The 56462-nt window shown below is 35.6% G+C and carries 48 protein-coding genes, 1 pseudogene and 1 other annotated feature; of the genes and pseudogenes, 43 read left to right on the forward strand and 6 right to left on the reverse strand.

Annotated features, from left to right (window positions below; genetic code table 11):
- Positions 1-388: 388 nt before the first annotated feature.
- From GW534_RS04205 to GW534_RS04280, 16 genes are all read left to right on the forward strand, one after another.
- Entirely contained in the window at positions 389-1981 is a 1593-nt protein-coding gene (locus GW534_RS04205; protein WP_161919810.1) for a long-chain-fatty-acid--CoA ligase, read from the forward strand.
- Between the two features lie 24 nt (positions 1982-2005).
- Positions 2006-3181, forward strand: a complete 1176-nt coding sequence (locus GW534_RS04210) for an acyl-CoA dehydrogenase family protein (protein WP_161919811.1) — start codon at positions 2006-2008, stop codon at positions 3179-3181.
- 86 nt (positions 3182-3267) lie between these two features.
- A complete protein-coding gene (gene fabG / locus GW534_RS04215; protein ID WP_161919812.1) occupies positions 3268-4032 on the forward strand; it encodes a 3-oxoacyl-ACP reductase FabG in 765 nt (254 codons plus the stop codon).
- A gap of 8 nt (positions 4033-4040) precedes the next feature.
- Entirely contained in the window at positions 4041-4499 is a 459-nt protein-coding gene (locus GW534_RS04220) for a MaoC family dehydratase N-terminal domain-containing protein (protein WP_407670440.1), read from the forward strand.
- A complete protein-coding gene (locus tag GW534_RS04225; RefSeq protein ID WP_161919814.1) occupies positions 4496-4897 on the forward strand; it encodes a MaoC/PaaZ C-terminal domain-containing protein in 402 nt (133 codons plus the stop codon). Before GW534_RS04220 ends, GW534_RS04225 begins: the two co-directional genes overlap by 4 nt.
- Positions 4898-5006: 109 nt before the next feature.
- Positions 5007-6233 carry an acyl-CoA dehydrogenase gene (locus GW534_RS04230; RefSeq protein WP_161919815.1) on the forward strand — a complete coding sequence of 409 codons (1227 nt, stop codon included), beginning with the start codon at positions 5007-5009 and terminating at the stop codon, positions 6231-6233.
- A gap of 34 nt (positions 6234-6267) precedes the next feature.
- On the forward strand, positions 6268-7041 hold the full coding sequence (locus GW534_RS04235; RefSeq protein WP_161919856.1) for an SDR family oxidoreductase: 774 nt from the start codon (positions 6268-6270) through the stop codon (positions 7039-7041).
- A gap of 44 nt (positions 7042-7085) precedes the next feature.
- Positions 7086-8255 carry a thiolase family protein gene (locus GW534_RS04240; RefSeq protein ID WP_161919816.1) on the forward strand — a complete coding sequence of 390 codons (1170 nt, stop codon included), beginning with the start codon at positions 7086-7088 and terminating at the stop codon, positions 8253-8255.
- Positions 8256-8317: 62 nt separating this feature from the next.
- Entirely contained in the window at positions 8318-9379 is a 1062-nt protein-coding gene (locus tag GW534_RS04245) for a phosphotransferase family protein (protein ID WP_161919817.1), read from the forward strand.
- Positions 9380-9422: 43 nt separating this feature from the next.
- On the forward strand, positions 9423-10148 hold the full coding sequence (locus tag GW534_RS04250) for a 2-phosphosulfolactate phosphatase (RefSeq protein WP_161919818.1): 726 nt from the start codon (positions 9423-9425) through the stop codon (positions 10146-10148).
- Positions 10149-10161: 13 nt separating this feature from the next.
- Positions 10162-11028: a branched-chain amino acid ABC transporter permease gene (locus tag GW534_RS04255; protein WP_161919857.1), complete on the forward strand. Its 867-nt coding sequence runs from the start codon at positions 10162-10164 to the stop codon at positions 11026-11028.
- On the forward strand, positions 11025-12008 hold the full coding sequence (locus tag GW534_RS04260) for a branched-chain amino acid ABC transporter permease (RefSeq protein ID WP_161919819.1): 984 nt from the start codon (positions 11025-11027) through the stop codon (positions 12006-12008). Before GW534_RS04255 ends, GW534_RS04260 begins: the two co-directional genes overlap by 4 nt.
- A 15-nt stretch (positions 12009-12023) precedes the next feature.
- Positions 12024-12788: an ABC transporter ATP-binding protein gene (locus tag GW534_RS04265; RefSeq protein ID WP_161919820.1), complete on the forward strand. Its 765-nt coding sequence runs from the start codon at positions 12024-12026 to the stop codon at positions 12786-12788.
- On the forward strand, positions 12781-13488 hold the full coding sequence (locus GW534_RS04270; RefSeq protein WP_161919821.1) for an ABC transporter ATP-binding protein: 708 nt from the start codon (positions 12781-12783) through the stop codon (positions 13486-13488). Before GW534_RS04265 ends, GW534_RS04270 begins: the two co-directional genes overlap by 8 nt.
- 35 nt (positions 13489-13523) lie before the next feature.
- Complete coding sequence (locus GW534_RS04275) at positions 13524-14708, forward strand: ABC transporter substrate-binding protein (protein WP_161919822.1); 1185 nt, start codon at positions 13524-13526, stop codon at positions 14706-14708.
- A 96-nt stretch (positions 14709-14804) separates the two neighbouring features.
- A complete protein-coding gene (locus GW534_RS04280; RefSeq protein ID WP_161919823.1) occupies positions 14805-16328 on the forward strand; it encodes an FAD-dependent oxidoreductase in 1524 nt (507 codons plus the stop codon).
- Between the two features lie 46 nt (positions 16329-16374).
- Here GW534_RS04280 and GW534_RS04285 read toward each other — a convergent pair whose 3' ends face one another.
- Complete coding sequence (locus tag GW534_RS04285; protein WP_407670441.1) at positions 16375-18528, reverse strand: cell division protein FtsA; 2154 nt, start codon at positions 18526-18528, stop codon at positions 16375-16377.
- 494 nt (positions 18529-19022) lie between these two features.
- On the opposite strand from GW534_RS04285, the gene ccpA reads away from it, so the two are divergent.
- The 3 genes from ccpA to motS are packed head-to-tail and all read left to right on the forward strand — an operon-like array spanning position 19023 to position 21707.
- The gene (gene ccpA / locus GW534_RS04290; RefSeq protein WP_161919825.1) at positions 19023-20030 is read left to right on the forward strand and encodes a catabolite control protein A; all 1008 of its coding nucleotides are present in this window, start codon (positions 19023-19025) and stop codon (positions 20028-20030) included.
- Between the two features lie 60 nt (positions 20031-20090).
- A complete protein-coding gene (motP, locus tag GW534_RS04295; RefSeq protein WP_161919826.1) occupies positions 20091-20891 on the forward strand; it encodes a flagellar motor protein MotP in 801 nt (266 codons plus the stop codon).
- 3 nt (positions 20892-20894) lie between these two features.
- Complete coding sequence (gene motS / locus GW534_RS04300) at positions 20895-21707, forward strand: flagellar motor protein MotS (RefSeq protein ID WP_161919827.1); 813 nt, start codon at positions 20895-20897, stop codon at positions 21705-21707.
- A gap of 107 nt (positions 21708-21814) precedes the next feature.
- Here the strand turns inward: motS and GW534_RS04305 are convergent, their stop codons facing one another.
- Positions 21815-24718 carry a transglycosylase domain-containing protein gene (locus GW534_RS04305; RefSeq protein ID WP_161919828.1) on the reverse strand — a complete coding sequence of 968 codons (2904 nt, stop codon included), beginning with the start codon at positions 24716-24718 and terminating at the stop codon, positions 21815-21817.
- A gap of 216 nt (positions 24719-24934) precedes the next feature.
- Positions 24935-25162: a binding site (T-box leader), on the forward strand.
- A 56-nt stretch (positions 25163-25218) separates the two neighbouring features.
- On the opposite strand from GW534_RS04305, the gene tyrS reads away from it, so the two are divergent.
- From tyrS to rbsB, 8 genes are all read left to right on the forward strand, one after another.
- A complete protein-coding gene (tyrS, locus tag GW534_RS04310) occupies positions 25219-26481 on the forward strand; it encodes a tyrosine--tRNA ligase (protein ID WP_161919829.1) in 1263 nt (420 codons plus the stop codon).
- Positions 26482-26699: 218 nt separating this feature from the next.
- On the forward strand, positions 26700-27758 hold the full coding sequence (locus GW534_RS04315) for a zinc-dependent alcohol dehydrogenase family protein (RefSeq protein WP_161919830.1): 1059 nt from the start codon (positions 26700-26702) through the stop codon (positions 27756-27758).
- Between the two features lie 440 nt (positions 27759-28198).
- Complete coding sequence (locus GW534_RS04320; protein ID WP_161919831.1) at positions 28199-29176, forward strand: LacI family DNA-binding transcriptional regulator; 978 nt, start codon at positions 28199-28201, stop codon at positions 29174-29176.
- A 1-nt stretch (position 29177) separates the two neighbouring features.
- Positions 29178-30065, forward strand: a complete 888-nt coding sequence (gene rbsK, locus GW534_RS04325) for a ribokinase (RefSeq protein ID WP_161919832.1) — start codon at positions 29178-29180, stop codon at positions 30063-30065.
- Positions 30062-30454, forward strand: a complete 393-nt coding sequence (gene rbsD / locus GW534_RS04330; protein ID WP_161919833.1) for a D-ribose pyranase — start codon at positions 30062-30064, stop codon at positions 30452-30454. The genes rbsK and rbsD overlap by 4 nt, the downstream gene beginning before the upstream one ends.
- 24 nt (positions 30455-30478) lie before the next feature.
- Positions 30479-31966 carry a sugar ABC transporter ATP-binding protein gene (locus GW534_RS04335; RefSeq protein ID WP_161919834.1) on the forward strand — a complete coding sequence of 496 codons (1488 nt, stop codon included), beginning with the start codon at positions 30479-30481 and terminating at the stop codon, positions 31964-31966.
- Complete coding sequence (locus GW534_RS04340; RefSeq protein ID WP_161919835.1) at positions 31963-32901, forward strand: ABC transporter permease subunit; 939 nt, start codon at positions 31963-31965, stop codon at positions 32899-32901. The genes GW534_RS04335 and GW534_RS04340 overlap by 4 nt, the downstream gene beginning before the upstream one ends.
- 14 nt (positions 32902-32915) lie before the next feature.
- Positions 32916-33824, forward strand: coding sequence for a ribose ABC transporter substrate-binding protein RbsB (rbsB, locus tag GW534_RS04345; RefSeq protein WP_161919836.1), 909 nt, complete (start codon positions 32916-32918; stop codon positions 33822-33824).
- Positions 33825-34432: 608 nt separating this feature from the next.
- On the opposite strand, the gene rpsD is transcribed toward rbsB, so the two are convergent.
- Entirely contained in the window at positions 34433-35035 is a 603-nt protein-coding gene (gene rpsD, locus GW534_RS04350; RefSeq protein ID WP_161919837.1) for a 30S ribosomal protein S4, read from the reverse strand.
- 403 nt (positions 35036-35438) lie between these two features.
- On the opposite strand from rpsD, the gene GW534_RS04355 reads away from it, so the two are divergent.
- Together GW534_RS04355 and GW534_RS04360 are read left to right on the forward strand one after the other, a co-directional pair.
- Positions 35439-36035, forward strand: coding sequence for a hypothetical protein (locus tag GW534_RS04355; RefSeq protein ID WP_210253466.1), 597 nt, complete (start codon positions 35439-35441; stop codon positions 36033-36035).
- Positions 36036-36088: 53 nt separating this feature from the next.
- The gene (locus GW534_RS04360) at positions 36089-37921 is read left to right on the forward strand and encodes a sensor domain-containing diguanylate cyclase (protein ID WP_161919839.1); all 1833 of its coding nucleotides are present in this window, start codon (positions 36089-36091) and stop codon (positions 37919-37921) included.
- Between the two features lie 99 nt (positions 37922-38020).
- On the opposite strand, the gene GW534_RS04365 is transcribed toward GW534_RS04360, so the two are convergent.
- Positions 38021-38500, reverse strand: a complete 480-nt coding sequence (locus tag GW534_RS04365) for a GAF domain-containing protein (RefSeq protein WP_161919840.1) — start codon at positions 38498-38500, stop codon at positions 38021-38023.
- Positions 38501-38760: 260 nt separating this feature from the next.
- Between GW534_RS04365 and refZ the strand changes: the two genes are divergently transcribed.
- The 11 genes from refZ (at position 38761) to GW534_RS04420 (ending at position 51094) form a co-directional block, all read left to right on the forward strand.
- A complete protein-coding gene (gene refZ, locus GW534_RS04370) occupies positions 38761-39402 on the forward strand; it encodes a forespore capture DNA-binding protein RefZ (RefSeq protein WP_161919841.1) in 642 nt (213 codons plus the stop codon).
- Positions 39403-39604: 202 nt separating this feature from the next.
- Positions 39605-41323, forward strand: a complete 1719-nt coding sequence (ezrA, locus tag GW534_RS04375) for a septation ring formation regulator EzrA (protein WP_161919842.1) — start codon at positions 39605-39607, stop codon at positions 41321-41323.
- A gap of 272 nt (positions 41324-41595) precedes the next feature.
- Positions 41596-42738, forward strand: coding sequence for a cysteine desulfurase family protein (locus tag GW534_RS04380; protein ID WP_161919843.1), 1143 nt, complete (start codon positions 41596-41598; stop codon positions 42736-42738).
- Positions 42739-42740: 2 nt separating this feature from the next.
- Positions 42741-43952 (forward strand): tRNA uracil 4-sulfurtransferase ThiI, encoded by a 1212-nt coding sequence (thiI, locus tag GW534_RS04385; protein WP_161919844.1) that lies wholly within the window; start codon positions 42741-42743, stop codon positions 43950-43952.
- A 130-nt stretch (positions 43953-44082) separates the two neighbouring features.
- A complete protein-coding gene (locus tag GW534_RS04390) occupies positions 44083-44280 on the forward strand; it encodes an alpha/beta-type small acid-soluble spore protein (protein WP_161919845.1) in 198 nt (65 codons plus the stop codon).
- A 600-nt stretch (positions 44281-44880) separates the two neighbouring features.
- A complete protein-coding gene (locus GW534_RS04395) occupies positions 44881-46476 on the forward strand; it encodes an amidohydrolase (RefSeq protein ID WP_161919846.1) in 1596 nt (531 codons plus the stop codon).
- A gap of 110 nt (positions 46477-46586) precedes the next feature.
- Positions 46587-47279, forward strand: coding sequence for a DUF2953 domain-containing protein (locus GW534_RS04400; RefSeq protein WP_161919847.1), 693 nt, complete (start codon positions 46587-46589; stop codon positions 47277-47279).
- A 17-nt stretch (positions 47280-47296) separates the two neighbouring features.
- Positions 47297-47728 (forward strand): GerW family sporulation protein, encoded by a 432-nt coding sequence (ytfJ, locus tag GW534_RS04405; RefSeq protein ID WP_161919848.1) that lies wholly within the window; start codon positions 47297-47299, stop codon positions 47726-47728.
- A 195-nt stretch (positions 47729-47923) separates the two neighbouring features.
- Positions 47924-48427: a thiol peroxidase gene (gene tpx / locus GW534_RS04410; protein WP_161919849.1), complete on the forward strand. Its 504-nt coding sequence runs from the start codon at positions 47924-47926 to the stop codon at positions 48425-48427.
- Between the two features lie 216 nt (positions 48428-48643).
- Positions 48644-49633, forward strand: coding sequence for a class I SAM-dependent methyltransferase (locus tag GW534_RS04415; protein WP_161919850.1), 990 nt, complete (start codon positions 48644-48646; stop codon positions 49631-49633).
- A 270-nt stretch (positions 49634-49903) separates the two neighbouring features.
- A complete protein-coding gene (locus GW534_RS04420) occupies positions 49904-51094 on the forward strand; it encodes an acetate kinase (protein ID WP_161919851.1) in 1191 nt (396 codons plus the stop codon).
- A 775-nt stretch (positions 51095-51869) separates the two neighbouring features.
- On the opposite strand, the gene GW534_RS04425 is transcribed toward GW534_RS04420, so the two are convergent.
- Positions 51870-52757: a nuclease-related domain-containing protein gene (locus GW534_RS04425; RefSeq protein ID WP_210253467.1), complete on the reverse strand. Its 888-nt coding sequence runs from the start codon at positions 52755-52757 to the stop codon at positions 51870-51872.
- A gap of 245 nt (positions 52758-53002) precedes the next feature.
- Here GW534_RS04425 and GW534_RS04430 point away from each other — a divergent pair, with 245 nt between their 5' ends.
- Positions 53003-53839, forward strand: a complete 837-nt coding sequence (locus tag GW534_RS04430; protein ID WP_161919853.1) for an EcsC family protein — start codon at positions 53003-53005, stop codon at positions 53837-53839.
- 111 nt (positions 53840-53950) lie between these two features.
- Here GW534_RS04430 and GW534_RS04435 read toward each other — a convergent pair whose 3' ends face one another.
- A complete protein-coding gene (locus GW534_RS04435) occupies positions 53951-54400 on the reverse strand; it encodes a universal stress protein (RefSeq protein WP_161919854.1) in 450 nt (149 codons plus the stop codon).
- A 182-nt stretch (positions 54401-54582) separates the two neighbouring features.
- Here GW534_RS04435 and ald point away from each other — a divergent pair, with 182 nt between their 5' ends.
- On the forward strand, positions 54583-55701 hold the full coding sequence (gene ald / locus GW534_RS04440; protein WP_161919855.1) for an alanine dehydrogenase: 1119 nt from the start codon (positions 54583-54585) through the stop codon (positions 55699-55701).
- 424 nt (positions 55702-56125) lie between these two features.
- Positions 56126-56377, forward strand: a pseudogene (locus tag GW534_RS04445) (alcohol dehydrogenase); the annotation flags it as partial.
- Between the last annotated feature and the right edge of the window lie 85 nt (positions 56378-56462).

Below are 56462 nucleotides of genomic sequence, written 5' to 3' on the forward strand. Positions count from 1 at the left end.
TTGTCTGTAATTCAAAAATGAATTGTTGTAATTTAATTTTAAATTATTGATATTGTAATGTTTTTTGCTGTTATTAATTCACTTTTGAATTTATTTTTTTGAATTTTATGAATTATCATACCGTAAAAGTGATGAAACTCTATTTTTTTATTACGCTGATAATTTTATGTTAAAAAATTAGAATTGCAAAGAATTCAAGTATGACTAGCCTTACATATGAATACAACCACTTCCTTAATGATTTTTTATTTACGGTTGGCACAAGATTTGCATTATATTTAATGACAAAATTTTTCCGAAAAAGGAGGAGCTGCTAAAAAATAATAATTTAATAGTCTTGTTTGAAAACGCTGTCACGAACCAAATTTAAAGAATAGGAGTGATTGTATTGACGAAACGTTGGTATAAACATATTCCTGAAGGGAATCCAGTTGAAATTGATATCCTAGAAATCTCATTACAAGACTTTTTTAAACAATCAGTAGATACGTATCCTAACCATACGGCAATGACATTTTTTCAAAAAACGTTTACATATACGGAATTGAATCAATTGATTCAATTTGCAGCTAGTAACTTAAAAAATGCTGGCATACAAAAAGGTGATCGTGTCGGTATTATGCTCCCGAACTGTCCGCAATACGTCATTAGCTACTATGCAGTTTTATTATGTGGAGCCATTGTCGTTCAAGTAAATCCAATGTATAAAGCCTCTGAATTATTACATGTTTTAAATGATTCAGGTTCTAAAATGTTAATAGTGTTAGACCGTCTGCAACCGTTAATTGATCAGATTAAGGATAAGACAGCTTTAGAACAAGTATATACAGTTAATCTTGAAGGGAAAGATGCAAGTTTTAACCAACTATTACAAAATAGGGGTCTACCGGTTCCGAGTGTGGAAATGAATCCTAAAGAGGATGTGGCAGTTCTTCAATATACAGGTGGGACTACCGGACTATCAAAGGGAGCGATGTTAACTCATTATAATTTAGTCGCAAATACATTACAAAGTGAGGCAACTTCTAAGATAAAAACGAAATATGGTAAAGAAAGAACACTGACAATCTCACCATTATTCCACGTATACGGTATGACTAGTTGTATGCTTTTAAACTTTTATATTGGTGGAAACTTAATTCTCGTTCCTAAATTTGAACCTGAATTAGTCGTAAATATTATTGAAAAAACAAAGCCGACAATTTTTCCTGGGGTGCCAACGATGTATATTGCTCTACTAGACTATTATAAAGAAAAGCGTTTTGATTTAAGTGTGTTAGAAACATGTGTCAGTGGATCAGCACCATTACCAGTTGAAGTAATTAATAAATTTAACGAGGTTAGCGGTACACAAGTTGCTGAAGGATATGGGTTATCTGAAGCTTCACCGGTTACCCATCGAAATCCAATAGTCGGATTGCAAAAGGCTGGCAGTATCGGTATTCCAATCCCGAATACGGATGCGAAAATTGTAGACAAAGATACCGGTACAAAAGAACTTCCTATAGGTGAAATAGGAGAGTTAATTGTAAAAGGGCCACAAGTAATGAAAGGTTACTGGAATAATCCTGAGGAAACAAGGAAAACAATCCGAGATGGATGGCTATATACAGGGGACTTAGCGAAAATGGATGAAGATGGATTCTTTTATATCGTTGGACGCAAAAAAGAACTAATTATTGCAAGTGGTTATAATGTTTATCCAATTGAAGTAGAAGATGTCATTTATACACATCCTGCAGTATTAGAAGCGGCAGTTATTGGTGTGCCAGACAGTTACCGCGGAGAAACGGTGAAAGCAGTTGTCGTTTTAAAAGAAGGGGCACAATTAATAGAAGAAGAATTAATTCAATATTGCCGTGAGAAAATGGCAGCATACAAAGTACCTAGATCCGTTGATTTTGTAAAAGAATTACCAAAATCAGCAATCGGTAAAATCTTAAAAAGAGTATTAGTAGAACAATATGTCAAATCGCAATAAAAAATAAACAAGGAGTGTTAAAAAATGCATTTACGTTTAACTGAAGAACAAAAAATGGTGCAAGAAACAATTCGTAAATTTGTAGAAAAAGAACTGATGCCACTGGAAAACGAAGTGTTAAGAAGGTCATTAGAAGGAAAGCCAGACCTTCCTGAAGGAAAATTAGAAGAGTTACAGGAAAAGGCAAAACAGGCAGGGTTTTGGGGAATTAATACGCCGGCTGAATATGGAGGAGCGGATCTCGGTCAAGTTATGCAAGCGATTGTTACAATGGAAATTTCGAAAACATTTGTTCCATTCCGCTTCGGTGGTTCTGCTGACAATATTTTATATTACGGAAATGATGAACAAAAGAAAAAATATTTAATACCAACGATTAACGGTGAAAAGAAATCATGTTTTGCAATGACAGAACCGGATGCTGGTTCAGATACACGAAACCTTAAAACTACGGCAGTAAAAGATGGGGATGAGTGGGTAATTAATGGTGAAAAAACTTTTATTACCGGTGGAAATGAAGCCGATTTCGTAATGGTAATTGCTGTTACAGATAAAAAAGCCCATGCAAGAAATGGCCGAGATGGTGTTACTTGTTTTATCGTTGACCGTGATATGGGGTGGCGCTCTGAATATATTCATACGATGGGAGATTGGGGTCCAGCAAGTCTCATCTTTGAAAATGTTCGTGTGCCGGAAGAAAATATTTTAGGTGAATTACACGGTGGATATAAACTAGGATTAGAATGGATCGGCTATGCCCGTTGGATTGTAGGTGCTCGTGCTGTTGGGGCTGCGGAACGTCTATTACAAATGGCCATTGATTATTCTAAAGATCGGAAAACTTTTGGAAAACCGATAGCTGATAGACAAGCGATTCAATGGATGATTGCAGATTCTGCTGTTGAAATTGAAGCGGCAAAATGGCTTGTACTAAATGCAGCCTTTACGTTAGACCAAGGAGAAGATAATCGTCATCTTGCTTCTATGGCTAAATTGTACGGAGCCAATATGGCTAATCGTGTTGTAGACCGGGTAATGCAAATTCATGGTGGTATGGGATATACAAAAGAATTGCCAATTGAAAAGTGGTACCGTGAAATGCGATTATGGAGAATCTATGATGGTACGGACGAAATTCAACGTTTAATAATCTCTCGTAATCTATTAAAAGGTCATGTGAAATTAGGAGATTTTATTTGATTATTAACAGTGTATTACGAAATAATTAAAACAGGCTGAATTTTCGATGTTTAGCCAAAACTTAGAATCTACAGGGGGATGTTTGTATGTCAAAACGTTTTGAAAATCGAGTAGCTTTTGTTACTGGAGGAAGTCGTGGAATTGGTAAAGGGATTGCTGAATTATTTTTAGAGGAAGGGGCAAAAGTAGCAATCATTGACATTAACGAAGAAGCTTTAGAAGAAGCAAAAAAAGATTTTGAAAGTAAAGGTTATGAAATCTTTACAAAAAAAGCAAATGTAGTGAATCGAGAAGAAGTTGAAACTGCTATTGCAGAAGTAGTAGAGAAGTATGGTTCACTAGATATTCTAGTAAATAATGCTGGTATCATCCGTGATAATTTATTGTTTAAAATGACAGATGATGATTGGCAAGCTGTAATGGATGTCCATTTAAAAGGATCCTTTAATGCAGCACGTGCAGCGCAAAAATATATGGTTGAACAAAAATATGGTCGAATCATTAATATTTCTTCCACATCTGCTTTAGGAAACTATGGTCAAGCAAACTATGCAACAGCAAAAGCCGGTTTACAAGGATTTACAAAAACGTTGGCAATCGAATTAGGAAAATTCGGCATTACAACAAATGCAGTAGCTCCAGGCTTTATTGAAACAGAAATGACAAAGGCTACAGCGGCTAGAATTGGTGTTCCATTTGATAAATTTATTGAAGCCCGTGCGAATGAGATACCTGTACGTAGAAGTGGAAAACCAGCGGATATTGCCAATGCGGTTGCTTTCTTTGCAGATGAAAAATCGTCCTTTGTTAACGGTCAAGTAATCTATGTTGCTGGTGGACCAACAGTTTAAAGGAGTGGATGAAATTGTCAAAAGAATGGATTGGAAAACAATCAAATAAAGTAAAAAACCGTGTTGACCGTTTACTAGTGAAACGTTTTGCTGAATCAATTGGTGACCTTCATCCATTTTATGTAGACGAAGAATTCGGTGAAAACGCTAGATATGGTAGAAACATTGCACCACCAACCTTTCCACGTACGTTAGATTATGGCGTAATCGAAGGTGTTGAACTACCGAAAAAAGGTTTAATCCATGGTGAAGAAACATACATTTACAATCGACCACTTTTAGTTGATGAAGTAGTTTACTGTTATGCAAAAATTGAAGATTACTATGAAAAAGTTGGTAAAAGTGGCGGTAAAATGGGATTTGTCATCATTAAACGGTTCGGAGAAGATGAAAAGGGTGATTTGATTTTTACTGAAATTCAAAATGTGATTATTACCGAAGCCGTTCGAAAGGAGATGAAAGTGTGAGCATTATTACGGAATTTAAAATCGGTGATACATTAGAAGTGACACTAGACCCAGTATCTCGCTTAGATTTGATTAAATATGCTGGTGCATCTGGAGACTTCAATCCAATTCATACGATTGATGCTGAAGCAAAAAATGCAGGTTTACCTGGAATTATCGCCCATGGAATGTGGACAATGGGAAATTTAAGTAAATTATTTACACCGTATTATGGTGAAGGATTTATTAAAGAGTTTAAAGTACGCTTTGCTAGTATGGTTTTTTTAAATGATATGATCACACTTAGGGCAGAGTTAGAAGAAGAACGGGATGGAGAATTATTATTTAATGTCTCAGCGGTAAATCAAAAAGATCAAGTCGTCGTTAAAGGAACGGTACAATTTACTCGTTATGAATAATTTCTAATTTTATAAAGGCGAACCCCATCTGATAAAAGTGAGAGGGGTTCGGTTTAGGAAGATAATTCAGAGTATTAAAAATATATGTGATTAAAAAGGAGTGAAGGCGTTGATTTTTGAAGTGTCGGAGCGGGCCAAAGATTTTCAAAAGCGGATAACTGAGTTTATGGAGCAATATATTTATCCAAATGAAAAAGTTTATGAAGAACAAATTAATGAATACGATCGTTTTTCTGAAGTACCGCCTATCATAGAAGAGTTAAAAGCAAAGGCGAAGGAACAAGGATTATGGAATTTGTTTTTACCGGATAGTGAGTATGGTGCGGGACTAACAAACTTAGAATATGCGACATTAGCGGAAATAATGGGACGCTCTAGTATTGCACCAGAAGTATTTAATTGCAGTGCTCCTGATACAGGAAATATGGAAGTACTTGTAAGATACGGAACTGAGGAACAAAAGGAAAAATGGTTAAAACCACTGTTAAATGGAGGAATTCGTTCATGTTTTAGTATGACTGAACCGGATGTTGCTTCATCAGATGCTACTAATATTCAAGCAAGTATCGTTCGTGACGGTGATGAATACGTCATAAATGGAACAAAATGGTGGTCATCTGGTGCAGGGGATCCACGTTGCAAAATTGCGATTGTCATGGGAAAAACCGATCCAACCGCACCGAAATATAAACAGCAATCTATGATACTCGTACCATTGGATACACCTGGAGTAACAATTAAGCGTGTTCTAACAGTCTTTGGCTATGATCACGCGCCACACGGTCATGCTGAAATTGAGTTTAATAATGTTCGTGTTCCGGCGTCAAATATTTTACTTGGGGAAGGAAGAGGCTTTGAAATTGCTCAGGGACGTTTAGGTCCAGGACGAATTCATCATTGTATGCGGTCAATCGGGGCAGCAGAACGAGCATTAGAAATTGTATGTAAACGAGTTCAGGGAAGAGAGGCATTTGGGAAAAAGTTAGCAGAGCAAGGCGTCATTCAAGAATGGATTGCCGAATCAAGAATTGAAATTGAGCAAGCCCGATTATTAACGTTAAAAGCCGCTCATATGATGGATACTGTTGGTAATAAAGGAGCAAGAGCGGAAATTGCCATGATAAAAGTCGTTGCTCCGAATGTTGCCTTAAAGGTAATTGATCGAGCGATTCAAGCATTAGGAGCTGCTGGAGTAAGCCAAGATTATCCCCTTGCAGCGATGTTTGCTAATATTCGTACGTTAAGAATTGCCGACGGTCCAGATGAAGTACATAGGAGAACTGTTGCGAGATTGGAATTGAAAAAATATGCAGAGCCTGAAAAAGTTAGTCGTTAAAAATCAACATTGAATTTTATAGGAGGAGAATATGATGCATGTCACGGAACTTTTTAGTTTAAAAGGAAAAACGGCTATTGTAACTGGTGGTGGACGGGGACTCGGTGAACAAATGGCCATTGCTTTTGCAGAAGCAGGTGCTAACGTTGTAGTTTGTTCACGTAAAGTTGAAAATTGTGTTGAGGTAAGTGAAAAATTAAAACAGCTCGGTGTCGAATCGTTAGCATTAAAATGTGATGTTACAAATCCAGATGATGTAAAACAAGTTGTAGAGGCTACTTTAGAGAAATTTGGAAGTATCGATATTTTAGTAAATAACAGTGGTGCAACATGGGGATCGCCTGTTGAAGAAATGCCACTAGAAGCATTTCAAAAAGTCATTAATGTAAATTTAGTTGGAACGTTTCTCATGTCTCAGACTGTTGGCAAAATAATGATTGAACAAAAGGCAGGTAAAATTATTAACATCGCTTCTGCAGCGGGACTTCGCGGTTCGAATCCGGAAGTGATGAATACGATTGGTTATAACACAAGTAAAGCAGGTGTCATTAATTTTACGAGGGATCTTGCAGCTAAATGGGGGAAACATAATATTCATGTAAATGCGATTGCCCCGGGCTTTTTCCCGACAAAAATGTCGAAAGTATTACTCGAAAAATACGGAGATAAAATTTTAGATGGTACACCGTTAGGACGATATGGAACAGATAAAGACATAAAAGGAGTGGCTCTATTTTTAGCTGCGCCAGCTTCAGATTTCGTTACCGGCGAAGTAATTGTAGTCGATGGTGGAGCGCTAACTTATTAGGAACATAGGATAGTAGTTTTTGAAAAAGGGAAGGAGAATGTAATGTGGGTAGAGAAGCGGTGATTGTATCAGCAGTTCGTACAGCAATTGCAAGACAGGGGCAGTCGTTAGCTACTGTCCCTGCCCACGTATTTGGAGCGGAAGTAATTAAGGAAGCTGTTAAACGTGCAAAAATTGAGGCAGAACAAATTGATGATGTCATTTTTGGTAATGTGTTAAGCGGTGGTGGAAATATTGCTAGGTTAACAGCTTTGCAAACAGGATTATCCATAAACATTCCAGGTTTAACTGTTGATAGACAATGTGGTTCAGGGATTAATGCGGTTGCTTTAGCTGCCCAAGCAATTCGAGCTGGTGAAGGAGATATTTATGTTGCTGGTGGAACGGAAAGTATGAGTCGGGCACCGTACTTAATGGACCGCCCTGAAAGGCCATATAGTCCTGCACCTCCACAATTTCGCAAGTCTCAATTATCGCCGAAAGAAGTTGGCGATCCACCGATGGGAATTACAGCGGAAAACTTAGTGGAAAAATATAACATATCCCGTGATGAACAGGATGAATTTGCTTTAAAAAGTCAACAGAAAATGGCAATAGCCATGGAAGAAGGTCGTTTCGATGAGCAAATCGTTCCGATTACAGTGCCTGTCCGGAAAGGTGAGCCGTATATCTTTGATAAAGATGAACATCCACGGCCAAATACAACGATAGAAGCACTAGCTAAACTTCCACCAGCCTTTTTAGAAGGAGGAACCGTAACTGCAGGAAATAGTTCAGGCTTAAATGACGCAGCCTCAGCTCTTGTAGTCATGTCGAGTAGTAAAGCAAATGAACTTGGCTTAAAACCGCTTGCTGTTGTTCGAGAAACAGCAGTTGCTGGTGTCGATCCAAATATTATGGGAATTGGTCCAGTACCTGCAGTTCGCAAAGTGTTAGCGAAATCGGGTCTAGGTTTACATGATTTTGACTTAATAGAGTTAAACGAAGCTTTTGCTGCACAAGTAATAGCCGTAAACCGAGAATTAGATATGGACATAGATAAGTTAAATGTTAATGGTGGTGCGATTGCTCATGGACATCCACTAGGTGCTACCGGTGCAATTTTAATAACAAAGGCGGTATATGAATTACAACGGAGAAATGGAAAATATGCATTAATAACCGCTTGTATTGGTGGAGGCCAAGGAATTGCTACGATTATTGAGCGGGTTTAAATATAAAAGAAGAGCACTCTATCGGAAGTGAATACAGAATATTCTGGAAAGAGGTGTTTCATATGCTCTCAGAAACGATACCTATTCGGGAAGGCGAGGAATTGGATGAACAGAAAATTATACCTTTTATAAAAGAGCATATCAAGGAGTTACCCAAGGATGCTCCCGTTTCTATTAAACAATTTAGTGCAGGTCGCTCAAATTTAACCTATTTAATTAAAATCGGGGAATGGGAGGCTGTTTTACGCAGGCCTCCTAACGGTCCAGTTGCTCCAAAGGCCCATGATATGGAACGGGAATATACAATTTTAAAAGAGGTCTACCAATTTTTCCCAGCAGCACCGACACCGTATTTATTAGCAGATGAATCGATTATCGGCCGTCCATTTTTCCTAATGGAGAGAAAAAAAGGAATCGTACTAGATGAAAAATTACCAGATTATATTACTGAAACGAAACAATTGGGCAAACAGATCTCCGAGAAAATGGTTGATACATTAGTGCAATTGCACAGTATTGACTATACGAAAACTAAGCTAGTAACGATGACAAAACCAGAAGGCTTTTTAGAGCGACAAGTACATGGTTGGATTAAACGTTTTGAAATGGCAAAAACAGAAGAAGTAGCACAATTTGAGAAATTAAAACGATGGCTCGTTTCCAATATCCCACAATCACCGGAACCAACGATTATTCATTATGACTACAAATTAAACAATATTATGTTTAATGATGATTTAAATGAAATTGTTGGTGTATTCGATTGGGAAATGACAACGGTAGGTGATCCGCTAGCAGATTTAGGAGTCGTTTGTGGTTACATTATTGAAAAAGATGACTCGGAGTTGTTAAAACAACCAGATGAACAAAGACCATTAACAGCAATGCCTGGTTTTATGACGAGAAGAGAGTTTATCGAAAACTATGCTAAGAAAAGTGGTCGCGATGTTCGACATATGAACTTTTATTTAACCTTTGCCTATCTAAAATTGGCTGGTATTTTACAACAAATTTACTATCGTTATAAAAAAGGACAAACGAAAGATGAGCGGTTCAAATATTTGAATGTGTACGCGAAAAATTTAATTCAGTATGCGATCGAATTGACGAGTGAAAAGTTTTAATTGAGGTAGATTTTACCGAAAAGTTAAACTTGAGGTGCTATAAATGGGAAAAATCCATGTGCTTTTAAAAAAGGAAGAACTCGAACTGGAAAAAATAAACAATGAAAAAATTGTTGTCGTCTTTGATATTTTACTTGCCACTTCAACGATAACAACTTTACTTGCTCACGGCGCAAATGAAGTAATTCCAGTTTTGAATTTTGAAGAGGCGATTAGTGAGGAAAAACAGCGAAACGATGAAAATATCCTAAAAGTCGGTGAATATCGAGGTAAACCAATTGATGGTTTTCTTTATCCCTATCCACGAAGCTTAAAAGAACAAGTAAATGGAAAAACGATTATTTTATCAACAACAAATGGAACGGTAGCAATAAAAAAAGCAGCCAGAGCAAAAAAGATTTACGCTGCTTCATTACTAAATGCAAAAGCAGTAGCAGAAAAAATTTTAGATACGTATGCTGGTGAAACGATTTTATTAGTTTGTGCAGGATCCTTTGGTCGTTTTAATATTGAAGATTTTTATGGAGCGGGCTTTTTCATCGAATGTTTACAACAACTACATAAAAATTGGGAACTGACGGATGCTGCATTAACGGCTCATCTAATATTTAAAAATAATATTCATCAAGGAAATGTTATATTAAAAAAATCTAGAGTCGGTCAAAAAATTATTGATCTTGGATTTGAACATGAAATCGATTTTATTGCCCAAAAAAACCGTTACGATGTTGTACCAGTTTTAAGTGAAAAAGTAAGTCTCGTTACTTAAAGGGGGGATCAGTCTGGAGACTCTCATTCAACAGTTATTTAATGGTTTAACCGTTGGAAGTATATATAGTTTAGTTGCCCTGGGATTAACGTTAGTTTATGGAATATTACATATTCCTAACTTTGCCCATGGGGCACTATATATGTTAGGTGCTTATATTACATTAACGATGATGACGGCACTTGGTGTTCACTACGTTATTAGTATCATAGTATCTATTTTTGTCGTTGGAGTTGTCAGTGTTTTGTTAGAACGTCTTGTTTTTTTTCCATTAAGGGAAGCCCCTCCGATTCAAGATAAAGTAGCAGCCATTGGTATCTTGCTTTTCCTAGAAGCTTTAGCGCAATTGATTTGGGGCCCCCATTATTTACAAATGTCAACACCGTTTAACCAAGTCATTGCGATTGGTGGTTTAACGATCACGTTGCAACGAATTATTATTGTTATTACAGCCGTTACCGTTATGATTCTACTTTGGCTATTTTTAAAGAAAACATATATGGGAGCAAGTATTATGGCGATGGCCCAAAACCGCGATGGGGCATCTTTAGTCGGAATTAATACGAATAAAGTGGCAATGATTACGTTTTTCATTGCCGGTGGTCTCGCAGCTATTGGAGCATCTTTAACATCGCCTATTAATCTTGTTTTTCCAGGGATGGGACATCTCGTTATTTTAAAAGCCTTTGTCATTATTATTCTAGGTGGGATGGGAAGTGTACCCGGTGCCATTTTAGGCGGTTATATACTCGGATTTACAGAAGCAATCGGTGCAACATATATTTCCAATGACTATAAGGATATTATTGCGTTCGTACTTCTCGTTATTATATTAACCTTTAAACCACAAGGAATTTTTGCAAGGGAGGAGTCGAAATGATATTTTCTAACAAGCGAATAATCATTCCATTACTAATTGTTGTAGCACTACTCTTCCCGTTCATCGTACCAAATCAATACTATATTTATATTATGACTCTATCATTTATTTGGATTATTGCCGTATATGGCCTAAATATAGTTGCTGGTTATACTGGGTACTTGTCACTGGCCCATGCAGGATTTTTTGCTATCGGAGCTTACTCGATGGGTATTTTGACTACGAAAGTAGAAATGGGGTTTTGGCTCGCGTTTATTTTATCTCCCATCATTACGATGATCATTGGTTTATTCATAGGTCTATTTGCTTTACGAACTAAGGAACATTTCTTTGCCATTTATACATTATGTGTAGGTTATATCATTTACTTAGTCATAGATAAATGGGAAAGTTTGACAGGGGGGGTAAGAGGATTAATCGGGATACCACCACTACCGAATATTGGTCCGATTGAACTATCTGATCCGATTTATCGTTATTACTTTGTTTTACTCATTCTCCTACTAAGTATTTTTGTGATCTATCGGATTATTAACTCACTCGTCGGGAGGACGTTCACAGCCATTCGTAATAGTGAGAATCTAGCATTAGCTTTAGGGATATCGACAACGGTGAATAAATTACTAGCTTTTGTTTTATCAACGTTTTTCGCAGGTTTAGCAGGAGTACTTTATGCAGTCTTTATCCGCTTTTTAGGACCTGAAATCAGCTCAACAATTATTATGTTTGATTTATTAACCTTCCTTATTGTCGGTGGTATAGGTACATTTGCCGGCCCTGTTGTCGGAACATTGTTAATTGTTTGGGTGTCGCAATCGCTCCAGTTTCTTGAAGAATATCGTATGTTAGTTTTCGGTCCGATTTTAACGTTAATGATCATATTCTCACCTTATGGAATTGTAGGTCTCTTTAAAAATATTAGTGCGAAAAGGAAAGTGAAAAAAGTAAAAGTTCCTATTGAAACAGAAAAAGGAGCATAAAGGGGGGAGTCATCATTGTATCTCGAAGTTAAAAAGCTAACAAAACGGTTTGGGGGCTTAGTTGCTGTAAAAGAAGTGGATTATTCAATTGAAAAGGGAAAAATTAATGCAATCATCGGTCCGAATGGTGCTGGTAAGTCAACTTTTTTTAATTTAATTAGTGGAATGCTGAAACCAACTTCTGGTCAAATCCAATTTAAAGGTCAAGATATAACCGGTTTGCCAGCAAATAAAATTGCGAAACTCGGAATTTCCCGTACATTTCAAACAACGACCCTTTTTGAGCGTGCTACGGTATTTGAAAATGTAGTTGTCGGTTATCGTTTACGAACGAAAACAAATTTATTTGATGCTATCTTTCATACCCCGCGCTTTAAACGTGAAGAGGAAGAAAGTAAGGAAAAAGCGATGGAAGTACTTCAGTTTACTGGATTAATGGATGTTGCAGATCAAGTCGTAGCTAATATTTCGCAAGAGGAAAAAAAACGAACGGCCTTTGCTTTGGCTCTTGCAACGGACCCTGAATTAGTATTTTTAGATGAACCAACGGCAGGAATTAATCCCGAGGAAACAGATCAACTCTCACAGTTAATAGTAGATATGGCAAATAAAGGAATTACAGTATGTCTCATCGAGCATAAAATGCAGATGATTATGCAACTTGCTGAGAATATCATGGTGTTAAATTACGGTGAGAAAATAGCGGAAGGCACACCTCAAGAAATTCAAAATAATGAACAAGTAATTAAGGCGTATTTAGGAGGTAGTGTCAGTGCTTAAGTTGGATAATGTAACTGTAAAATATGGAAAATATGCGGCAATCCGTGATGTGAGTTTAACTGTGGAGAAAGGAGAAATTGTTGTTTTATTAGGTGCAAATGGTGCAGGTAAAACAACAACATTTCGGACGATCAGTGGGTTAAATCAACTTGCAGGAGGAAAAATTATATTTGAAGACTTAGAGATTCATAGGAAATCACCGAATAAAATTGTCGAGATGGGCATTGTTCATTGTGCTGAAGATCGAAAACTATTTCCTCAAATGTCTGTACAAGAAAATTTAAATTTAGGTGGATATGTCCATCGGAAAAACAAACAACAAATTAAAAATAGTATGAAAGAAGTTTATGACTTATTTCCAATCCTTTATGAAAAAAGAGATGATCCAGCTGGTTCACTAAGTGGGGGGCAACAACAAATGTTAGCAATTGGTAGAGCCCTCATGGCCAAGCCGAAACTCATGCTACTTGATGAACCATCCATTGGGCTTGCCCCATTAATCGTTGAACAAATGTTTGAAAGTATTCAACAAATTAATAAAGAGGGAACTACAATTTTGTTAGCGGAGCAAAATGCCAATGCAGCATTAAGCATTGCTAATCGGGGATATGTTTATGAAAACGGCAAAATTGTCGTACAAGGAAGCTCACAAGAATTATTTGAAAATGAAGAGGTTAGAAAGGCTTATATTGGTGCTTAATTAAATTTTAAGTAAATGAATAAGGGGGAAAAATAATGATTAAGCGCTTGCTAATGAGTTTTCTACTTATTCCAATGCTATTGTTAGCTGCATGTGCTCAAGGAAGTAGTGGAGGAGATGGTAGTAGTAGTGGAGGCGGAGATAAGGTAGTCACCCTTGGTTTTACTGGACCGCTAAGTGGACCGGCTGCATCATATGGAGAAAAGACATTACGGGGAATTGAAATGGCGATTGAAGAAATCAATGGAAATGGTGGATTTGAAGTAAATGGTGAAACGTACACATTGAAAATCGAGTCTTTAGATGACCAATATTTACCGAATGAAGCCGCAGCGAATGCCCAACGTCTCGTTCAAGAAAGTCAAACACCGATTATTTTCTCACCACATAGTGGTGGTATTATGGCAATGCAAGTTTTTAATGAACAAGATGAATTCATCATTGCCGGATATTCTAGTGAACCAGCCATTACGGAACAGGGGAATTCATTAACGGTTCGTATCCCACCTCGTTATGATGGATATCTTGAGCCATTTACAGAATATTCAATGGAGCGATTTGGAACGAAACTTGCGTCAATTCCAACGGTAACACAATACGGTCAAGATTGGGCGAACGCTTTACTTCCACATTGGGAAGCAGCTGGTGGAGAAGTTGTCCATGAATCTTCCGTTGATTTTTCAAAGGATACGGACTTCTTTACGATTTTAACCAATGCTTTAGAAAGCAATCCTGACGTATTATTTATTGGTGGGCCATCAGAACCAACTGCAAAACTTGCTCAACAAGCAAGGGAGCTAGGGTTTGGAGGTGGATTTATCATTATGGATCAGGCAAAATTAGACGAGATGAAATTAGTCGTTGGGGATTCCTATGAACTATTAGAGGGCTCGATTGGCACGATGCCACTCATCCATTCCGAATTCCCAGGAACACCACAGTTTGTTGAGAAATATCGTGAAAAATACAATGAAGATCCCGGTTCAGAAGCCGGATACCATTATGTATCCGTATATATTTTCGTAGAAGCGATGAAAGCTGCGGGCAATGTTGAGGATGCAAAGGAAATTTATGCACATATCCAAGACGGGTTAGATAATCTCCCTGAAGATAAACAAGTATATGTAATTGAAGAAATCGATGAAAATGGTGGTTTTGTCATGACAGTTCGTGTTGCAGCTGTAGAAAATGGTGAAATTATTGAAATCACAGCAGACTAAAATCTATATAACTTTTAATCATTTATTGTCTTAATTAGAATACTCTCTCCATCAAAAGGGAAAAATGTAGAAAAAACTTTTGAAGGAGAGATTTTTTTGAATAAGCAACTCCCGAAACATCCGATTTCCTTATGGAAGGATCAAGTTGAATTTCCTACTCATCCGTCGGTAAATGAAGATATCCTAGTAGATATTGCAATCGTCGGTGGCGGAATTACCGGTGTAACTTCTGCTTATTTACTATTACAGGAAGGCTTTACTGTTGCATTAATTGAAGCTGATCGTTTATTAAGCGGTACAACGGGAAATACAACTGCAAAATTAACGGCCCAACATGGATTGTTTTATGATGAGCTTATCCAACATTTTGGTGTGGAAAAGGCACAGCAATATTATCAAGCAAATACAGAGGCTATGGAGTTTGTGAAAAGTGTAATTAATCAATATAAAATTGATTGTGATTTAGCTATTGAAGATGCATATATTTTTACCCAATCAGAAGAAGAAATGCCAAATTTAGAAAAGGAATATCAAGCATATGAAAAATTAAATATTCCTGGAAAGATGGTTGATACATGTCCGCTTCCATTTACAATCAATGGGGCACTTGTTATGAATAATCAAGCTCAATTTCATCCGTTGAAATATCTCCGTTTCCTCGTTGATGAAATTGCTAAAAAGGGCTGCCAAATTTATGAACAAACAACAGCTTTACAGGTAGAAATGGGGGAACAACCGAAAGTATTACTACAGAATGGTCATACAATTACGTGTAAATATGTATTAAGTTGTTCCCATTTTCCATTTCATGATGAAGGATTTTATTTTGCACGTATGCATCCGGAACGTTCCTATGTTGTTGCAGCATTAACTGAGAAGGAATTATCTGGTGGAATGTATATTAATGCAGAAACCCCGACTAGGTCGATACGATATACACCATATAATGGTCAAAATTTAATTTTGTTTAGTGGTGAACATCATAAAACAGGACAAGGTGTTTCAACAATGAAATACTTTGAAAACTTGAAAACGTATGCCGAAAATGCTTTCGGAGTAAAGGCGTTTGTTTATCGCTGGAGTGCACAAGATTACTCGACGTTAGATAAAGTACCTTATATCGGCTATGTGACAAATACGAATCGAAATATTTTAGTGGCTACTGGATTTAGAAAATGGGGGATGACCCATGGAACCTTGGCAGCTCACATATTCCGAGATATTATCCTTGATAAGGATAATCCTTATATCGAGTTATATACGCCTTCTAGATTTAAAACAGATCCATCGGTAAAACGTTTTTTACAAGCAAATATTAATGTGGCAAAACATTTAGTACAAGGAAAGTTAGAAAATCCTACAAAGAAAATTGAGGACTTGAAAAATGATGAGGGGGCTGTAGTAAAATACCGTGGTAAGCGAGTTGGAGCTTATAAGGATGAAAAAGGCAAAGTGATTGTTGTCGATACGACATGTACCCATATGGGATGTGAAGTGGAGTGGAATAGTGGAGAGCGGACGTGGGATTGTCCTTGTCACGGTTCAAGATTTGCAATTAATGGTGATGTCGTTGAAGGCCCGGCTGAAAAACCGTTAGAGGTCCTGTCAAATGATGAATAGAAAGTGAAAAATATTCATAAGAAAAGGGGCGATTTATGCCCCTCGATTAGTTCTTTACCCCAATCCATTTTATTTCTAACTTGTCCCCTGGTTGGATAGGGTGATCGAAACTTGCATCTTCACCATTAATTAAAATTTCATATTTTCCAGCTTCATTCGGCAACTGAAAATCTACCAATCGGAAAACATCTTGGAAAATAAATTGCTCAAACTTTTTAAATTCAACAATTAAATGATCGCCATTTCTTATTCGTTCATTCGCTTTTAATAATTGCCCGTTTTTATAAACTTGCGTGATATTTTCATATAAAAAAATCTCTTCTCCATTAAAATTAATCGGTACGGAATACTGTAATTGCCAATTTTGTGTAATGGCTAGTTCTTCCAAAGTCGGTTCATATGTTTCAACGAATTGGAGAATGTCGCCACTTTTAACAGGACTATTTAAAGACACTTCGAGATTATTTTTTAATACTTTTCCAGAAAAAGCTGGTATATGAATCTCACGACTATTAATTTGAATATAGAACGGTTCAATTCCCTTTAATTTATGTGATAGGTTTACTATAGATAATAAATCGGAAATGGTTTTAGGCTCTTGTACGGTAATTTGATCTTTATCTTTCACTAAATAATCGGGACTTACAGTATTACCGTTAACTACAATTTTCGGTTTAACTGAGTATGATTTTCCATCGATAATATAGGTGTTTTCTGTATTGTCAAATAAATCCTTAATCGTCATTGCAGCCTCTTTACCGTCTTCGCCACGTTTAGCTACAATGCTATCACCATCAGATACAACATCATCAATGGAACAGTCGATGCCATTTTTTTGTAAAATAGGGGGTGAACCTAGTTGGCCACTTAACGTCATACTTTTTCCATTAACCATGATGATTTTTGCTAAACCAGGTTTTCCATATAATTGGCTCATTTTCATACCAGCTTGCAGGAGACATTCGCCGACCGTTAATTGTTTCAATTCAAAAAGACGGACTGGAATGTTATTTACTTGAACGGATCGATATTGGATTGGATTTTTATCTGCGCTTACGGCGATTCCAATCGGTGTAATAAGTTCTGGCCCGTACTTAACTTCATCTTCAAATGTGATGTTTTGGATAGCATCTACTCCCCGAATTGCGACACGATTTTTCGGTAAATTTAATTCATTAGCAATTTTTTCTGCAAGATTCGGAGTTAAACTTCCACCACCAATTAACATAACAGCTTTTGGTGCTTTTAAACCGTTTAATTGTAAAATTTCATCGGCAATTCGTTTTGCCAGATCATTAATTGTTGGTGAAATTGCTTCGATAATTTCATCACGAGATAAAGTCGACTCAAAACCTAATATATCTTGAATGACAATTTCATCCTTTGCTGCTAATTCAATTTTGGCTTGTTCGGCTAGAGGGAAATCTAATAAAAATTGATCACTAATAGCTTCTGTTATTTCATCACCGGCAATTGGTACCATTCCGTAGTTAACAATTGTATTTTGATCCGTGATGGCAATATCAGAAGTACCAGCACCGATATCGACAAGAGCGACATTCAAACGACGCATTGAAGGAGGAACAAGCACATGTATAGCAGCAATCGGTTCTAATGTAAGAGCACCAATTTCTAACCCACTTCGATTTACCGCTGTCGTTAAGGAATCGACAACGATTTTTGGTAAAAAGGTTGCGATAATTTCAACGGATGCTTCTTCACCTTGTTGATCAACTAAATTACCAATTTTTTCACCATTTAAATAATAGTAAAGAACCGAATAACCGACACAAAAATATTCAGTGTTAACTTCTTTAAACTTTTCCTTCATCGTTTGTTCTGCTTTTTGTACAGCCATTAATTCTAGATGAATGACATCATCTTTTTGTAAAACTCGTCCGCTAATTGGAAGATGGGCCTGCGCTTTTTCCGTTTTTAATGAACGTCCAGCTGCTGCGACACTTACCTTATCTAGCGGACCGAAGTCAGCTTCCAGTGCATTTTTGACTTCTTGGATCACTTGACTTACGGCTGTAATATCATGAATCTGTCCATCTAACATGGCACGGTCTTTATGTTCTAAAGCATATATTTTTTTAATTACTTTTTTATTTTCAATTTCTTCTAACATGACACCGACGACTGTTCTAGTGCCAATATCTAATGCGAAAGTTTGCTTTTTCTTTTCCAAAGGAAACACCTTCTTTAAGCTTCTGTCAATATTATATCAATATGTAAAACTACGACCTAATTAAAATTCATATTATAGTTGAAATTTACCATATTTTTAATGTATTATAAAGTTCTGTTTTCATATCGTTGCGATGTTACTAAAATTTAGTTACTTAATAACAAAAAAGTTATTAAAAATATGTAGACATTAATTGGGATTAATCATATAATCTATTAAATGAGCAATCTAAAATAGTATTTTTACGAAGATATGCTATAATAAAAATTATTCCCTTTTGTTCCCGAGACAGAAGGGAATTTTTAAATTAGATTGCTTTCGGGAGATTTTTTAAAAAATCTTTAATAATTTGTTAAATAAAAGAATTCATGCAGTAAAAAGGGTAAAATATATACAATAACAATATTTTTATAAACAAAAATATGAACCAATTAATTTGGAGAATTTCTCAATTTGGTTCATTTTACTGTGAATACATATAAATGAAAAAAGGAGTGTAGATTATGCAAAATCAAAATATAACAATTTATGATGTAGCAAGAGAAGCAAATGTTTCAATGGCTACTGTATCTCGTGTCGTGAATGGAAATCCGAACGTTAAACCTGCAACAAGAAAAAAGGTGTTAGAAGTAATTGAACGGTTAGGCTATCGTCCAAATGCTGTTGCACGAGGACTTGCAAGTAAACGTACAACAACGGTAGGTGTAATTATCCCAGATATTTCAAGTGCCTTTTTCTCAGAGTTAGCCCGTGGGATTGAAGATATCGCAACAATGTATAATTATAATATCATTTTAAGTAACTCAGACCAAAATAAAGATAAAGAATTCCATTTATTAAATACAATGTTAGGCAAACAAGTTGATGGAATTATTTTTATGAGCGGAAATGTTACGAAGGAACATGTTGAAGAATTTGAAAAATCCTCTGTACCGATTGTACTTGCAGGATCCATTGAAGAATCAGGAAAAATTCCTTCTGTAAACATTGATTATGAAGAAGCAGCATATGAAGCAACGAAATATTTCATTGACAAAGGTCATACAAAGATTGCTTATTTATTCGGTCCATTACAAGAACCAATTAATGGGGTAAGAAAGTTAAACGGCTATAAAAAAGCATTGGCAGAAGCTGGAATCGAATATAATGAAGACTATGTACTTGATGGCGATTATTCTTATGATTCTGGAATTGAAGCAGCTGAAAAAATCTTACAATTAGCTGACAAACCGACAGCAATTTGTGTGGCAACTGATGAGATGGCTGTAGGTATTGTTCATGGTTTACAGGATCATGGTTATGATATTCCAAATGATTTTGAAATTATCGCAGAAAATAATACACGTTTATCTGTAATGGTTCGTCCACAATTAACTTCCATTGTGCAGCCGTTATATGATATCGGTGCAGTTGCGATGCGTCTATTAACGAAATTTATGAAAAAAGAAGAAGTTACTGAACATGTCGTAAATCTTCCACATCGTTTTGAATTTAGAAACTCAACAAAATAACTCTCGTGTCGATATAAAGGGTAAGAATATTTACAACCTTTATAAAGCGGGAGAGAAAATATGAATAGGCTAGATATATTAACCCCCATTGGAATAATCGTAGGTATTGCGGTTTTTGTTTTTGGAGTAATTTCGGAATCGGGTTTGAATGGATTTTTTCAATTTTTTGATATTTCTTCTATCGTTATTGTTTTTGGTGGTGTACTAGCAGCGTTATTTGTAAGCTTTCCGGTAAAAGAAATGAAAAAAATGTTTGTTGTAATGAAACAAGCATTTTCTCAAGAAGATTATAATTTGCGGGAATTAATTGAGCTTTTTGTCCGGTTAAGCGAAAAAGCAAGGCGAGAAGGCTTATTGTCTTTAGAAGCAGAAGCGGAAGAATTAGATGATAAGTTTATTAAAAAAGGCATATTATTAGCAATTGATGGTATTGAACCTGATATTGTTATTGAAATTATGAATGCCGATATTGCTGCGATGGAAGAACGACACCGTAAAGGAAGAAATATTTTAGAAAAAGCCGGCGAGTACGCACCAGCCTGGGGGATGATTGGAACTTTAATCGGGCTTGTTTTGATGTTAAACGATTTGAATGATCCTGGCTCTTTAGGTCCAAGCATGGCGATTGCTTTACTTACAACATTATATGGTGTACTTTTAGCCAATTTATTCTTTAATCCTATGGCAGCAAAATTAGAAGAAAAAACTGAAAAAGAAGTTTTTATAAAACAAATTATTATCGAAGGAATTATTGGTATTCAATCTGGTCAAAATCCGAAGTTGTTAAGTGAAAAATTAACGGCATTTTTATCGGATGAAGATGAAAAAGAAGAGAATCAAGCTGATGAAAAGGGGGCGTAATACGTGAAGTATAAAAAGCGTCAAAAGTCCCCAAAAAAAGGTGCACCAGCTTGGATGGTTACATATTCAGACTTAGTTACTCTAATTCTTGTGTTTTTTGTGCTTTTATTCGGGATGTCACAAATCGATAAAGAAAAATTTGAAGCACTAGCTCAGTCTTTTCGCGAACGTGTTATTTTTGATTTTTATCCGTCTTCGATTCCTTATGAACAAGTCCCAAACAACATTTTTGATGAAGGAGAAATAGGGGATATAAATGGAGATGGAGTTGATGATGGCGATTTTGATGAGTTGCAGTCTAGATTAGAAGAACAATCAAAAATGGACGCCCAACTTAATGCATTAATGACAGAAGTAAGCAAGTTTATTGAGGATAGTGAACTTGATGATATCGTCATTATTACGAGAAATGAACGCGGGATTGTATTAGTTTTACCAGAGCAAGTTTTATTTGAAACTGGTGAAGCAGAAATCATTGACGAGGCAATACCATTTTTGAATCATGTGGGAAGTTTAATTAAAGATATGCCGAACGTTGTTAGAGTAGAAGGGCATACGGATAGTCGTCCAATTAGTAATTCCCGATTTCCGTCAAACTGGGAACTATCGTCAGCAAGGGCGGCAAGTGTGATTCGGTATTTTGTGGATCAACATGAAATCGATGCAACTCGATTTATTGCAACGGGCTATAGTGATACAAGACCAATTGCTCCAAATGATGGTCCGGACAACTGGGCAAAAAATAGACGGGTTGAAATTGTTATTTTAGATCCTTATTATACTGGCGATGCTGGGGAAGAAGATCCAATAAACTAATAATTAATAATGTGAAGAGAGGGAATCCAATTATCCCTCTTTTTTTTATTTCTTGAATAAATAGTTAAGGGGCTTACCTATATAAAGGCAAGCCCCTTTTCTTAATTTCACTCTTCACTTTCGTTTTCACTACCACTTTCACTATTATTATTTTCTTCATCACCAGGTGAAGTGATTTCATCGACAATATCTTCTATACCATTGCTTATTTCATCAATGATTTCATCTACTGCATCAGGAATAGAATGAGAGACAACGTTTGAAAGTCCTGATTCTTGTCCCGCGATATCTACAGCAGTGACTGCAAATGAACCAAATCCTGAAATCGTATATGATAAATTTGAGCCAGCTGGAATACTTGCTACTTTATTACCTTTTTGTCCATCTTTTACATTATAGACTCTGTAGCCAATCACATCATTTTCCCCATGTTTTCCCCAAGTTATCGTATTACCAGAAATTGATATACTTGGAGCCGATGGGATTTTGCCGTTTTCAGCTATTTTCGCATCTGCTACGAGAACGTTAGCTAAACTGCTATTATTCAAGAATAATTCAGATGGGCTAATTCGTTTAGGTAAACCTTCACTCAGTTGATCAATATAATCTGGATTAATTAGTGCTCCTGATTTCGTAAACTCACTTGGAGTTGAATCTAATGCCATATAACGTTTACCATTGATTTCTACGTATTTACCGCCACCGGATAAACTGTTGTCAGCTTCAGTTGGTACATATTTATCAATAAATAAATCAGTACCTACTAAGCCACCACCAGAACATGCACCAGAAGGTAATTTTCCGGATATTCTACAAAATGATTTACTAACAATACCCTCAGGTTGTTCGAAACGGTCTTCTGGTCCAATAATCTCAGGTTTTAAGGCAACGGTAGCATTCATTAAATCTGCCCAATAATTTAAATGACGGATTGAAGACGGTACTGGTTTTTGTTTCTCAAAACCTACCCAAACACCAAGTGTTACGTTTGGATTTAAGCCAACAAACCATTTATCGTGTGTATTATGTGAAGTACCTGTTTTACCAGCTAAATCCATTGAAACGTTCAATCGACCTGGTAGCGATCTTGCAGTACCGCTTTTAACTACATCCCGCATCACATCAACTGTTAAATAAGCTGCTTGCGGAGAGAAAACTTCAACAGGTTCAACTTTATGTTCGTGAATAATATTGCCATCCTTGTCCTCAATTTTTTCAATTAAATAGGCATCAGCAAATTGTCCGTTATTTCCAAATGCTGCAAAGGCATTCGTTGTTTCCTCTACGGTCATACCATATCGCATTGCACCTAAAGCCATTGCTCTAGCTTCATAATCACTTTCATGAATCGTTGTTACGCCCAATTTTTCTAAATAATTTTTAACCGGATTCGTATGCATAATTCTGTTGTATAAATAAACGGTCGAAACGTTGTAAGAATTCGTTAAAGCTGTTCTAGCAGATACAAGGCCATAGTATCTTCTAGAAATATTGTTTGGCCATGGTTTTCCCTTTTCTTTCCAACCTAATTCAACATCCGCTAGTGGTGTTCCAGGTTGTGCATACCCCATATCAAAGGCTGGTCCGTAAACAAGAATCGGTTTCATTGTCGAACCGTTAGAACGAACCGATTGTGTAGCATGGTTTTGATTTTGTTTTTCAAAATCAAGTCCACCAGAAAAGGCGATAATTCGACCCGTTTTATTTTCAACCAACATGGAAGCTATACCAAGCGGAACTTCCACGAGTTCACCATCTCTTTCAATCATTTGGGTCGGTGCGTTTTTACCGAACTCACGTGTAACTTCTTGGAACTTATCATAAATGTCTTTATCAATGGTTGTATATATTCTATAACCATTTTGACGTAAGTCTCGATAGGCTAGTTGTGAATAACGCTCTCTAAGCACTTTACTAGAATCAACGTCTTCTTTTGTATAGCCGTCTTTTTCATAATGGAATTGCATTAAAATTTCGATGGCGCGCTTTTCAGTTTCTTGAATTAAATATTTATATTCATTGATTTCTTCTTCTTGTGGTGGAATAAAATCAGCAACAATATCATAACTAATTGCTTCTTCATATTCCTGGTCATTAATAAATCCTTCTTCATGCATACGTTGTAGTACATGTTTTTGTCGATCTAATCCAGGAGCTAGTCCTTCTTCACTTTTTAAAGTCCCTTTATTTGTAAAAGGTGTATACGCTGAAGGACTTTGCGGTAAGCCAGCGATAAAAGCTGCTTGAGCAAGATTTAAATCTTTAGCATCCACTCCAAAAATCCCTCTCGCTGCTGTTTGAACACCTGCAATATTACGACCATTTGAATTCCGCCCAAAGGTTGTTGAATTTAAATATGCTTCTATAATTTCTTCTTTTGAAAAGAACTTTTCCAACCGTAGGGCAAGTAAAATCTCTTTTGCTTTTCGTTCAAATGATACTTCATTCGTTAAAATTTGGTTTTTAACTAATTGCTGTGTTAATGTACTTCCCCCTGTTTGAATTGGCGCATTTGTAAATTCCTGGAACAGGGCGCGGAATACCGCTTTCGGTACAACACCATTATGGGTAAAGAAATTTTCATCCTCAACAGCAATGATTCCATTAATGACGTGTTCTGATACATCTTCAATTTTTACTTCTTCTCGAATAATTTCAGAACGAAGATCACCGAGATAAACATCTCCGGCTAAATATACTTCTGATTGTTCCTCGTTACTATAAATATCCTTTTTCATTTCTTCATAAGTTCTTGGATATTCATCTTTAACGAGGGATGCAAAATATCCTGCTCCAACTCCGAGTACGAGTGCAACACCTAATATAGATAATATAGTAAAAACTAATATAAGATTCCAAACAACATCATACGTTATTCGAAAAGCTTTTGCTGATTTTTCATTAAATAATGCTTCCTTAATTGGTTTTGTTTTATTAATGATGGGATTCAATTTTTCTTTAAGTGGAGCAAGCTTTTTAGAGAAATTATCCCAATATTCTTTAAGACGCATTCACAGCCCTCCTTGCAAACAAATACATTATAGCATAATATAAAAAGTGAATATTTATTTTTTCGACTTAAATTTTTTAATCCCTGCAAAAAACGTCATTTAATCGTAGTTTATGTCAATTTATGTTGTATAATAGAAAGAATTATAATATAATTTTTATACATGTTTGACATATTTTAAAGATTATGATAAAAATGTTGTATTAATTATATAATGATAAGAGCTATGAGAGGAATTAGTAGTTTTTCTATCCCTGTTTTTAAGAGAACTGGCGGTTGGTGCAAGCCAGTACAAATAGAAAAACGAATTACATCCTTAAGCTTTCACTGTGAACACCGAAACTTCGGAAAAGTAGCAGTGAACGGAAAGTCCGTTAACGAATTAAGTGGAGGAATTGTCGTTGATTCCTCAAGTAGGGTGGTACCGCGATTATTCGTCCCTTCGAACTATGTTCGGAGGGCTTTTTGTTTTGAAAAAATAAATAGAAAAGGAGAATTTATATGGAGTTATTAGAGGATTTACAGTTTCGTGGATTAATTAATCAAATGACAGATGAAGAAGGTTTAAGAAAACTTTTAAGTGAAGAAAAAGTGAAATTATACATTGGATTTGACCCGACAGCGGATAGCTTACACATCGGACATTTGCTACCAATTTTAATGTTACGTCGTTTTCAACTTGCAGGACATCAACCGGTAGCTTTAGTTGGTGGAGCAACGGGCTTAATTGGGGATCCAAGTGGTCGTAAAACAGAGCGTACATTAAATTCAACGGAAATAGTTGCTGAGTGGGTAAAAAGTATTCAAGGTCAATTATCTCAATTTCTTGACTTTGACTCGAACGAAAATCCAGCAATCATGGCGAATAACTATGACTGGATTAGTAAAATGGACGTTATTTCATTTTTACGTGATGTAGGTAAACATTTCGGTTTAAATTACATGCTTGCTAAAGAATCTGTGGCATCCCGTTTAGAATCTGGTATTTCCTTTACAGAATTTAGTTACCAAATTTTACAATCATTAGACTTCCTTAAATTGTATGAAACAGAAGGTGTCCGCCTACAAGTTGGTGGAAGTGACCAATGGGGAAATATTACCGCAGGGTTAGAATTAATTCGTAAAGTTAAAGGTGACGAAGCGAAAGCATTCGGTTTAACTGTTCCTCTAGTTACTAAGTCTGACGGAACAAAATTCGGTAAATCAGAAGGAAATGCGGTATGGTTAGATCCGGAAAAAACTACACCGTATGAGTTTTACCAATTCTGGATAAATACAGATGACCGTGATGTAATTAAATACTTAAAATACTTTACATTCCTATCCCATGAGGAAATTTTAGAGCTAGAAAAAGCAACTGCTGAAGCACCTGAAAAACGTTTAGCGCAAAAAGCGTTAGCAGAAGACGTGACAAAACTTGTTCACGGCGAAGAGGCTCTACAACAAGCAATTCGTATCTCTGAAGCATTGTTTAACGGTGATATTAGAGAGTTATCAGCGAATGAAATCGAGCAAGGATTTAAAGATGTACCTTCATATACAAATGAAGATGCTGAAATTGGTTTAGTAGATTTACTCGTAAATGCGAAAATTTCACCTTCAAAACGTCAAGCTAGAGAAGATATTCAAAACGGTGCAATCTACATTAACGGTGAGAGAAATACTGAAATTCAATACACACTAAGTAATGAAGATAAAATTGAAGGAAAATATACTGTAATCCGAAGAGGGAAGAAAAGATATTTCCTTATTAAACATAGCTAATCTAATAGTAGTTTTCGAATACTTGGTGATTATATTATCGCCAAGTATTTTTTTAAGAAAATAATAGAAAAAAACGTCAATTGAAAATTTAAAATATTATTTATATTGAAACTACAATGTGGTATATTTTAAAGAGACGGGCTTTTATGTATTTCAACTCTATTTATATTTGAAAGCGTTTTATTTTTTTATTAAAAAGAGAGAGGGGATAGAAAGCGATGAAAGCTGTAAAAATTACGAAGCATGGTCAACCGGTCGCCGTTCAAGAGGTAAAGAAACCTGAACCAGGACCCAATGATGCACTTATTAAAGTAGAAGCTTGTGGAATTTGTCGTTCAGATTGGCATGCCTGGCAAGGAGATTTTACATGGATTGGCATATCACCGGAATTACCGATTACACCGGGTCATGAGTTTGGTGGTGTGATTGAGCAACTCGGTGCCAATGTTCAATCCTTTGAAGTAGGAGATCGTGTTACTGCTCCATTCCATTGGGCATGTGGGCATTGTGAATATTGTAAAAAGGGTGAAACAAATCTTTGTTTAAATATTCAAGTATACGGGATGGCTGAGGGACTTGAAGGAGCTTATGCGGAGTATATTTTAGTTCCGAATGCTGAGGTTAACTTAATTAAACTTCCAGAAAATGTGGACAGTGTAACTGCGGCTGCAGCAGGGTGCCGTTATATGACAGGGTACCATGGTGTACTTCGTGGAAAAGTTCAACCTGGTGAATGGGTGGCTGTCCATGGTGCTGGTGGTGTCGGACTTTCGGCGATCCAAGTAGCGAATGCGATAGGTGCACAAGTCATTGCGGTTGATATTGATGATGAAAAGCTAGAAATCGCGAGAAGAGAAGGAGCGGTTGCCACTGTTAATGCGAAAACTGAAGATGTTCCAGCGGTAATCCATGAAATTACGAAGGGTGGAGCCCATGTTAGCTTAGATGCATTAGGTATAAAAGCGACAGTTCAAAATTCCGTTCTTTCACTTCGGAAAGGTGGACGCCATGTTCAAATTGGCTTAACAACTTCTGAAGAACAAGGAATGGTGGATATACCGGTAGATTTAATTACGATGTATGAAATTGAATTTGTTGGCAGTTTAGGTAATCCACATCCGGATTATAAAGGATTACTAGACTTAATCGCTTCAGGAAGACTAAATCCGAGCCGTTTAGTAGAACGAGAAGTTAGCTTAAGCGACGTAAGTGAAGTATTTGAAAATATGAATCAATATAAAACGAAAGGATTTAATGTTATTACGAAGTTTGAATAAAGTTTTAAGAGGAAAATGGTTATAGAGTTTGTTGTAACGAGGTAACTTGTTTTTACGTGTGTTAAAAAATTATATGAGATTTCATTAATGTATTAATTTACAAGACGAGCAACGGTAAACGGGCTCGTCTATTTATTTTTATGCAAATATTGTAGTGATAAAAAGTTTTATTGATATAATTGTCGGAATTATCGAAAAAGAGTTACTGTGAGTTTTGTTATAATGAATACAAGGTTGTCACTATTTGGAAACTATGTTGTATCAGGATGCCAGTAGCACAAACCTTGGCCTAGGTCTGTACTACTAATGTTAGTATGTTTTTTTGCAATGTTAATGCAAGCTATTTTTTTAACTAACAAATAGAGGTTTGAAAAATAAAGGAGGTGATGTTATAATGAAATATGTAACCGGTTTCATATTGTATAAAAGGGGATAGTTTCATGTCGATAAGGGATGTGGCGAAAGAGGCTGGAGTTTCTCCAGCAACGGTTTCGCGAGTATTAAATAATAGTGGATATGTGCATGAAGATACACGAAAAGCAGTATTGCAAGCAGTAAAAAAATTGAACTATAAACCGAATGAAGTTGCTCGCTCCCTTTATAAAGGCAAATCGAAACTCATTGGTCTCGTACTGCCCGATATTACGAATCCGTTTTTTCCTGAATTGGCTCGCGGCGTAGAGGATTATCTTCAAAAGAAAGGATATCGTCTATTGCTCGGAAATGGGGACGGAAAGCAACAAAAAGAAATCGATTACTTAGATACGTTTGTTCAACATAATGTGGTAGGAATTATTGCCTCCGTTGATAATGTAGATTATGATTTCCTTTCTAATATGAATATTCCAATTGTCATGTTAGATCGAATTGTTAAAGATTTACCAGCTGTTTATTCGGATCAATTTCAAGGTGGAAGTTTAGCAGCCGAAAAGCTGTTGGAACGAGGATGTAAGGAAATCACCTTAGTTCGAGGGCCGATGAACATACATCCTGTTTATGAACGTTTTCAGGCTTCACTGGCTGTACTTCAAGAGGCTAATGTGAAAGTGAATAAGATTGATTCGAATTTATCCTTTAATGGTGCGAAATGCCGTGCCAAAGAGTTATTCGAAAAGTATCCGGATTCAGATGGTATTATCGCTTGTAACGACATTGTGGCTGTTGCTATTTTACATGAGGCGTTGCGAAGAGGGAGGAAAGTGCCGGAAGATGTTCAAATCATTGGTTTTGACGATATATCCATCAGTGAGCTTGTTTATCCAGGTTTGTCGACGATTCATCAACCGATTTATCAAATGGGATCAAAAGCAGCGGAACTTTTACTGAAAGAAATTCATAATGAAAAGCTGGATAGTAAACGCTATAAATTTTCTTGTTCATTTGTCGAAAGAGAAACAACAAAAAAGGTAGGCGATTAAATTGGTAAAGATTGCAGTTGTAGGAAGTATAAATATGGACTTAGTTGTCACTGCGGAACGAAGACCGAATGCAGGGGAAACCTTGTTTGGAAAAGACTTTCAAACGGTACCTGGTGGAAAGGGGGCTAATCAGGCCGTTGCTGCTGCAAGACTTGGTGCTGAAGTTGCGATGATTGGCTGTGTTGGTCAAGATGTGTTTGGAAAGGAAATGATCGATAACTTAAAACAAAATGGTGTTTCTATCGATCATGTGGAACCGGTTACACATGAATCATCAGGAACGGCTCATATTACGATTGCGGAAGGAGACAACAGTATCATTTGTGTGGAAGGAGCAAACGGCAAGCTAACTCCTTCGTATGTAGAGAAAGCTGCTTCCACATTAAAAGCGGCAGATATGATTTTAATTCAGCAAGAAATACCAGAGGAAACAGTTGAATATGTGGCCGTTTTTTGCAAGAAGTATGATAAGAAGCTCATTTTAAATCCTGCTCCAGCGCGTAAGGTTAGTGATGAAGTGATTGCGCATGCGACCTACATTACACCGAATGAACATGAGTTTGCAATCTTGTTTGGAGAAGAGAATCGCTCCAAGATGCTTGCCAAGTATCCAAATAAATTAATTATAACAGAGGGAAAAAATGGCGTTCGATATCATAATGGGGAAACTGAAGTAGTTATTCCATCATACAAAGTTGATGAACCAGTAGATACAACAGGTGCCGGTGATACATTTAATGGTGCTTTTGCAGTCGCGATTGCAGAAGGAAAAGGGATTGATGAAGCTTTACAATTTGCTAACCGGGCTGCATCTCTATCGGTTATGAAGCCAGGCGCACAAGGTGGTATGCCGACAAGGAAAGAAGTTGAGGAGATGTTGAAACAATGAAAAAGTCAGGAGTATTAAATAGCCATATATCGAAAGTGTTAGCCGACTTAGGACATACGGATACGATCGTCATTGCGGATGCCGGTTTGCCGGTACCAAATCATGTGGCAAAAATTGATCTCGCCTTGAAACCAGGAACCCCTTCTTTTCAGGAAGTGGTGCGTGTTGTTTCAGAAGATATGGTGGTGGAAAAGATCATCCTTGCATCAGAAATCAAAAAAGCTAATTCGAGTCAGAACGAATTTTTAACTCGTCATTTTCATCAAGAAATTGAATACGTCGAACATGAAGAGTTTAAAAAGATGACGGAAAAAGCCAAAGTAATTATACGAACTGGGGAAATAACCCCTTATTCGAATTGTATTTTACAAGCAGGTGTCTTTTTTTAAATTCTATATAAAGGGGTGATTGTGATGCGAATTGTCATGAATGATATTCATAAGGCATTTGGTGCCAATAAAGTATTACAGGGTGTTAATTTTACATTGGAGCCGGGTGAAGTCCATGCATTGATGGGAGAAAACGGCGCCGGGAAGTCGACATTAATGAATATTTTAACTGGCTTGCACAAGCGAGATCAGGGATCAATTACGATCGATGGCAAAGAAGTGCATTTTAAAGATTCGAAGGAAGCGGAAGCCGCTGGTATTGCCTTTATTCGTCAAGAATTAAATATTTGGCCGGAAATGACCGTCCTAGAAAATTTATTTATTGGAAAAGAATTAAGAAATTCCTTTGGTGTATTAAAAGAAAGGAAAATGAAAACGTTAGCAAAGCAGGTGTTTAACCGATTAGATATATCAATCCCATTAGACAAAAAAGCAGGGGAATGTTCGGTTGGGGAACAACAAATGATCGAGATTTCCAAGGCACTGATGCTGGATGCAGAAGTCATTATTATGGACGAGCCAACCTCAGCTTTGGCTGATAAAGAAATTGAAAAATTGTTTACGGTGATGAAGGAGCTAACGGCTTCCGGTGTTTCCCTTGTTTATATCTCTCATAGAATGGAGGAGATCTTTGAGATATGTGACCGAATTACCGTGATGCGTGATGGAGTCTCTGTTGCTACTTCGTATATTAAGGATACTTCCTTTGAAGAAATCGTAAAACAAATGGTTGGCCGTGAATTAGAAGATCGGTATCCTGCACGTGTTCCGAAGTATGGAAAGACCGTTTTTGAAGTGAAAGGTTTAAGTCGAAAAGGTGTTTTTGAGGATATTAGTTTTTCGGTAAAAGAAGGTGAAATCTTAGGTATCTCAGGGTTAATGGGGGCTGGACGTACAGAAATCATGCGGGCGATATTTGGTCTTGATCCGTATGATAGTGGCAATATTGTAATGAATGGTGAAAGCGTGACCATTAAAAGCCCTGCTGATGCAGCAGATAAAAGAATCGCCTTTGTTACCGAGGACCGGAAAGATGAAGGACTGATACTCGATTACTCCATCCGCGATAACATCATGCTTCCAAATTTAAAAAGCTTTTCCTCATATGGTGTGATCCAGACAAAAGATGAAAAAAGCTTTGTCCAAACAATGGTAAAACGTTTAAAAGTAAAAACAGAATCAGAGGAAAAAAGCGTTGGAGATTTATCCGGGGGAAATCAGCAGAAGGTTGTTCTAGCTAAATGGATTGGTAAACAACCTAAAGTTTTAATTATGGATGAACCAACAAGAGGAATTGATGTTGGAGCTAAACGGGAGATTTATCAATTAATGAACGAATTGACCGACCGCGGGATGGCAATTATTATGATTTCGTCCGATTTGCCTGAAATATTAGGGATGAGTGATCGCATTCTAGTGATACATGAAGGTAAAATTTCTGGTGAACTAATGCGGGAAGAAGCGACGCAAGAAAAAATTATGACATTTGCGACGGGGGGAAATGAAAAGTGAAAACAAATACGTTGACATCGATATGGAGTAAATTTGCGTCCCTGCTGGCACTTATTTTATTAGTAGGAGTTGTTACTGTTCTTAATCCAGCTTTTTTAGAGCCGGCCAACTTAATGAATCTATTACGACAAATTTCGATTAATGGATTAATCGCCTTTGGTATGACTTTTGTTATACTAACGGGAGGAATTGATTTATCCGTTGGTTCGACCTTAGCTCTAACGAGTGCACTTGCTGCGGGGATGATGGTAGCTGGTGTAGATCCTATTCTAACAATCTTTATCGCTGTACTCATTGGGGCAATATTAGGGGCTGTTAATGGACTATTTATAGCGAAAGGAAAAATGGCTCCTTTTATCGTCACACTTGCTACAATGACAATTTATCGTGGGCTGACCCTTTTATATACAGAAGGAAAGCCGATAACTGGTTTTGGTGATTCCTATGCATTTCAATTATTTGGAAAAGGGTATTTTCTAGGAATTCCAGTTCCGGCAGTAACAATGATTATTGTGTTTGTCGTTCTTTGGTTCATGCTTCACAAAATGTCGTTTGGTCGTAAAACATATGCTATAGGTGGAAATGAAAAAGCGGCACTCATCTCAGGAATACGTGTTGACCGTGTTAAAGTCATGATTTACTCCATTAGTGGGATGATGGCAGCATTAGCGGGGATGATTTTAACATCACGTCTTGGTTCAGCACAACCAACGGCAGGACAAACTTATGAAATGGATGCTATTGCCGCTGTTGTTATTGGAGGTACAAGCCTTGCAGGTGGTAAAGGACGGATTGCTGGAACATTTATCGGGGTTCTCATTATTGGTATTTTAAATAATGGAATGAACTTATTAGGAATTTCTGCCTTTTATCAACAAGTTGTAAAAGGTGTTGTGATTTTAATTGCAGTATTACTAGATAGAAAGAGATCATAAAAGAGGTGAAGAAAATGAAAAGGATTTCAACTATTATTCTTGTCTTGTTTATGATATTTCTAACTGCTTGCTCCTTGGAAAGTCCATTCGTGACAGAGAAATCGGAGAATGGGAAGATAAAAGTTGGACTAAGTGTTTCCACATTGAGTAATCCATTTTTTGTCTCCCTTCGTGATGTTATTGTGGAAGAAGCTGAAGCAAAAGGAATGGAAATCATTGTCGTCAACTCACAAGATGATCCGGCTACCGAGATTAGTAATATTGAAGATTTAATCCAACAAGGTGTTGATGTGTTAATTATTAATCCAACGGATTCATCTGCAGTTTCTTCTGCTGTGCAGTCGGCTAATTCAGCCAATATTCCAGTGATCACTATTGACCGTTCAGCTGAACAAGGTGAGGTGGAAACTTTAATTACGTCTGATAATGTAGCTGGTGGAGAAATGGCCGCTGAATTTATTTATGATCAACTTGGAGAAGGTGCTAAAGTTGCTGAATTGGAAGGGGTTTCAGGCGCTTCCGCAACACGTGAACGAGGTGAAGGTTTCCATCGGATTGCAGATGAAAAACTAGATGTGGTAGCCAGTCAACCCGCTGATTTCGATCGAATTAAAGGTCTTACGGTAATGGAAAATACGTTACAGGGGAATAGTGATATAGAAGCCGTATTTGCTCATAATGATGAAATGGCACTAGGTACAGTTGAAGCTATCCAAGCGGCTGGAAAAGACATTATTGTAGTCGGTTTTGATGGTATTGAAGATGCTTTAGATGCTGTCGAAGCAGGTGATCTCACCGCAACCATTGCTCAGCGACCTGATTTAATGGGGAAAGAAGCAATCAAAGCAGCTGAAAAGATCCTGAACGGTGAGGAACTCGAAGATATAATTAAAGTACCATTGGACTTAGTAACGAAAAAATAGAGCAAAATCTTTTGGAAAGACAAACGCATAAGTCCATCTTAGAATTTATTAATCCTTACGTAAATAGTAAGATCGATTCTAGTTTTCTTTCTTAATAATCGGATGATCAACCTTTCAGGTGAACTCGGTTTTCAACCGATCCTTGAAAGGTTTTTTGTATAAAAGGTTTTCTGGGAAAAACAAATGCTTGAGGTTTTAAAACAAATTTGATGTAGTAACAAATTTGAGATTTCAAAAAGCAATAAAAATGATGAAGTGTATGTGATGCACAATCCATTTAGCTTAAATTAGCCAGTAATCTGTCTTTAAATAATTACGGAATAATCAATTTCTTATTTTTTAAGATTTTACGTACACACTCAATTTCGATGGCTGATCACTTACCGATATTGATTTTCATACCAATTATACTAATATTTTCTTTGAACTAAAAAGTTGGTGGAAGATGCCCGAAACATATCTGTTCACCTTGAATCATATAAATAGTCCACCCAAATAGATGGGGGAGAATACATTATTATACAAAGTATGGAAAATAGAAAAACCCCAGAAAGGTTGATAAATCAACATTTCTAGGGTTTTTTAATTGCTCTTTAGAAGCAATGCTATTAACGTGAGTAGTACTCAACGATTAGAGATTCGTTAATTTCAGCTGGAAGTTCAGAACGTTCTGGGTAACGAGTATAAGTACCTTCTAATTTTTCAGCGTCGAAAGTTAAGAAATCTGGCACAAAGTTATTAACTTCAAGAGCTTCTTTAATGATTGCAAGGTTTTTAGATTTTTCACGAACACTGATAACTTGACCAGGTTTTACTGAGTAAGATGGGATATCAACACGACGTCCATCAACTAAAATATGACCATGGTTTACTAATTGACGTGCTTGACGACGAGTACGTGCTAAACCTAAACGGTAAACAAGGTTGTCAAGGCGAGATTCAAGTAGAATCATGAAGTTTTCACCGTGAACACCTTTCATTTTACCAGCTTTCACGAACGTATTGTGGAATTGACGTTCGTTTAAGCCGTACATGAAACGTAGTTTTTGTTTTTCTTGTAACTGTAAACCATATTCCGTTAATTTTTTACGTTGGTTTGGACCATGTTGTCCTGGTGCATAAGGGCGTTTTTCTAACTCTTTACCTGTGCCGCTTAGAGAAATACCTAAACGACGAGAAACTTTCCAGCTTGGACCTGTATAACGAGCCATGTAATTCTCTCCTTTAAAATTGTTTTTATTTGGTAAAATAAAAACAGTTGTCTACATCATTTACCGCCATTTTGTTCTCGTGTACCATCGCCCCAGCAGCAGGGGGTTACGCGATACAGCTCATTTATAATATGGGATACAAATTTGCCTTACTTGCTGCAAGCAAAATTTGCATTCAGCCGCGAAAAAAATTATAAATGACCAACAAAATGAACGTATAAACATGTAAACATAGGCTGCAATATTTTACACAAGGACTATTATATGAAATTGTATTAACGAAGTCAAGGGAATCTTCTTGAACATAAAAGAATAAGATGAGAAAAACTTAAGTCTTTAGATAATTATATTACGATAAAATATCTCCTCTATGGTATAATTAACAAAATATAGAAATAAATAGGTGATTGTTTTGCATGAGTCGAAAATGGATACGTTGATTCGAATAAGCATAATTTTAGTATGTATTATTGCCGTATCCATTGCTTTTTTCATACAAGGAAAAAATCAACAACGAAAAGAATCAATACCACTTGTTTCAGTCATTCATGAATCAAATCAAATAGACGATCCACCTTTATTAGCTGTATATCAAAGTAAAAACTCTAAACACTATTTAATCCTTTACGAAGTGATTCGAACTGATAATAATCTTTTTAAAGCAACGAATACAATTGAATTAAGTGAAAAACCGAAAATGTTCCGAAAAGATAAAAAGTCAAAAGGAGTTTGGGTCCATTTCGATGATAGGTGGACTTATTATAATGAAAATCTTGAAAATGAAAAACGAGATAATAAATTTATTGATGAAAAGATTACTTCGGTACCCTTTCAATATGATACATCAGAGAAAAAGGGAAACTTGTTTTTAATGGATCAAAGTATTCAATTTTCCCTTTCTGAAGATGACGAACTCATTGATATATATACATTATCTAAAGATAAAAAACTATTGCTCGTACACTTTGAAAATGATATAAAGATAATAGTTAGAAAATAGGTCAAAAGTATGAATATACTAAAGATTACTTTCTATAAATAGGTGATGCCTAAATGAATAACATAGAAGACGAAAGATTAATGGAATTGAGAAGTGAAATGTTTGAAAATTCACGAATATTCCACTCGGATGATTTAGATTTTAAGTATATACAAAATATAGTTAAAGTTATTCGAAATGTACTCCAAATTAATCAAATTCACTTTTTTATATATAAAGATATTTTACGTGAAATAGCACAATATGTGGTCAAATATAAACATCCAAATTTAACCTTTATTGATCGTAATAAGCAAATTCAAGAACAATACCTTGATAACTTAATAAATTCAAATGGATTTAATAAAAGAATTGCATTAACTACGTCGAAAGATGAAATATTTGGCTATGTGTTTTTAAACATTGAAGTCGATTCTTTTTCTGGTTCTAATTATTTCTGGAATCAATTTGCTAAAATCATATACTGTTACTTTAAACAAGTATTTCAAATATTAATTATTTATAATGAAAAACGTCGGTACCGCTTACTTCAAAGTGTCACAAATCAATTACATTCTTCAATTGATATGGATGCGGTTTTGCGAAAAGTGCTTGAATCATTGAAAGAAATATATCCGAACTTTAACTTTACCTTACAGTTATCAACGGATGATTTTAAAAATAGTGAATTACCTATTGAAGCACTCGATTATACATTAGAAAGCTCTCCAGCAATGGAATGTTTTTTAACAGGAAAATATCGGATTCAAGACGATTTAACAACGAAAGAAAGCTATATGTATTTTCCTTTAAAAGGTAAGCAAGGTATTTATGGCGTCTTACATATACAAGCTAATCAATCAATTATGATTTCTGAGCAAGATATTGAATTTATTCATGTTTTAGCACAGACGGCAGGAAGTGCGATGGAAAATGCCCATCTATATCAACAGTCGAAACATCTTGTAAAAGATTTAAAACTAATAACAAATGTATCGAAAAAACTAAATTCAATATTGAAGCTTGTTGATCTAGCGAAATATATTGTGAAAGAATTAAAAGAGTCATTTAATGCCCATGAGTCTGGTATCATTATGTTTAAAGATGATCACGATGAAATATTAGAAGGTAGTACATCGTATTTTTATAAAGATGATTGTGATAGTTTGATAGAGATAATAAAGGAATCTTTAAAGACGACAAGAGAAGGGCTGTTTTTAGGAGATGTCAATCAATCAAAATTTTGTCATTTAAATATTCCATTTGCGTCAATCATGGTAGAACCTATCAAACAGGATGATGATATTATTGGTGCAGTTGTTGTTTTACATAAGCAACCATATTATTTCTCCTTTGAAACGTATAAACTACTTCGTTCAATCACACAACATTCATCTCTAGCGTTTTCAAATGCGATTTTACGTGAAGAATTGGAGCAACTCGTTATTACGGATTATTTAACGAAATTATATACGCGGAACTATTTAGATGCGCAAATGATAAAGTCAATGGAAACCGATACACAAGGAGTATTCCTGTTAATCGATATTGATAATTTTAAAAAGGTTAACGATACTTACGGACATCAAAATGGGGATAAAGTTCTCGTTCAAATTGCCGATGTAATTAAAGAAAGCATAGAAACGGATGGGATTGGAGCGAGATGGGGCGGTGAAGAGTTGGCGATTTATTTACCAAACCGGACCCTTGCTGAAGGTAAACAGTTAGCGCAACAACTCGTTCAACTAATACCTATTAAGAGTGAACCCCGAGTGACTGTATCGTGTGGAGTTTCCTATTGGAATATAATGAATCCACTTACACCATTTACGTTATTTAAAAAAGCGGATGAAGCGTTATATGAGGCAAAAAATTCTGGTAAAAATCGTGCAATAGCAAATATATAAATAAGGCTGCCGAAATGAAAATTGTTCTAACCCTAAAACGGAACTAGATCATTTTCAAAATCTAGGCAGCCTTTATTATAAATAATTTAAAAAGTTATATTACAAATGTTCGATTAAAACATTTACAAACTCTTCTAATTTCACTTTATCTACTTCATCAAAGCGATTTTTTTCTGGACTATCAATGTCAAGTACACCTAGTACTTCACCATCTTTAATCATAGGGACAACAATTTCCGATTGACTTGCGGGATCGCAAGCAATGTGGCCAGGGAATTGATGCACATCAGGAACGACGATTGTTTTTCTTTCCGCTGCAGCAGTCCCGCAAACACCTTTACCAAAATCAATTCTTACGCAGGCTGGTAAACCTTGGAAAGGCCCTAATACAAGTGTATTATCACGATTTAAGTAAAAACCAACCCAATTAATACGATCTAGAAATTGGTTTAATAAGGCAGAAGCGTTACTTAAATTAGCAATTTGGTCCGTTTCATCTTCTATTAAAGCTTTTAATTGTTTAATAACTAAATTGTATCCGTCTTCTTTTGCACCAGTATATTCTTGTGTAACAAACATGAATTTCCCTCCAATCATTTTATTGTAACGTTATAAAGTAGTAAACAATTACAATATATGCTATTTTATCAACCTTATAAATGAATGTCGAATGATTTAATAAGTTTGCATTGAGTAGAGCCATACACAATGAATACACGGAAAATTTATAGTTAAATAATATCGAGAAGGATTTGACAAGTTTCATCTAGAATAAGTAATAAAATGGGGAATTTTGCGGTATCGGATGCTTTGAAAAGTGTTGGCGGGAGGGAATCGCTTTGAACAATCAGTCAGCGACAAAGGAGAAAATTTTTCAAGCAGCATTATCTCTTTTTAATTCAAAGGGCTTTTCGGGTACATCGATGAGAGAAATTGCCAAGGCAGCTGGCGTTAATGTATCAACAATTTTTTATTATTTTGATGATAAAAAGGGACTATTAAAAGAGTGCTTTGTTACGTTCTTTGAAGAATATTTAAATATACTAGAAAAAGGGATTAACCAACTTGAAAATGCTGATCCTTCCATCATCTTAAAAGATGTCATTCATCAGTTATTAGATTATCAATACCGAAATTATCAACTTTCACGTTTTGTTTGCCGGGAAGTATCCATTGATTCACAAATCGTGCGGGAAACGATGACTACCTATTTCCGGAAAGAAAGATTTTTCCTACAAACATTAATTGAAACAGGGACAGAAGCAGGTGTCTTTCGAAAAGTTCCATCTGGAATTGTTGTTATTCAACTTAAAGGTATGCTGAATCAACCTTTTTTAAACTCTATTTACTCTGCCGAAGTTTGGAATATTTATTTTCAAGAGCGATACTATATTGATCAATATAAAAAACAACTCGAAAATTGGGTTGATTTATATTTATGTAATACAAAGGCTATTCCGCTCGAAGAAGTTATTAGTTAAAAAATCTCTTTCGAAGGGGTAAGTTCGTAGAAATAAATGTGAAAAACTGCGAATTTTGTCGAAAGAATAAATTTTTATATAAAATTGTAGAAAAAATGTAGTTTTTTCATCAAAAAATATCAAACTCATGTTATCATATAAGCATTAATAAGAATATAAAACATATTTATATAGATCGTTTGTGTTTGACAGGGGGCATACCATGATTTTCATAATTGGACTTATTTTACTTCTTATTGCATTATACATCATCGGTTTTTTCGTGAAAAAGAAATATTATACGCAAATTGATAAATTAGAGGCTAGAAAAATTGAAACGATGAATCGTCCAGTCATGGATGAGGTAAGTAAAATTAAACAGCTACAAATGGAAGGTGAAGCAGAAGAATATTTTGAACGGTGGCGAAGTACTTGGGATGAAGTTGTAGCTGTCGAATTACCGAATGTAGAAGAGTTATTATACGATGCAGAGGAATATGTTGATAAATATCGGTTTAAAAAGGCGAAAATGCTTTTTGAAACGATTGAAACAACCTTAAATGAAGCGGATTGTAAAATTGATGAAATGCTTTTAGAGCTCGGCAAAATTGTTGAAAGTGAACAAAAAAATAGAGAAGAGATTGCCGAAGTGCGAGAGCTTCATAAAAATCTTAAAAAAGAAATCCTTGCCCGCCGTCATGCCTTTGGCAAAGCTAGTGAATTATTAGAAAAGTCAATTGATAAAGTGAAAGAAGATATTGAGGAATTCGAAGCTGAAACATTAGCTGGAAATTATATAACGGCAAGGGAAATCGTCGTTAAAATGAAAGAAGAACTCGGTATACTTCAAGAAAAAATGGAAAACATCCCGATTTTATTAAATGAATGTCTACATGTTATTCCATCTCAATTTAAAGAATTGAGAAACGGCGTACAAGATATGCGAAAAGAAGATTATCAATTAGATCATCTTGACATTGAATCGGTGATTGAAAATCTTGAAGAGCGATTACAGACTTATGTGGAACTCATAGAAAAAACAGAAATAGAAGAAGTACATGAAGGAATTGAAGAAATAAAAGAACAACTCGATACTTATTATGATTTATTAGAAAATGAAGTAACTGCAAAACAATTTGTATTAACAAATCGACACGAACTAAAAGAATCGTTAGAAAAAGTTGAGAGTTTTAATACTGAACTTGTAAAAGAAGTGGAAGAAGTTAAACTAAGTTACCATTTAAGTGAAGAAGATGAAACAATAATTAATGAGATGAGGGAAAAAATTGAAACAATAAGAAAAACTGCCGTCTTCCTCATCGATCAAGATAAGATAAAAGAGTCGGCATTCTCTGTTGTTAAAGAAAAAATGGAAACAATTTTAGCCGATCTTTCCGAAATTGAAAAAAATCAACAAGATATGAAGGAAATGTTACATACACTTCGGAAAGATGAACATGAAGCTAGGGAAAAAATCGTTATTTTAAAACGAAAAATTCAAAATGCTTCTCGTCTTGTTAAACGAAGTAATGTTCCGGGAATTCCACAAGAAATTGCTTCTTATTTTGATGAAGCGCGTTCTGCGATAAAAGATTGTTTTACATATTTAGATGAAACACCGTTAAATATGCAGATGATCCGACAATCTTTAAGTTCTGCAGAAGAAAAGGTTAATAACCTTTATGATCAAGTTGTAGAAATGATTGAAAATGTATATTTCATCGAGAAAATTATTCAATATGGAAATCGCTACCGTAGTCGTAATGATAATGTACAATTACGATTGACGATTGCAGAAGATGCGTTCCGCTCCTTTGATTATGATAAAGCATTAGAAGAAGCGGCAGCAGCGGTAGAAGAAGCAGAGCCGGGTGCGATTAAACGTATTGAAGAGCTTATTAATGAAGAGTTGAAAGATAAAGATATAGAAGATTTAGGATAAGTTTGTAATCTTGTTCAAATAGGTCATTCACAAAATAAGTGTGAATGACCTTTTATATTTTTAATAGTATTGTTGTGAAAAGCTTTATTTGCTATGTAATGTTATATTTTGTATAATATTTTTTTGAAATCTTCATTAAAAGCGTAATAAAAAAGTAATTTTAGTTTAGGTAAAGGATTATTCTCTTTAATTTCCATTTTCAATATTATTTTTTTGCGTTACCATTTATATAAATTGATACGAAAGTTAATCCAAAGGGAGTCAGGTAGAAAATGATTTATTTTGATAATAGTGCGACAACAAAACCATATCCCGAGGTTTTAGATACATTTGTCAAGGTGGCAGGGCAATTTTTTGGTAATCCATCTTCCATTCATCATCTTGGATTACAAGCGGAAAAACTGCTTAGTCAAGCCCGTGAACAAGTTGCGTCCCTTTTAAAAGTTGATCCTGAAGAAATCATTTTTACATCAGGTGGAACGGAAGGGAATAATTTTGTTTTAAAAGGTGTCGCTCAATCTTATAAAAATCGGGGAAAACATATTATTACGACAAGTATTGAACATCCATCGGTTCAAAATGTATGTGAACAATTAAAAGCAGAAGGATATACGATTACGTATTTACCAGTCGATAAAAATGGACAAATTCGTCTTTCTGATTTACAAAATGCGTTGACGAACGAAACGATTCTTGTTTCAATTATGCATGTGAATAATGAGGTAGGCGCAATTCAACCGATTAAAGAAATCGGACAGCTACTTGCAAAATTCCCGAAAGTATTTTTCCACGTAGATTATGTTCAAGGTGCAGCAAAAGTTCCCCTTGATTTTCATAGTTGTTTTATTGATTTTGCAACAATTTCTAGTCATAAATTTCATGGTTTGAAGGGAACTGGTGCAATCTATAAACGTAAAGGCATAAAAATAAATCCACTTTTAGCAGGTGGTGGCCAAGAAGCTGACTTTCGATCTGGTACGGAAAATATCGCAGGAATTGTAGCAATGGCAAAGGCTTTGCGTTTGGCTATGGCTGAATCAGAAAGTAAACAGAATGAATTGTTTGCGATACGCGATTATTTAATTTCAGAGCTAGATAAGATAGAAGATGTATCGATAAATACACCGAAAATTGCTGCACCCCATATTGTGAATTTTTCAGTTGAGGGATATAAAGCTGAAGTATTAGTACATGAAATCGAAAAGAATCAGTTATATTTATCAACGACAAGTGCTTGTTCATCTAAAATAGATGAACCAAGCCAAACAATTTTAGCGATGGGCTTAGGTGAAAGCCGAGCTTCATCATCACTCAGAATCAGTCTTTCATATTCAAATACGATGGAAGAGGCTAAAAAAGCGGTACAAATCATCCAACAAGCGATTGAAAATTTAAAACCGGTAATGAGGAGATAAACATGATATATGATGAAATTTTAGTTCGTTATGGTGAAATTTCCACTAAGGGGAAAAACCGAAAATTATTTATAGAAAGATTACGTGCGAATGTGCAATATGTACTAAAAGGTTTTCCGAATTTGAAAATTATAGCACAGCGGGATCGGATGTATATAAAATTAAACGGGGAAAATTTTGATGAAATCGCAGTACGTTTGAAAAAAGTTTTCGGCATTCAATCTTTTAGCCCCGTGATGCGTATAGGGAAGGATTTGGAAGAGGTTAAAGAAAAAAGTGTCCAATTAATGGAAAGTTTAAATGCATCTGGTAAAACTTTTAAAGTACAAGCAAAACGTGTTGATAAAGAATACCCGCATCGTACGAATGAATTAAACCAAATTTTAGGTGGACACTTATTAACATCTATTGAAAATTTAAAAGTTGATGTGCATAATCCGGATTTAGAACTAAAGGTTGAAATACGGAAGGATGCAGCGTATTTAACATGTGAAGTTATTAAAGGTGCTGGCGGACTACCAGTCGGATCCGGTGGAAAAGCGATGTTAATGCTTTCTGGTGGTATTGATAGTCCAGTAGCAGGATTTTTAGCAATGCGCCGAGGCTTACAAATTGAAGGTGTCCATTTTTTTAGTCCACCGTTTACGAGTGAACGCTCGAAACAAAAGGTGCTGGATTTAAGTGAGAAAATGGCACAAGTAAGCGGAAAGTTCATTTTACACATTGTTCATTTCACCGAGTTACAACAAGAAATTATTCAAAACGTCCCTGAAAATTATACGATGACGGTTATGCGTAGAATGATGATGCGCATTACCGATGAAATCCGTGAACGTCGCAAAGGATTGGCGATTGTTAATGGGGAAAATATTGGTCAAGTAGCAAGTCAAACGTTAGAAAGTATGTATGCAATAAATGAGGTGACAAACACACCTATTTTGCGTCCTTTGCTTACGTATGATAAAAATGATATTATAGAATTGGCTCGTGATTTTGATACGTTAGAAACTTCTAACCGTCCGTATGAAGATTGTTGTACAATTTTCGTTCCAGCACAACCAAAAACAAATCCACGTCGTGATAAAGTAAATTTATATGAAACGTACTTTGATTGGGAACCGTATATTGAAAAAGCGGTTGAAAGTATTGAAACGATTGAAATTACTGGCTCAAACAATAAAAAAGAAGTGAATGAATTTACCGATTTATTTTAAATAAAAAGATACGATTCAAGGGCTATACCTTACGAAAAGGTATAGCCCTTTTTCAAATATTTACCAGATATTCATATGTATTTAACATTTAAATTTGCACAATCTAATACCACAAGGAGGTGAAGACCACATGGCAAACAACAACAATAGTAACCAACTTCTTGTACCAGGTGCAGAGCAAGCACTAGAACAAATGAAATATGAAATCGCACAAGAATTCGGTGTAAACTTAGGTGCTGATACAACTTCACGTGCAAACGGATCTGTTGGAGGAGAAATTACGAAGCGTTTAGTACAAATGGCACAACAACAACTCGGTGGTCACTAAGCAAGGTCAATAAAATAGATTTGGATTTAAGGGCGAAGGGATAACCTTCGTCCTTTTTATTTGCTCTATCTTCATTTTTGTGAGTGATGGAAGAAAAGGAAGGTGTGTGCGGTAAGTGTCCACATAGGTCCAGGTTTGTACAATATACACGATACGCATTCCGAATTTTTCAATGTCTCATTTTTGTTTTTGGCAATTAAAAAATGTATTAAATGGCAAATAAGTATATACAATTATCTGTATAAAATTTCATACCTCTTGTCGCTTGACATGGAGCCTCTGCGGGCATGCTTTCTGGCAAAGGGGGCAAGCCACAGGACTTTGCAAGGCATATCAGCCTATCATGCCCGCCACTCCATGTAAAGCGGTAAATATGCAATAATTCATGCATATGCTTAATTGCCAAACACTACAATTCTTAATTGCCATCAACACATTTTTAACCTACATTGCCTATTATTTCAAATTGATGAACGATTATTCATTAAAATTGTATAATTATTCAAGTTTAATTGTATAAACATTTTCTAATTTTTGTACTTGTTTCATTCTCTCGTGTATAATAAATTCACTGAAGTTAACATAGAAAAGGTGAATTTTATGGCTACTCTTTGGATAAACGGAAATATTTATACGATGGCAGGCGTTGGAGAAAAGGTAGAAGCTGTTTTAACAGTAGGTGGAAAAATTCGTTCCGTAGGAAGTTTGGCTGATTTAACAATTCAATTTGGCCCGATGATTGATAAGGAGATTGATTTGCAAGGAGCAACAATGTTTCCGGGCTTCGTTGACAGTCATATGCATTTAATTGGTTTTGGCGAATCCCAACTTCGACTGAACTTATCAGATATGAAAAGTAAAGAAGAAATGTTACAGGCGGTGCAAAAAAAGGCTGCTGAACTTGAGGAAGGGGAATGGTTAATCGGTGAAGGTTGGAATGAAAATTTATGGGAAAGACCGTCTACCATTACAAAAGATGAACTAGATGCGATAGTTCCGTATCATCCTGTTTTATTAAAACGAGTATGTCGCCATGTGACGGTAGTAAATTCAAAAGCATTACAAATTGCAGGCATTCATGAAGACGCTGCTAATCCACAAGGTGGTGTAATTGAAAGAAATGTCGACGGAACTTTGACTGGAATTTTAAAAGATAATGCTCAAGAATTAATAAATCGAGCGCTACCTCCTTATACAGTAGAACGGCTAAAACGTTGCTTGAAAAAAGGGATAGACAGTTGTTATGCGCTAGGTTTAACCGGTGCTCATACGGAAGACTTAAATTATTATGGTAGTTTTACAAATACATATAAGGCTTTTAAGGAAGTAATTGAAGAAGACATGCATCTTTTTCGAGCCCATTTGCTTATCCATCATGATGTAATTGATGAATGGAAAGAAGCAGGATTCCGATATTTAGCAGGCAGTGAGTTTGTCGAATTTGGCCCAATGAAAATCTTTGTTGATGGTTCCCTTGGTGGACGTACCGCATTACTTAGTTTTCCTTATGCGGATGATCCATCTACAAGAGGAGTCAATGTCCATTCATATGAACAGTTGCAACAATTAGTGAAAATGGCACGGGATTTGGAAATACCTATTGCAACCCACACGATTGGCGATTTAGCCTTTGAATGGGTGCTTGATGCAATTGAAAAATATCCACTGGAAACAATGGGCCATGATCGTTTAATACATACCCAATTATTGCGGAAAGACCTTGTCAAACGGGCGAAACAATTACCGGTAATTTTTGATATTCAACCGAGATTTTTAGCTTCGGATTTCCCTTGGGTTTTAGAGCGAATTGGCGATGGTCCCATCGATTACTTGTATGCATGGAAATCGTTGCTCAATGAAGGAATTCCATTAGCGGGTGGTTCGGATGCGCCCATTGAACCTGCTGATCCGTTATTGGGTGTTCATGCTGCCGTTTCCCGGACTAGACCGGATGACCCGGAAAAAGTCGTGTATGGGGAAGAAGAAAAGTTATCAATGTTTGAAGCGGTATCTTTATTTACAACAGGCAGTGCTCATGCAGGACTTCACGCTGATAAACGCGGGAAAATTTGTGAAGGCTTTGATGCGGATTTTACGGTATTTGATAAAGACTTATTCAAAATTCATCCCGATGAATTGCTTGATACAAATGTAATAATGACGGTTATTGATGGGAAAATTGTTTTTCAAAAATAGGATTTAAGCTATCCAAATCATTTTGTCGAATTGGATAGCTTTTTACTGTATATGCACGTTTATTTCCTATCCAGTTTGACGATAATGATAGGCTGAAAGGTTGTGTCAACGTGGTTATTTTGAAAATAGTTGCTTGGATTTTTTTAGCCCTTTTAGTTATCGTTATTCTAAGTCTTTTTACAAAAATAAAAATCGACCTTACTTATAAATTTGAGCCGAAAGACCAAAGATTAACAATTGTTATTAAAGTATTGTTTGGCCTATTTCGTTATCGAATTGAATTTCCGAAATTAGAGGTTGGAAGTAAAGAAGAAAATAAAAAAGAATTTGTCCCTATTAATAAAGTTTTTTCGGAAAAGGATGCGAACGATGAAGAAGAGGCAATGAAAGCCTATCGACCGATTAAAGAGTGGTTGAAAATTATAAAAGAGTTAAATCAGCTCGTTAAAAAAGCGTTAAAAAAAGTACACATAACAAATTTAGAATGGAAATCGACATTAGGGACAGGAAATGCAGCGACGACTGGAATTGTTGGTGGCACTGGCTGGATATTTAAAGGAACTGTACTAGGTGTAATCAGTAATTATTTTTCCTTAAAAGTGAAACCTCAATTGGAAATCACTCCTGTATTTAATCGAAAAATTTCAAATACGTATATAAAATGTATTTTTCAAGTACGGGCAGGGCAAGCTATTTTAGCAGGCATAAAATTATTCAAGTTTTGGAAAAAAATGAAATCCAATCATCCATTTGCGGATAAAAATGAAACGACAAAGGTACAACCAAAAGATCAAACAGTGTAGACAGGAGTGATTAAAAAATGAGTGAACATCCAATTCAAGGCTTAATGACAACGGCAATGGAAAATTTAAAGGATATGATTGATGTCAACACAATTATCGGTGATCCAGTTGAAACACCAGATGGAAGTGTAATCATAACGGTCTCAAAGGTAGGTTTTGGTTTTGCAGCTGGTGGATCTGAGTTTTCCATCGAACAAGCAGATCAAGATTTACCATTTGGTGGAGGTAGTGGTGGCGGTGTTTCAATTACTCCAATTGCTTTTTTAATTGTGAACGATAAAGGCGTTAATTTACTCCATGTTGATCAGAATACACATTTAGTTGAAAAGTTAATGGATACTGCACCAGAAACGATAGAAAAGGTGAAACAAATGTTTTCGAAAAACAAAAATCAACATGAACAAAATCCGGATGAAAAATCTGGAGAGTTTCCAGAATATAATATTTAATATGCTCCGGTGCAACTTTGCATCGGTTTTTATTTTTGTTTACAGGGTTTACGAGGGAAAATTCATTACAACCTGTAAGTTAAATTCTTTGCAAATATATGAACAGATTCGTTATGATTGTAATTGAAAAACTTTAATACATAAACGGTCAAAAATACCAATTTGGTTAATTTTTTATAAAGGGAGGGCTCTTTAATGAGTGAAGTTGTATTCGGTGGAAATCCAGTTAAATTAGTTGGGAATGAAGTGAATGTTGGTGACCAAGCTCCAGCTTTTACTGCAATTGCTCAAGATTTAAGTGAAGTTAAATTCGATGACTTTAACGGACAAGTTACTTTAATTAGTGTTGTTCCTTCTATTGATACAGGTGTTTGTGATGCACAAACAAGACGCTTTAATGAAGAAGCGGCAAAACTTGATGGTGTACGGATAGTTACAGTAAGTGCTGACTTACCATTTGCTCAAAAACGTTGGTGTGCAGCTGCAGGTATTGATAACTTACAAGTAGTTTCTGACCATCGTGACCTTTCTTTCGGTAATGCATACGGTGTGCAGATGGAAGGAATTCGTTTATTAGCACGTGCAATTTTTGTGATTGACGGTTCAGGTAAAGTGACATATAAAGAAGTAGTGCAAAATGTACACGAACATCCGAACTATGAAAAAGCAATTGAAGCTGCACAAGCTGCTGCGAAGTAATTTTTATTAAATTTTATGGCCAACCCAAAGTGAATTTGTTGAAACAGTGTTTTGGGTGGCCGCTTTCCTTAAAAATAAACTCTTAGATGGATTCTCTAGGGCTTGCCTTGTTAGCAAGTCTTTTCTTATTTGTTTTTTTATAATAAAACAGGTAAAATATGTGAGCATGTATATACATAATTAAGTGTTTTTAATGATCGTGAGGGGGTTCTACAATTGCAACGAACCGATGTAGAGAAGTTATTTCAACTGTTTGATGAAACAGCGAATTTGTTAGCGAATGATTTAAATTGTACATATTTAGAAGCATTAGCCGAAACTGGTGAAAATATTTTTCATGATAAAGTTTTACAAGAAGATGTTAGTGAAGTAACGAGAAAAAGACTTGATAAGTATTACTTTGAAGCAAGTAAACAAACCTTTGTGAAAGAGGATGTACGCAAGGCCTTTCAATTAGCAGTTTTAAAAGGAATGCGCCAAAATGTTCAACCGAATCACCAAATGACACCCGATTCAATAGGTATGCTCGTTAGTTTTATTTTAGAGAAATTTATGGCTGATACAAAGTCGTTCACTTTACTTGACCCAGCTATCGGAACGGCGAATTTAGTAACGACGATTATGAATTACATGCATGATTACGAAATTCGCGCTTACGGAGTAGATATCGATGATGTGTTAATTCAACTTGCTTATGTAAGTGCAAATCTTCAAGAGCATACGATTGAATTACATAACCAAGATAGTTTTGAAGATTTACTTATCGACCCAGTCGATGTCGTTGTAAGTGATTTGCCAGTAGGCTATTATCCAGATGATATGCGTGCACGGGAATTTAAGTTGAAAGCAGATAAAGGACATTCTTATGCCCATCATTTATTTATTGAGCAAAGTACACGCTATACAAAAGATGGCGGCTATTTATTCTTTATTGTTCCGAATAATATTTTTCAAAGTCCGGAAGCACCAAAATTGCAGAATTTTATAAAAGAACATTTACATATTCAAGCCTTTTTACAACTGCCTGAATCCATGTTTAAAAATAAAAATGCTGCAAAAAGCATCTTAGTTTTACAAAAGCAAGCCGATGGAGTGAAACCACCGCAAGAAGTTTTACTAGCGAATCTTCCATCTTTAACAGACAAAGACCAAATGGAAACTATCTTAGCTAAAATTGATCTTTGGGTGCAAGAAAATAAAAAATAATAAATTGAGGTAGAATTTTTTATGTGGAATCTGTGCGTGCAGGTTCCTTTTTTTGCTGAAAAAAACCAGTAAGTTAGTTGCGGATTTCTTAATTATTCGAATTGATTTACTTCGGGTAAATAGAGGTAAAAAAGCTTAATTTAACTTGATAATTTAGGGTATCAGTGGTTAAATAAAGGATGGTACACTTTGTATGTAACTTCACATAATATTCTTTTTTTTATTTTTGAACATACTAAGAGAAAATATATATTGTAAGGAGCGAAATTGATGTCAAATATTTTAGCAATTAATGCTGGTAGTTCATCTTTAAAATTCCAATTAATTGATATGCCAGAAGAAACAGTTGTAACTAAAGGTTTAGTAGAACGTATTGGTTTAGAAAATGGTATTTTTACAATTTCTGTTAATGGAGAAAAAGTAACATTAACTCAAGATATTCCAGACCACGGTGTGGCTGTTCAAATTTTATTAGATCAATTAATTTCTCAAGGTATTATTAAATCTTTCGATGAAATTGATGGTGTTGGACACCGTGTAGTACACGGAGGAGAAGCATTCAGTGATTCTGTTTTAATTACTCCTGAAGTACTAAAAGAAATCGAAAATGTTTCTGAATTAGCACCGCTACATAACCCAGCTAACGTAACTGGTATCAAAGCATTCCAAGAAATTTTACCAAATGTACCACATGTTGCGGTATTTGATACAGCGTTCCATCAAACTATGCCAGAAAGCTCTTATTTATACAGCTTACCATATGAGTATTATGAAAAATATGGTATCCGTAAATACGGTTTCCACGGTACAAGCCATAAATATGTAACACAAAGAGCAGCAGAATTAATGGGTAAACCAATTGAAGATTTACGTTTAATCTCTTGTCACTTAGGTAACGGTGCAAGTATTGCAGCTGTTCAAGGTGGTAAATCTATCGATACATCAATGGGCTTCACTCCACTTGCTGGTTTAACAATGGGAACTCGTTCTGGTGACGTTGACCCAGCGTTGATTCCTTACATTATGGAAAAAACTGGCCAATCTGCTGAAGAAGTTATAAATGTTTTCAATAAGAAGAGTGGTCTGTTAGGTATCACTGGATTCTCTAGTGACCTACGTGATATCGAAGAAGCTGCTAAAGAAGGAAATGACCGTGCAGAACTTGCTTTAAAAGTATTTGCTAGCCACATCCACAAATACATTGGTGCATATGCAGCAAGAATGAACGGCGTAGACGCAATTATTTTCACAGCTGGTATCGGTGAAAACAGTGATACAATTCGTGAACTAGTTCTAACTGGACTAGAATACATGGGCGTATACTGGGATAAAGACTTAAACAAAGGTCGTGGTGAAGAACGTTTCATTAGCTACCCATTCTCCCCAGTGAAAGTTATGGTAATTCCTACAAACGAAGAAGTAATGATCGCTCGTGATACAGTTCGTTTAGGAAATATATAATATAGTTTTAACAACCCTTTCTTGATTGAGGAAAGGGTTGTTTTTTTGTGAAAAAGTAGAGATATGTTTAGTGAATTGTTTTTATAAGCAGAACTTGATGTGTGCATGTTGAAGAAGTGTTTATAGGGAGCTTCTACGTACAGAACTTGTTGTGAACTCGCCGAAGAAGTGTTAATAGCGAGCTTCTACGTACAGAACTTGATGTGATCCCGCCGAAGAAGTGTTAATAGCGAGCTTCTACGTACAGAACCTGTCGTGACGCTGCCGAAGAAGTGTTAATAGGGAGCTTCTACGTACAGAACTTGTTGTGAACTCGCCGAAGAAGTGTTAATAGCGAGCTTCTACGTACAGAACTTGTTGTGAACTCGCCGAAGAAGTGTTAATAGCGAGCTTCTACGTACAGAACCTGTCGTGACGCTGCCGAAGAAGTGGTAATAGGGTGCTTCTACGTGCAGAACCTGTCGTGACGCTGCCGAAGAAGTGTTAATAGGGAGCTTCTACGTACAGAACCTGTCGTGACGCTGCCGAAGAAGTGTTAATAGCGAGCTTCTACGTACAGAACTTGATGTGATCCCGCCGAAGAAGTGTTAATAGCGAGCTTCTACGTACAGAATCTGTCGTGCCGCTGCCGAAGAAGTGTTAATAGCGAGCTTCAACGCGCAGAACGTAAAATAAGTGTTTATATGAACCTCCTATAAACAGAAGCTACCATGAAAAAGTTGCAGAAGTGTATAGATTTTTAATCTGAAAAATATGAAAATCCAAACTTATAACTTTACTTTTTATCTACATAATGTGCCCAGCGATATTCGCCAATAAGCTGAAAATGGTTATCCAATATACGCTTAATAGCTCTTTTAGATGGTACAATTTTACACCAATCATAAACCAAGTTTGTTGTTAGTTTTTTATCGGGAAAAAGTAAACGTAATTCTTCCACGGCATGTAAAACAACATCATCAATCCGTTCTGTAACCCCACAAATATTACAAGTACAAAACCAACGACTCACGATCTTTATCGACAAGGAGTGACAATACCTACACAGCATTCCCTTTTTCAACTCTTCATAACTATAGTCAGGAATTTGCGAATAGGGAGACTCACTCAAATGCAAAGACTTTAATAAATGGGCGAGTTTTTTATGTTTCATTGTTAATTTTGCAGGAGTTTCACTCAACTGCTTTATGAAGCGGTTGAGTTGTGTTGGAAAGATGAATGGTTTGTTGATCGGAGCTTCATATAATGTAAATTGTGGATTGATAAATACGACAAATCCTTCAACTTGCATTTGATAACCGTGGCTACGTAGGAGTTGTTGTAATAAGGATGATGCTCTTCCTAGTTGATTCATTGGGTTTAAAATTTCGGTTCGTTGCCCTTTTAAATAAATTTTTTCATCAATATAATGATAATCGCCTTCGAAGTTTTTTACATCATAAAAACTAAGCTTATTCTGAAAAATAAAGGTCGAATCAATTTGAAATGTCGTATTGTTATGTTTCAACAGTAAATCATTTAGCACAAGAAAGTTGTTTTGAACAGGTCGAATTAAAGAATCAAAATATTTTTCACCATCGTACCCTTTCTCTAAATTCATATAATACTGCTGGTCCTCAAGAGATAAATCCATTCTAGCGTTTAATGATCGTAAAACTTTCAATTCTTTTGTTTCCACACGTTCTTTAAAAAAGATAACCTCATCCCTTCATATTTTTTATAAAAATATAGCAAATCCCGCCCATATTGCCAAACTGCAAAAATTCAATTTTTCCCCCACAAAACTCAATTTTTATCTATAACAAAAATTCAAAAATACCGTCAATTTTCCTTCTAAAACTTCATTATGTTATAATTTTGGTAATTGAATAGCCGGAAGAGACTAAACATTGACCGGGAGGAGCAAAAATGGGGTTAACAGAAAGAGAAAAGGAATTGTTAGTAGAAATACAGTTATGGCAAGAACGTCAATTTGTTGATTTTCCAAATGATTTTATCAATACATTTGATCATTGGTTAGATGATACGTTTGCTCGTTTACCTGAAGATATTCAAGAAAAGTTTTTTAATCAACTTGATCAGTGGTTGTTTACGATACAATCCATTATTCAACAATCGGAAAATCAAGCAGAAAAAATTCAAAATTTATTAACTGAAGCAAGGGTTAAATATAATAAAATTGAAATGATTTCCGATCTTAAACAATTACCAATTGAACAACTGAATTATTTTGCCAATCGGGAAAAGTCGAATTATCAATTAATCTCGTTAATACAAGGTGGAGTATCTGGGTCAGGGCGTACACTTCTACTAGGCATAGATATCCCACTAATGATTACGATTAATCTTAGGGCAATCCAAAATATTGCGTGTTCGTACGGTTATGATATAAGAAATCCTTTTGAAATGATGATGGCTCTCAAACTTTTCCATGCGGCTACACTTCCACGAAGATTTCAAAAACAAGCATGGGATGATCTAATTGCTGAAGTAAAGGACAAGCACGATGCTTATTTTTATGAAGGTGATGAAAAAATTATTGATGAAAAATGGAGCCTTCACTTGTTTACACAAATATTAAAATCTTGGGCAATCTTGATTTTTCGCAGAAAGAAAAATGAAGGTGTTTCATTAATTAGTCTTGCAATTGGAGCCGGTGTTAATTATCAAATGACGAAAAAAGTAACTGAATTTGCACAACGATTTTATCAATATCGTCTTTTATTAGAAAAAAGCCAATATTAAATCGCTACATAAAAGACTATCCAACGAGGGTTGGTCTTACCTCATATTGGATAGTCTTTTTAACATCAAAAGAAGAAATTATATAAAGTTTAATAGCGTATGGAAATGTTTTTATTTTCCATCTTTAGGGGTACGCACAACAAGTACGTCACATTTTGCATAACGAACAATATGTTCTGAGACACTACCTATTAAGAATCGTTCAACGGCGTTTAGTCCAGTAGCACCACACACGATTAAGTCTGCATTAAATTTTTGAGCGATATCTTTAGGGATTTTACCTTTTGGTGAACCATAATCAATAACGATGTGAACTTCTTTAACACCAGCGTTAATCGCATCATTTTTGTAACCTTCAAGCATTTCTTCAGCATATTTGTCTGCTTTTTCAATGATTGCTTGATCGTAAGCATTGATTGTTGAGAAAGTTCGTAAATCAATAATATGTGTTAAAAATAATGTAGCATCGTTTTGTTTGGCAATTTCAATTGCTTCTTTTAGAGCATATTCAGCTTCTTTTGAACCATCAACTGCAACAACAATGTTTTTATAGGTTGCCATATTAACCTCTCCCTTCACTTTTATTATATAAGAAAATCGTAGGATAAGTGGTTACAAATTTTACAATTGTTTGAAATTTAACAAACTAAAGAGTGTTATTGTGAATATTTTTTCAAAATTGACTGAAGTCAGAAAAATGGGTTAATGTAAAACTGAATATATTAAAATAGAGGTGTTTTGTGATGAAAATTGGAATACCTAAAGAAATAAAAAACAATGAAAATCGTGTTGCAGTCAGTCCTGCAAGTGTAATGAACTTAGTTGAAAATAATATAGAAGTATTAATAGAAACTGGTGCTGGATTAGGATCAGGATTTACAGATGAAGAATTTGAAAAAGCAGGGGCGAAAATCGTACCATCAGCAAAAGATGCTTGGGAAGTAGATATGGTTATGAAAGTGAAAGAGCCACTCCCTGAAGAATATAAGTATTTACGTGAAGGATTAATCTTATTTACATATTTACATTTAGCGAATGACTTAGAACTTACGAATGCACTTATACATAATAAAGTAGTCGGAATTGCTTATGAAACGGTACAACTTCCTAACGGAACATTACCATTATTAACACCGATGAGTGAAGTGGCTGGTCGAATGGCTGTTCAAGTCGGTGCTCAATTTTTAGAAAAAACGCACGGAGGGAAAGGGATTTTACTTTCTGGTGTACCAGGTGTTCAAAGGGCGAACGTAACGATTATCGGTGGAGGAGTAGCTGGTACGAATGCGGCTAAAGTTGCCTATGGATTAGGAGCAAATGTAACGATTTTAGATATTAATCCAGATCGTCTGCGTCAATTAGATGACATATTCCATAATGAAATAAGTACGTTGATGTCAAATCCGTATAATATTTATGAAGCGGTGAAAAAGTCAGATTTAGTTATTAGTTCCGTCTTAATACCTGGTGCAAAAGCTCCTGTATTAGTACCAGAAGAAGTTGTGAAAGAAATGACACCTGGTTCTGTTGTCGTAGATATTGCCATTGACCAAGGTGGAAATTTTGAAACGTCGGATCGGATAACAACTCATGATAATCCTATATATGTGAAACATGGCGTAATTCATTATACTGTTGCGAATATGCCAGGAGCTGTACCAAGAACGGCGACATTAGCCTTAACGAATGTTACAACACATTATGCGCTTCAAATCGCTAATAAAGGTTATAAGGACGCATGTTTGGAAAATGAAGCTTTATTAAAAGGAATAAACACCCTTGAGGGATATGTCACCCATCGTGGGGTAGCTGGAGCACATAATATGGAATATACGAACCCACTCGATGTATTAGGAAAATAGCTTTAAATAAAAATTCCCAAAAAACCCCAAACTATTATATATTTATAGTTAAGTTCTGTTTCATTGGCTGTAGATATAAAGGGGGATTTAAATTGGGAAAAATAAAAGTTGCAGTTATTCCTGTACCTCTATAAAACTCCTTAAAATTATAGATTATTTTAAGGAGTTTTATATGAATATGAGTTTTCCAGACAATCTTTTATGATTGATAGAGGTAATTATTTTAGTACTACAATTTTTGTGCGCTATTAAGGAAAATACAGTGTAGTTAATATAAAATGAGTTTTATTTTCTGATTATTCATAATAATTATATTAGTGGTGGTTTAGTTATACTCCTTAATATATTTGTTTATTCCCTTCTTAAAAAATTAATTAAGTCAACAGAAGGTTATTATGAATAAAAAGTAATGGTTTTTTCCCTTCATCCTGAACATCATTTCTCGTTTCCGCACGTTTCATTAACGGCTGAAGAAAAAACAATAAAAGGTTCATATGTAGGTAGCTGTGTTCCGAATAGAGATATTCCACGTTTTATGCAATTGTTCCGTCAAGGAAGACTTCCTGTAAATAAATTAGTAGCGAAATTTATTTCTTTAGATGAGATAAATGAAGGATTTGATCTTTTGTCTAAGGGGGATTATTCAAGAATAATCATTAATAAAATCGGAACGTGATATGGATAATAGTGTGGAATTTATGAGCGATTAGCATTAGCATGGCTTCAATAATAGAGTAACACCCACCTTAAATTAGTTTGAA

It is taken from the genome of Pallidibacillus pasinlerensis, from assembly GCF_009996845.1.
Lineage (GTDB): Bacteria > Bacillota > Bacilli > Bacillales > Caldibacillaceae > Pallidibacillus > Pallidibacillus pasinlerensis.

Bases quoted from the DNA above. Each gene is read 5' to 3' on its own strand.
- GW534_RS04395 (WP_161919846.1), top strand. From the start codon at position 44,881: ATGGCTACTCTTTGGATAAACGGAAATATTTATACGATGGCAGGCGTT.
- GW534_RS04365 (WP_161919840.1), bottom strand. From the start codon at position 38,500: ATGTTTGTTACACAAGAATATACTGGTGCAAAAGAAGACGGATACAAT.
- GW534_RS04305 (WP_161919828.1), bottom strand. From the start codon at position 24,718: ATGCGTCTTAAAGAATATTGGGATAATTTCTCTAAAAAGCTTGCTCCA.
- tyrS (WP_161919829.1), top strand. From the start codon at position 25,219: ATGGAGTTATTAGAGGATTTACAGTTTCGTGGATTAATTAATCAAATG.
- GW534_RS04260 (WP_161919819.1), top strand. From the start codon at position 11,025: ATGATATTTTCTAACAAGCGAATAATCATTCCATTACTAATTGTTGTA.
- fabG (WP_161919812.1), top strand. From the start codon at position 3,268: ATGTCAAAACGTTTTGAAAATCGAGTAGCTTTTGTTACTGGAGGAAGT.
- GW534_RS04315 (WP_161919830.1), top strand. From the start codon at position 26,700: ATGAAAGCTGTAAAAATTACGAAGCATGGTCAACCGGTCGCCGTTCAA.
- GW534_RS04360 (WP_161919839.1), top strand. From the start codon at position 36,089: ATGAATAACATAGAAGACGAAAGATTAATGGAATTGAGAAGTGAAATG.
- GW534_RS04210 (WP_161919811.1), top strand. From the start codon at position 2,006: ATGCATTTACGTTTAACTGAAGAACAAAAAATGGTGCAAGAAACAATT.
- ccpA (WP_161919825.1), top strand. From the start codon at position 19,023: ATGCAAAATCAAAATATAACAATTTATGATGTAGCAAGAGAAGCAAAT.
- GW534_RS04420 (WP_161919851.1), top strand. From the start codon at position 49,904: ATGTCAAATATTTTAGCAATTAATGCTGGTAGTTCATCTTTAAAATTC.
- ald (WP_161919855.1), top strand. From the start codon at position 54,583: ATGAAAATTGGAATACCTAAAGAAATAAAAAACAATGAAAATCGTGTT.
- ytfJ (WP_161919848.1), top strand. From the start codon at position 47,297: ATGAGTGAACATCCAATTCAAGGCTTAATGACAACGGCAATGGAAAAT.
- GW534_RS04250 (WP_161919818.1), top strand. From the start codon at position 9,423: ATGGGAAAAATCCATGTGCTTTTAAAAAAGGAAGAACTCGAACTGGAA.
- motP (WP_161919826.1), top strand. From the start codon at position 20,091: ATGAATAGGCTAGATATATTAACCCCCATTGGAATAATCGTAGGTATT.
- GW534_RS04335 (WP_161919834.1), top strand. From the start codon at position 30,479: ATGCGAATTGTCATGAATGATATTCATAAGGCATTTGGTGCCAATAAA.
- GW534_RS04275 (WP_161919822.1), top strand. From the start codon at position 13,524: ATGATTAAGCGCTTGCTAATGAGTTTTCTACTTATTCCAATGCTATTG.
- thiI (WP_161919844.1), top strand. From the start codon at position 42,741: ATGATATATGATGAAATTTTAGTTCGTTATGGTGAAATTTCCACTAAG.
- ezrA (WP_161919842.1), top strand. From the start codon at position 39,605: ATGATTTTCATAATTGGACTTATTTTACTTCTTATTGCATTATACATC.
- rpsD (WP_161919837.1), bottom strand. From the start codon at position 35,035: ATGGCTCGTTATACAGGTCCAAGCTGGAAAGTTTCTCGTCGTTTAGGT.
- GW534_RS04390 (WP_161919845.1), top strand. From the start codon at position 44,083: ATGGCAAACAACAACAATAGTAACCAACTTCTTGTACCAGGTGCAGAG.
- GW534_RS04220 (WP_407670440.1), top strand. From the start codon at position 4,041: ATGAAATTGTCAAAAGAATGGATTGGAAAACAATCAAATAAAGTAAAA.
- tpx (WP_161919849.1), top strand. From the start codon at position 47,924: ATGAGTGAAGTTGTATTCGGTGGAAATCCAGTTAAATTAGTTGGGAAT.
- GW534_RS04320 (WP_161919831.1), top strand. From the start codon at position 28,199: ATGTCGATAAGGGATGTGGCGAAAGAGGCTGGAGTTTCTCCAGCAACG.
- GW534_RS04245 (WP_161919817.1), top strand. From the start codon at position 8,318: ATGCTCTCAGAAACGATACCTATTCGGGAAGGCGAGGAATTGGATGAA.
- GW534_RS04430 (WP_161919853.1), top strand. From the start codon at position 53,003: ATGGGGTTAACAGAAAGAGAAAAGGAATTGTTAGTAGAAATACAGTTA.
- rbsB (WP_161919836.1), top strand. From the start codon at position 32,916: ATGAAAAGGATTTCAACTATTATTCTTGTCTTGTTTATGATATTTCTA.
- GW534_RS04235 (WP_161919856.1), top strand. From the start codon at position 6,268: ATGCATGTCACGGAACTTTTTAGTTTAAAAGGAAAAACGGCTATTGTA.
- GW534_RS04380 (WP_161919843.1), top strand. From the start codon at position 41,596: ATGATTTATTTTGATAATAGTGCGACAACAAAACCATATCCCGAGGTT.
- rbsD (WP_161919833.1), top strand. From the start codon at position 30,062: ATGAAAAAGTCAGGAGTATTAAATAGCCATATATCGAAAGTGTTAGCC.
- GW534_RS04435 (WP_161919854.1), bottom strand. From the start codon at position 54,400: ATGGCAACCTATAAAAACATTGTTGTTGCAGTTGATGGTTCAAAAGAA.